52 protein-coding genes and 1 tRNA gene (1 of these 53 running past the window's edge) are annotated in these 56,734 nt (G+C 60.2%); 34 read left to right on the forward strand and 19 right to left on the reverse strand.

Features of this window, described 5'->3' with window-relative positions:
• Positions 1–335, forward strand: partial view of a Fe/S-dependent 2-methylisocitrate dehydratase AcnD gene (acnD, locus tag ACSAMW_RS21310; protein ID WP_500594099.1) — the 3' end only. It extends 2,266 nt beyond the left edge of the window; 335 of the gene's 2,601 nt are visible here — the last part of the coding sequence; the start codon falls outside the window, past its left edge; the stop codon is at positions 333–335.
• Positions 336–359: 24 nt separating this feature from the next.
• Complete coding sequence (gene prpF / locus ACSAMW_RS21315) at positions 360–1,544, forward strand: 2-methylaconitate cis-trans isomerase PrpF (RefSeq protein ID WP_500591960.1); 1,185 nt, start codon at positions 360–362, stop codon at positions 1,542–1,544.
• 140 nt (positions 1,545–1,684) lie between these two features.
• Here the strand turns inward: prpF and ppsR are convergent, their stop codons facing one another.
• Positions 1,685–2,503: a posphoenolpyruvate synthetase regulatory kinase/phosphorylase PpsR gene (ppsR, locus tag ACSAMW_RS21320; RefSeq protein ID WP_500591961.1), complete on the reverse strand. Its 819-nt coding sequence runs from the start codon at positions 2,501–2,503 to the stop codon at positions 1,685–1,687.
• A gap of 161 nt (positions 2,504–2,664) precedes the next feature.
• Here ppsR and ppsA point away from each other — a divergent pair, with 161 nt between their 5' ends.
• The 10 genes from ppsA to ACSAMW_RS21370 all read left to right on the forward strand — a co-directional run bounded on the left by ppsA (position 2,665) and on the right by ACSAMW_RS21370 (position 12,245).
• Positions 2,665–5,034 (forward strand): phosphoenolpyruvate synthase, encoded by a 2,370-nt coding sequence (gene ppsA, locus ACSAMW_RS21325; protein ID WP_500591962.1) that lies wholly within the window; start codon positions 2,665–2,667, stop codon positions 5,032–5,034.
• A 127-nt stretch (positions 5,035–5,161) separates the two neighbouring features.
• A complete protein-coding gene (locus tag ACSAMW_RS21330; RefSeq protein WP_500591963.1) occupies positions 5,162–6,172 on the forward strand; it encodes an alpha/beta fold hydrolase in 1,011 nt (336 codons plus the stop codon).
• A gap of 24 nt (positions 6,173–6,196) precedes the next feature.
• The gene (locus tag ACSAMW_RS21335) at positions 6,197–6,496 is read left to right on the forward strand and encodes a Rieske (2Fe-2S) protein (protein ID WP_500591964.1); all 300 of its coding nucleotides are present in this window, start codon (positions 6,197–6,199) and stop codon (positions 6,494–6,496) included.
• 34 nt (positions 6,497–6,530) lie between these two features.
• The gene (gene rraA, locus ACSAMW_RS21340; RefSeq protein WP_500591965.1) at positions 6,531–7,019 is read left to right on the forward strand and encodes a ribonuclease E activity regulator RraA; all 489 of its coding nucleotides are present in this window, start codon (positions 6,531–6,533) and stop codon (positions 7,017–7,019) included.
• A gap of 23 nt (positions 7,020–7,042) precedes the next feature.
• Positions 7,043–8,035, forward strand: coding sequence for a divalent cation transporter CmaX (gene cmaX / locus ACSAMW_RS21345; RefSeq protein WP_500591966.1), 993 nt, complete (start codon positions 7,043–7,045; stop codon positions 8,033–8,035).
• A 69-nt stretch (positions 8,036–8,104) separates the two neighbouring features.
• Positions 8,105–8,350 (forward strand): CrfX protein, encoded by a 246-nt coding sequence (locus ACSAMW_RS21350; RefSeq protein ID WP_500591967.1) that lies wholly within the window; start codon positions 8,105–8,107, stop codon positions 8,348–8,350.
• Positions 8,351–8,352: 2 nt separating this feature from the next.
• Positions 8,353–9,177 carry a mechanosensitive ion channel family protein gene (locus tag ACSAMW_RS21355; protein ID WP_500591968.1) on the forward strand — a complete coding sequence of 275 codons (825 nt, stop codon included), beginning with the start codon at positions 8,353–8,355 and terminating at the stop codon, positions 9,175–9,177.
• 117 nt (positions 9,178–9,294) lie between these two features.
• The gene (gene sigX, locus ACSAMW_RS21360) at positions 9,295–9,861 is read left to right on the forward strand and encodes an RNA polymerase sigma factor SigX (RefSeq protein ID WP_168084326.1); all 567 of its coding nucleotides are present in this window, start codon (positions 9,295–9,297) and stop codon (positions 9,859–9,861) included.
• A gap of 111 nt (positions 9,862–9,972) precedes the next feature.
• Entirely contained in the window at positions 9,973–11,031 is a 1,059-nt protein-coding gene (locus tag ACSAMW_RS21365) for an OmpA family protein (protein WP_500591970.1), read from the forward strand.
• Positions 11,032–11,204: 173 nt separating this feature from the next.
• Positions 11,205–12,245, forward strand: coding sequence for a quinone-dependent dihydroorotate dehydrogenase (locus tag ACSAMW_RS21370; protein ID WP_500594100.1), 1,041 nt, complete (start codon positions 11,205–11,207; stop codon positions 12,243–12,245).
• A gap of 113 nt (positions 12,246–12,358) precedes the next feature.
• Here ACSAMW_RS21370 and rmf read toward each other — a convergent pair whose 3' ends face one another.
• The gene (rmf, locus tag ACSAMW_RS21375) at positions 12,359–12,574 is read right to left on the reverse strand and encodes a ribosome modulation factor (protein ID WP_168084199.1); all 216 of its coding nucleotides are present in this window, start codon (positions 12,572–12,574) and stop codon (positions 12,359–12,361) included.
• Positions 12,575–13,087: 513 nt separating this feature from the next.
• Between rmf and rlmKL the strand changes: the two genes are divergently transcribed.
• Positions 13,088–15,295, forward strand: coding sequence for a bifunctional 23S rRNA (guanine(2069)-N(7))-methyltransferase RlmK/23S rRNA (guanine(2445)-N(2))-methyltransferase RlmL (gene rlmKL, locus ACSAMW_RS21380; protein WP_500591971.1), 2,208 nt, complete (start codon positions 13,088–13,090; stop codon positions 15,293–15,295).
• A gap of 123 nt (positions 15,296–15,418) precedes the next feature.
• The gene (locus ACSAMW_RS21385; protein ID WP_500591972.1) at positions 15,419–17,803 is read left to right on the forward strand and encodes a sensor domain-containing diguanylate cyclase; all 2,385 of its coding nucleotides are present in this window, start codon (positions 15,419–15,421) and stop codon (positions 17,801–17,803) included.
• A 2-nt stretch (positions 17,804–17,805) separates the two neighbouring features.
• Here the strand turns inward: ACSAMW_RS21385 and dacB are convergent, their stop codons facing one another.
• Entirely contained in the window at positions 17,806–19,257 is a 1,452-nt protein-coding gene (dacB, locus tag ACSAMW_RS21390) for a D-alanyl-D-alanine carboxypeptidase/D-alanyl-D-alanine endopeptidase (RefSeq protein ID WP_500591973.1), read from the reverse strand.
• 209 nt (positions 19,258–19,466) lie between these two features.
• Here dacB and ACSAMW_RS21395 point away from each other — a divergent pair, with 209 nt between their 5' ends.
• A complete protein-coding gene (locus tag ACSAMW_RS21395; protein WP_168084203.1) occupies positions 19,467–19,814 on the forward strand; it encodes a YggL family protein in 348 nt (115 codons plus the stop codon).
• Positions 19,815–19,898: 84 nt separating this feature from the next.
• On the opposite strand, the gene ACSAMW_RS21400 is transcribed toward ACSAMW_RS21395, so the two are convergent.
• The 5 genes from ACSAMW_RS21400 to ACSAMW_RS21420 all read right to left on the reverse strand — a co-directional run bounded on the left by ACSAMW_RS21400 (position 19,899) and on the right by ACSAMW_RS21420 (position 23,082).
• The gene (locus ACSAMW_RS21400) at positions 19,899–20,522 is read right to left on the reverse strand and encodes a response regulator (protein WP_500591974.1); all 624 of its coding nucleotides are present in this window, start codon (positions 20,520–20,522) and stop codon (positions 19,899–19,901) included.
• Positions 20,523–20,630: 108 nt separating this feature from the next.
• A complete protein-coding gene (locus ACSAMW_RS21405; RefSeq protein WP_500591975.1) occupies positions 20,631–21,962 on the reverse strand; it encodes a deoxyguanosinetriphosphate triphosphohydrolase in 1,332 nt (443 codons plus the stop codon).
• A 67-nt stretch (positions 21,963–22,029) separates the two neighbouring features.
• On the reverse strand, positions 22,030–22,365 hold the full coding sequence (locus ACSAMW_RS21410) for a hypothetical protein (RefSeq protein WP_500591976.1): 336 nt from the start codon (positions 22,363–22,365) through the stop codon (positions 22,030–22,032).
• The gene (locus tag ACSAMW_RS21415; protein WP_168084207.1) at positions 22,362–22,766 is read right to left on the reverse strand and encodes a phage holin family protein; all 405 of its coding nucleotides are present in this window, start codon (positions 22,764–22,766) and stop codon (positions 22,362–22,364) included. Before ACSAMW_RS21415 ends, ACSAMW_RS21410 begins: the two co-directional genes overlap by 4 nt.
• A 1-nt stretch (position 22,767) precedes the next feature.
• Positions 22,768–23,082 (reverse strand): ElaB/YgaM/YqjD family protein, encoded by a 315-nt coding sequence (locus ACSAMW_RS21420; RefSeq protein ID WP_168084208.1) that lies wholly within the window; start codon positions 23,080–23,082, stop codon positions 22,768–22,770.
• Positions 23,083–23,308: 226 nt separating this feature from the next.
• Here ACSAMW_RS21420 and ACSAMW_RS21425 point away from each other — a divergent pair, with 226 nt between their 5' ends.
• The 3 genes from ACSAMW_RS21425 (at position 23,309) to ACSAMW_RS21435 (ending at position 24,986) form a co-directional block, all read left to right on the forward strand.
• Positions 23,309–23,545 (forward strand): glutaredoxin family protein, encoded by a 237-nt coding sequence (locus ACSAMW_RS21425; RefSeq protein ID WP_500591977.1) that lies wholly within the window; start codon positions 23,309–23,311, stop codon positions 23,543–23,545.
• 158 nt (positions 23,546–23,703) lie between these two features.
• Positions 23,704–24,030: a transcriptional regulator gene (locus ACSAMW_RS21430; protein ID WP_500591978.1), complete on the forward strand. Its 327-nt coding sequence runs from the start codon at positions 23,704–23,706 to the stop codon at positions 24,028–24,030.
• 53 nt (positions 24,031–24,083) lie between these two features.
• Positions 24,084–24,986 carry a pseudouridine synthase gene (locus ACSAMW_RS21435; protein WP_500591979.1) on the forward strand — a complete coding sequence of 301 codons (903 nt, stop codon included), beginning with the start codon at positions 24,084–24,086 and terminating at the stop codon, positions 24,984–24,986.
• Here ACSAMW_RS21435 and ACSAMW_RS21440 read toward each other — a convergent pair.
• From ACSAMW_RS21440 to mobA, 4 genes are all read right to left on the reverse strand, one after another.
• Complete coding sequence (locus ACSAMW_RS21440; RefSeq protein ID WP_500594101.1) at positions 24,974–26,824, reverse strand: ATP-binding protein; 1,851 nt, start codon at positions 26,822–26,824, stop codon at positions 24,974–24,976. The genes ACSAMW_RS21435 and ACSAMW_RS21440 overlap by 13 nt on opposite strands.
• 244 nt (positions 26,825–27,068) lie before the next feature.
• Positions 27,069–27,145, reverse strand: a tRNA-Pro gene (locus ACSAMW_RS21445).
• Between the two features lie 79 nt (positions 27,146–27,224).
• Positions 27,225–27,446 carry a YgdI/YgdR family lipoprotein gene (locus tag ACSAMW_RS21450; RefSeq protein WP_168084213.1) on the reverse strand — a complete coding sequence of 74 codons (222 nt, stop codon included), beginning with the start codon at positions 27,444–27,446 and terminating at the stop codon, positions 27,225–27,227.
• A gap of 74 nt (positions 27,447–27,520) precedes the next feature.
• Complete coding sequence (mobA, locus tag ACSAMW_RS21455) at positions 27,521–28,111, reverse strand: molybdenum cofactor guanylyltransferase MobA (protein ID WP_500591980.1); 591 nt, start codon at positions 28,109–28,111, stop codon at positions 27,521–27,523.
• Between the two features lie 71 nt (positions 28,112–28,182).
• Here mobA and moaB point away from each other — a divergent pair, with 71 nt between their 5' ends.
• The 5 genes from moaB (at position 28,183) to ACSAMW_RS21480 (ending at position 32,779) form a co-directional block, all read left to right on the forward strand.
• On the forward strand, positions 28,183–28,722 hold the full coding sequence (moaB, locus tag ACSAMW_RS21460) for a molybdenum cofactor biosynthesis protein B (protein ID WP_500591981.1): 540 nt from the start codon (positions 28,183–28,185) through the stop codon (positions 28,720–28,722).
• On the forward strand, positions 28,706–29,926 hold the full coding sequence (locus tag ACSAMW_RS21465; RefSeq protein ID WP_500591982.1) for a molybdopterin molybdotransferase MoeA: 1,221 nt from the start codon (positions 28,706–28,708) through the stop codon (positions 29,924–29,926). Before moaB ends, ACSAMW_RS21465 begins: the two co-directional genes overlap by 17 nt.
• A gap of 78 nt (positions 29,927–30,004) precedes the next feature.
• Positions 30,005–30,907 (forward strand): lipid kinase YegS, encoded by a 903-nt coding sequence (gene yegS, locus ACSAMW_RS21470; RefSeq protein WP_500591983.1) that lies wholly within the window; start codon positions 30,005–30,007, stop codon positions 30,905–30,907.
• Positions 30,908–30,990: 83 nt separating this feature from the next.
• Positions 30,991–31,920 (forward strand): chemotaxis protein CheV, encoded by a 930-nt coding sequence (locus ACSAMW_RS21475; protein WP_500591984.1) that lies wholly within the window; start codon positions 30,991–30,993, stop codon positions 31,918–31,920.
• A gap of 55 nt (positions 31,921–31,975) precedes the next feature.
• Complete coding sequence (locus ACSAMW_RS21480) at positions 31,976–32,779, forward strand: MOSC domain-containing protein (protein WP_500591985.1); 804 nt, start codon at positions 31,976–31,978, stop codon at positions 32,777–32,779.
• Positions 32,780–32,878: 99 nt separating this feature from the next.
• Here ACSAMW_RS21480 and ACSAMW_RS21485 read toward each other — a convergent pair whose 3' ends face one another.
• The gene (locus tag ACSAMW_RS21485; protein WP_500591986.1) at positions 32,879–34,825 is read right to left on the reverse strand and encodes a transglycosylase SLT domain-containing protein; all 1,947 of its coding nucleotides are present in this window, start codon (positions 34,823–34,825) and stop codon (positions 32,879–32,881) included.
• Between the two features lie 153 nt (positions 34,826–34,978).
• Between ACSAMW_RS21485 and ACSAMW_RS21490 the strand changes: the two genes are divergently transcribed.
• Entirely contained in the window at positions 34,979–36,886 is a 1,908-nt protein-coding gene (locus tag ACSAMW_RS21490) for an ATP-binding cassette domain-containing protein (protein WP_500591987.1), read from the forward strand.
• A 27-nt stretch (positions 36,887–36,913) separates the two neighbouring features.
• Here the strand turns inward: ACSAMW_RS21490 and ACSAMW_RS21495 are convergent, their stop codons facing one another.
• Positions 36,914–37,366 carry a universal stress protein gene (locus ACSAMW_RS21495; RefSeq protein WP_500591988.1) on the reverse strand — a complete coding sequence of 151 codons (453 nt, stop codon included), beginning with the start codon at positions 37,364–37,366 and terminating at the stop codon, positions 36,914–36,916.
• 100 nt (positions 37,367–37,466) lie between these two features.
• Here ACSAMW_RS21495 and ACSAMW_RS21500 point away from each other — a divergent pair, with 100 nt between their 5' ends.
• Positions 37,467–37,910 carry a type II secretion system protein gene (locus ACSAMW_RS21500; RefSeq protein ID WP_500591989.1) on the forward strand — a complete coding sequence of 148 codons (444 nt, stop codon included), beginning with the start codon at positions 37,467–37,469 and terminating at the stop codon, positions 37,908–37,910.
• 2 nt (positions 37,911–37,912) lie between these two features.
• Here ACSAMW_RS21500 and ACSAMW_RS21505 read toward each other — a convergent pair whose 3' ends face one another.
• On the reverse strand, positions 37,913–39,547 hold the full coding sequence (locus tag ACSAMW_RS21505) for a methyl-accepting chemotaxis protein (protein ID WP_500591990.1): 1,635 nt from the start codon (positions 39,545–39,547) through the stop codon (positions 37,913–37,915).
• Positions 39,548–39,812: 265 nt separating this feature from the next.
• Between ACSAMW_RS21505 and fadB the strand changes: the two genes are divergently transcribed.
• From fadB to ACSAMW_RS21535, 6 genes are all read left to right on the forward strand, one after another.
• Complete coding sequence (fadB, locus tag ACSAMW_RS21510; protein ID WP_500591992.1) at positions 39,813–41,960, forward strand: fatty acid oxidation complex subunit alpha FadB; 2,148 nt, start codon at positions 39,813–39,815, stop codon at positions 41,958–41,960.
• Positions 41,961–41,990: 30 nt separating this feature from the next.
• On the forward strand, positions 41,991–43,166 hold the full coding sequence (fadA, locus tag ACSAMW_RS21515; protein ID WP_168084226.1) for an acetyl-CoA C-acyltransferase FadA: 1,176 nt from the start codon (positions 41,991–41,993) through the stop codon (positions 43,164–43,166).
• Between the two features lie 73 nt (positions 43,167–43,239).
• Positions 43,240–43,491: a DUF1653 domain-containing protein gene (locus ACSAMW_RS21520; protein WP_168084227.1), complete on the forward strand. Its 252-nt coding sequence runs from the start codon at positions 43,240–43,242 to the stop codon at positions 43,489–43,491.
• A 97-nt stretch (positions 43,492–43,588) separates the two neighbouring features.
• Positions 43,589–46,198, forward strand: coding sequence for a type I DNA topoisomerase (gene topA, locus ACSAMW_RS21525; protein WP_500591993.1), 2,610 nt, complete (start codon positions 43,589–43,591; stop codon positions 46,196–46,198).
• A 24-nt stretch (positions 46,199–46,222) separates the two neighbouring features.
• Positions 46,223–46,747, forward strand: a complete 525-nt coding sequence (locus ACSAMW_RS21530) for a DUF6586 family protein (protein ID WP_500591994.1) — start codon at positions 46,223–46,225, stop codon at positions 46,745–46,747.
• Between the two features lie 51 nt (positions 46,748–46,798).
• Positions 46,799–47,032, forward strand: a complete 234-nt coding sequence (locus tag ACSAMW_RS21535; protein ID WP_168084230.1) for a hypothetical protein — start codon at positions 46,799–46,801, stop codon at positions 47,030–47,032.
• Between the two features lie 14 nt (positions 47,033–47,046).
• On the opposite strand, the gene sulA is transcribed toward ACSAMW_RS21535, so the two are convergent.
• Together sulA and lexA are read right to left on the reverse strand one after the other, a co-directional pair.
• On the reverse strand, positions 47,047–47,529 hold the full coding sequence (gene sulA / locus ACSAMW_RS21540; RefSeq protein WP_500591995.1) for an SOS-induced cell division inhibitor SulA: 483 nt from the start codon (positions 47,527–47,529) through the stop codon (positions 47,047–47,049).
• Positions 47,530–47,541: 12 nt separating this feature from the next.
• Positions 47,542–48,153 (reverse strand): transcriptional repressor LexA, encoded by a 612-nt coding sequence (lexA, locus tag ACSAMW_RS21545; protein ID WP_168084232.1) that lies wholly within the window; start codon positions 48,151–48,153, stop codon positions 47,542–47,544.
• Positions 48,154–48,341: 188 nt separating this feature from the next.
• On the opposite strand from lexA, the gene ACSAMW_RS21550 reads away from it, so the two are divergent.
• From ACSAMW_RS21550 to ACSAMW_RS21560, 3 genes are all read left to right on the forward strand, one after another.
• Positions 48,342–49,040: a TetR/AcrR family transcriptional regulator gene (locus ACSAMW_RS21550; RefSeq protein ID WP_500591996.1), complete on the forward strand. Its 699-nt coding sequence runs from the start codon at positions 48,342–48,344 to the stop codon at positions 49,038–49,040.
• A 66-nt stretch (positions 49,041–49,106) separates the two neighbouring features.
• Complete coding sequence (gene nagZ, locus ACSAMW_RS21555) at positions 49,107–50,135, forward strand: beta-N-acetylhexosaminidase (protein ID WP_500591997.1); 1,029 nt, start codon at positions 49,107–49,109, stop codon at positions 50,133–50,135.
• 2 nt (positions 50,136–50,137) lie between these two features.
• Entirely contained in the window at positions 50,138–50,875 is a 738-nt protein-coding gene (locus tag ACSAMW_RS21560; protein ID WP_500591998.1) for an S-methyl-5'-thioinosine phosphorylase, read from the forward strand.
• Here ACSAMW_RS21560 and ACSAMW_RS21565 read toward each other — a convergent pair whose 3' ends face one another.
• On the reverse strand, positions 50,876–53,158 hold the full coding sequence (locus ACSAMW_RS21565; protein ID WP_500591999.1) for a DEAD/DEAH box helicase: 2,283 nt from the start codon (positions 53,156–53,158) through the stop codon (positions 50,876–50,878).
• A 21-nt stretch (positions 53,159–53,179) separates the two neighbouring features.
• Positions 53,180–56,623: a transcription-repair coupling factor gene (gene mfd, locus ACSAMW_RS21570; RefSeq protein ID WP_500592000.1), complete on the reverse strand. Its 3,444-nt coding sequence runs from the start codon at positions 56,621–56,623 to the stop codon at positions 53,180–53,182.
• Positions 56,624–56,734 lie beyond the last annotated feature (111 nt).

Consider the following 56,734-nt stretch of genomic DNA (forward strand, 5'->3'; position numbering starts at 1 on the left):
TTCGCCTGGCTGGCGTGGAAGTGATCGTGGCCGAAGGGTTCGAGCGCATCCACCGTACCAACCTGATCGGTATGGGCGTGCTCCCGCTGGAGTTCCTGAACGGTACTACCCGCCTCACCTTGGGCCTGGATGGCACCGAAACCTACGACGTGACCGGTACCCGTACACCTCGTGCGTTACTGCTGCTGGTGATCCATCGCCGTAACGGTGAGCGCGTGGAAGTGCCGGTGATGTGCCGGTTGGACACGGCCGAAGAGGTGTCTATCTATGAGGCCGGTGGGGTGCTGCAACGGTTTGCCAACGATTTTCTCGATGCCACTACCGCGGCGGCCTGAGCCGCCTTTGCTGAGGATGTTCACATGGCCTACCCGGCGCAACTTCGAATCCCGGCCGTTTATATGCGGGGCGGCACCAGCAAAGGGGTATTCTTCCGCCTGGAAGACTTGCCGCAAGCGGCTCAGGTAGCCGGCCCTGAGCGCGACCAACTGTTATTGAGGGTGATCGGCAGCCCGGACCCGTACGGCAAGCACACTGACGGTATGGGCGGGGCCACCTCCAGTACCAGCAAGGTGGTTATCCTGTCGCCCAGCAGCCGGCCCGGCCATGACGTGGACTACCTGTTCGGGCAGGTCGCTATCGATGCGCCTTTTGTGGATTGGAGCGGCAATTGCGGCAACCTGTCGGCAGCCGTTGGGGCCTTTGCAATCAGTGGCGGCATGGTCGAAGCCGCGCGCATACCTAGGAACGGCACTGCTACGGTCCGGGTGTGGCAGGCCAATATCGGCAAGACCATCATCAGCCATGTGCCGATAACAGAGGGTGCGGTACAGGAAACCGGCGATTTCGAACTCGATGGCGTGACCTTTCCAGCTGCTGAGGTGCAACTGGAGTTCCTTGAGCCTGCGGACGACAGTGAAGGCGAGGGCGGCGCCATGTTCCCGACGGGCCAGCCGGTCGATGACCTGGAGGTGCCGGGTGTCGGTACGTTTCGGGCCACTTTGATCAATGCGGGCATTCCCACGATTTTTCTCAACGCTGCCGACCTTGGCTACACCGGCACCGAACTGCAGGGCGCAATCAACGAGAGCCCTGAGGCACTGGCGCAGTTTGAACGCATACGTACGGCAGACGCTTTGCGTATGGGCCTGATTCAAGACGCCGCGGAGGCCGTGGCGCGCCAGCACACGCCCAAGGTGGCCTTCGTAGCCCCACCCCAGAACTACACCGCCAGCAGCGGTAAGCAGATAGCAGCCGAGGATGTGGATGTGCTGGTGCGGGCGATGTCCATGGGCAAGTTGCACCACGCCATGATGGGCACCGCCGCGGTAGCCATCGCCACGGCGGCGGCGGTGCCAGGCACTCTGGTAAACCTGGCGGCAGGTGGGGGTGAGCGGCAATCCGTACGGTTCGGCCATCCCTCAGGCGTGCTGCGGGTGGGTGCCGAGGCCCGGCAGGTGGATGGCCAGTGGACCGTCACCCGCGCCCTTATGAGCCGCAGTGCGCGGGTGCTGATGGAAGGGTGGGTACGGGTGCCGGTGGCCTGAGCCTTTCAATTTGTGCCACAGGTTCCCGGCCTCCGCCCCCGGCTGCGGCCGGTCCTACACACAAATCAGCGAATGGCAGGGTGCTGTAGGAGCCGGCGCCAGCCGGCGAACAGGGGGAATGGTCACACGGGTTCAAGCACCTACTTGAACCGCCGCTCAACGCCCATCTCCACCAGGATCTTGGCGGAGATTTCCTCCACCGAGAAATGGGTGGAATTGATGTGGGGGATGCTTTCTCGGCGGAACAGGCTCTCCACTTCACGCACTTCGAATTCGCACTGGGCAAAACTGGCGTAGCGGCTGTTGGCCTTGCGCTCGTGGCGGATGGCCGTGAGGCGGTCGGGGTCGATGGTCAGCCCAAACAGCTTATGCCGGTGTGCTTTAAGGGCGGCGGGCAGTTGCAGGCGCTCCATGTCTTCTTCAGTGAGCGGGTAGTTCGCTGCCCGAATGCCGAACTGCATGGCCATGTACAGGCACGTCGGTGTCTTGCCTGAGCGCGACACACCCACCAATATCAGGTCCGCTTTGTCGTAATAATGCGTGCGAGCCCCATCGTCGTTGTCCAGGGCGAAGTTCACGGCCTCGATCCGGTCCATGTAGTTGGCATTGCCTGCAATGGAGTGGGACTGCCCCACGGAGTACGACGAATGCGAGCCAAGCTCCAGTTCCAGAGGGGAGAGGAACGTTGAAAAGATATCGATCATAAAGCCGTTGGACGTGGCGAGAATTTCGCGGATGTCCTGGTTCACAATCGTATCGAAGATGATAGGCCTTACGCCGTCACGGTCTGCTGCGCCATTGATTTGCTGCACCATGGTGCGGGCCTTTTCGACAGTGTCGATATAAGGCCGAGTGAACTTGTTGAACGTAATGTTTTCAAATTGCGCGAGCAAACTCTGACCGAGGGTTTCGGCCGTGATGCCCGTGCCATCGGATATAAAAAAAGCTGATCGTTTCATGTGCGCCCCGGGCTTTAGGCTGTGGAAGGATCCTGAGATATCATAGGCCCGTTTCGCTGGGCGCCGAGTCTCATATTCTCACGCATTTCAAAGGCTCGGGCCACTGGCCCCGGCGGGTACCTTGGAGGTACTCGATCCATCCCTTTTGCGGAGACACCACCTTGGTAGATTACGTAGTTTCCCTCGATAAGCTCGGCGTCCATGATGTGGAGCATGTGGGGGGCAAAAACGCATCCCTGGGCGAGATGATCAGTAACCTGGCCGGTGCCGGCGTGTCGGTACCCGGTGGCTTTGCCACCACGGCCCAGGCCTATCGGGACTTCCTGGAGCAGAGCGGCCTGAACGATCAGATCCACGCGGCCCTTGATGCCTTGGACGTGGATGACGTCACCGCCCTGGCCCGCACCGGCGCGCAGATCCGCCAATGGGTGATGGACGCGGACTTCCCCGAGCAGCTCAATACCGAAATTCGCGAACATTTTGCGCTGATGTCCCAAGGTAACCCGGACATCGCCGTGGCCGTGCGTTCTTCGGCGACCGCCGAAGACTTGCCCGACGCCTCGTTCGCCGGCCAACAGGAAACCTTCCTCAACATCCGTGGCGTGGACAACGTGATCCGTGCCGCCAAGGAAGTGTTCGCCTCCTTGTTCAACGACCGCGCCATTGCCTATCGGGTACACCAAGGCTTCGATCACAAGCTGGTGGCCCTTTCGGCTGGTGTGCAGCGTATGGTTCGCTCCGAAACCGGCACGGCCGGGGTGATGTTTACCCTGGACACCGAGTCCGGTTTCCGTGACGTGGTGTTTATCACCGGTGCCTACGGCTTGGGCGAAACCGTGGTGCAAGGGGCCGTCAACCCGGACGAGTTCTATGTGCACAAGGCCACGCTTGAGGCAGGCCGCCCGGCGATCCTGCGTCGGAACCTGGGGAGCAAGGCCATCAAGATGGTGTACGGCGAGGAGGCCAAGGCGGGCCGCTCCGTCAAGACGGTGGACGTGGACAAGGCCGAACGCGCACGCTTCTGCCTCACCGATGCCGAGGTCAATGAACTGGCCAAGCAAGCCATGATCATCGAGAAGCATTATGGCCGCCCCATGGACATCGAGTGGGCCAAGGACGGTGACGACGGCCAGTTGTACATCGTGCAGGCCCGCCCGGAAACCGTGAAAAGCCGCTCGGCCGGCAACGTGATGGAGCGCTACCTGCTCAAGGAAAAGGGCACGGTGCTGGCCGAAGGCCGTGCCATCGGCCAACGCATCGGCGCTGGCAAGGTGCGCATCATTCGCGACGTGTCGGAAATGGACAAGGTGCAGGCCGGTGACGTGCTGGTATCGGACATGACCGACCCGGACTGGGAGCCGGTGATGAAGCGCGCCAGCGCCATTGTAACCAACCGCGGCGGGCGCACTTGCCACGCCGCCATCATTGCGCGGGAGCTTGGCATTCCTGCAGTGGTAGGTTGTGGCAATGCCACACAGCTGCTGCAGGATGGCCAGGGCGTGACAGTGTCCTGCGCCGAGGGTGACACCGGCTATATCTTCGAAGGCGAGCTGGGCTTCGACATCAAGCAGAACTCGGTCGATGCCATGCCCGAGTTGCCGTTCAAGATCATGATGAACGTAGGCAATCCAGACCGAGCGTTCGACTTTGCCCAGTTGCCCAATGCCGGGGTGGGCCTGGCGCGGCTGGAGTTCATCATCAACCGCATGATCGGCGTTCACCCCAAGGCGCTGTTGAACTACAGCGACCTGCCTGCCGACATCAAGGACAGCGTCGACAAGCGCATTGCCGGCTACGAGGACCCGGTGGGCTTCTACGTCGAAAAGCTTGTGGAAGGCATCAGCACCCTGGCCGCTGCTTTCTACCCCAAGAAGGTGATCGTGCGCCTGTCGGACTTCAAGTCCAACGAGTACGCCAACCTCATCGGCGGCAAACTGTACGAGCCTGACGAAGAGAACCCGATGCTGGGCTTCCGCGGTGCCTCCCGCTACATCAGCGAATCCTTCCGGGACTGCTTCGAACTGGAATGCCGGGCGTTGAAGCGTGTGCGTGAACAGATGGGCCTAGACAACGTTGAGATCATGGTGCCATTCGTGCGCACCCTAGGCGAAGCCAGCCAGGTGGTAGACCTGCTGGCCAGCAATGGCCTCAAGCGCGGCGAAAACGGGCTGCGCGTGATCATGATGTGCGAGCTGCCGTCCAATGCCATTCTGGCCGAGGAGTTCCTGGAATACTTCGACGGCTTCTCCATCGGTTCCAACGACCTTACCCAACTTACCTTGGGCCTGGACCGTGACTCCGGCATCATCGCCCACCTGTTCGATGAGCGTAACCCAGCCGTGAAAAAGCTGCTGGCCAATGCCATCCAGGCCTGCAACAAGGCTGGCAAGTACATCGGCATTTGCGGCCAGGGCCCCTCCGACCACCCAGACCTGGCCAAATGGCTGATGGAGCAGGGCATTGAAAGCGTGTCCCTGAACCCGGATTCGGTGCTTGAAACCTGGTTCTTCCTGGCAGAAGGCCAGGCCTGAGAGGATACCGTTCAGCGGTGCCTCTCAGATATTCTGTAAGCACCTGGCCTTGCCCACTCAGGCAAGGCCAGGTGCTTACGTTGTCTCAAGCGCTGAGATGTATTCCCTCCTTCTACAGTTGTGAACCATGCAAAGCAGCAGCCGTTTATTCCCAGTCGCCTTGCTCCGTGCGGAGCGATGCGGCGACCTCAGTGAAGACGTTTACCGCATCAAGGCTGGCAACAGCCCCGACCCTTCCGTAGAGCTGGCCGTTACCCGGTTGGGCCTGGCGGACCCTAACGGCCCGGGGCGTGGCGCGCCGGTCATTCTGTTGCATGGCAGCTTTTCCAACCGGCGGTTCTGGTATTCCCCCAAGGGGATCGGGCTTGGCGCTTCTTTGGCGCGTGCCGGGTTTGACGTATGGATTCCCGAAATGCGAGGCCATGGCCTGTCGCCCCGCAACCTCAACTATCGCCATAACGGCGTGGCTGATTACGCCCGCCATGACCTGCCGGTGATCAACGCCTTTGTGGCCGAGCTGAGCAACCAGCGGCCGTTCTGGCTGGGGCACTCCCTGGGCGGTATCACGCTGGCGGCTGCGTTGGGTGAAGGTACGCTCACTGCCGCAGACGTAGCGGGCGTAGGGTTGTTCGGTAGCCAGGTCAGCCGCGCAGCCTGGCCGCTACGGGTGGCCCCGCTCAACTGGCTCTTTCGCGTGCTGCTGCGCGGGTTCGACCATGTCTCCGGGCCCCGGCTCAAGCGTGGGCCCGAAGATGAACCTGCGGGTGTCGCCATGGAACTGCTTCGCTGGTACGGGCTGCGGCGCCGAGCCGGCCGAGGCGGGGCAGACTGGCGCGAAGGGCTTGCCAGTGTTCACGTACCACTGCTGGTGGTTGCCGGCGCGGGCGACCACCAGGACCCGGCCTGGGCCTGCGAACAGTTGTTCGAGCGCTTCGGCGGAGGTGGTCAGTTTTTGCTGCTGGGCCGTGCTCAGGGGTTTACCCAGGACTTCGGCCACGTAGACATGTTAGTGAGCAAGGCAGCCCAGGCCGAGGTATGGCCCTTGGTACAGCGCTGGTTGGCCGCCCCGTCGCGTGGGCTGCCTCAGGCCAGCGTGCCAGATGAGATGGCAACGGCCGAGGTGGCGGCTAAGCTGTGATCAACCCGGTAATGAGGTGGTGTTGTGTTCGTGACCTTGGAACGGCTGATCAACCTGGATGAAGGCTACAAACGCGCCTTTGCAGTGTCCGGGAGGCAATTGCTGCTGATCGTCGATCAGGGGCAGCACCTCTTGTTCGAAAACCGCTGCCCGCACCAAGGTGCGCCCTTGCATGACGGCACCTTGGCCAACGGCATGCTGCGCTGCCGCCGTCACGGCATCGAGTTCGACGTCCACAGTGGCCGGCCTCGGCTGGCTCAGTGCGGTGCGCTTACACGCTGGCCGGTGGTGTATGAGGGGGATCGCCTCGGTATTGACCTCTAACCATCGCTTCGATCAAAGAAACAGGAGTTCAACCATGCACTACCTTACCCCTGATCTGTGTGACGCCTACCCCGAACATGTCCAGGTGCTTGAACCGATGTTCAGCAATTTCGGTGGTCGGGATTCTTTTGGTGGCGAAATCGTGACCGTCAAATGCCATGAGGACAATTCCCTTGTCCGGGCCCAGGTGGACATCGATGGCAAAGGCAAGGTGCTGGTTGTGGATGGAGGTGGTTCGCTGCGTTGCGCACTGCTTGGCGACATGCTGGCGCAAAAGGCGGTTCACAACGGCTGGGAAGGTATTCTGATCTACGGCTGCATCCGCGATGTGGATGTGATTGCGCAGCTGGACATCGGCGTGCAGGCCTTGGCGACCCATCCCATGAAAACCGACAAGCGTGGCCTTGGCGATCACAACATCCCGGTCACGTTCGCCGGTGCCACGTTACGCCCTGGCAGCTACCTGTATGCTGACAATAATGGCGTGATCATATCGCCCGTGCCTTTGAGCATGCCCCAGTGAATCCTCAGGAACTATGATCACCGATGGTAGAACAAGACAACGCCGGAGGGCTGGTGCACGCGCGTGTCCTCGATGGCCAGGGTGGCGCGCGTGTCATCACCCAGGCGGAGCTGGCAGGCCTGCAACTCGGCGAACATGAAAGCCTGTGGCTGCACTGGGACCGCAGCCATGCCCAGACTCAGGCGTGGCTGCGCGACCGTAGCGGGCTGAACGACTTTGCCTGCGACCTGTTGCTGGAGGAAAATACCCGTCCTCGGCTAGTGCCCTTGCCCGAGTCTCAATTTCTGCTGTTTCTGCGGGGCATCAACCTTAATCCCGGTGCGCAACCTGAAGACATGGTGTCCGTCAGGATTTTCGCTGAAGAGCGCCGGGTGATTTCATTAAGGCTCAGGTCCTTGCGCGCCACTGAGGACCTGGTCGCTCGGTTGGCGGCAGGCACGGGGCCAAAAAACTCGGCAGACCTCGTACTGTACCTGGCCGAACGCCTCACTGACCGTATTCAAGCGGTGATCGACCAGCTCACCGATACCCTCGATACCGAAGAAGAGCGGGTAGACGCTGAAGAAGGGTATGCACCCGAGCATGCCAGCTTGCTGCACCTGCGCCGACGCACCGCTGGGCTCAGGCGGTTTCTGGCCCCCCAGCGTGACCTGTTTGCCTTGCTGGCGCGCAACGGCCCTGAGTGGTTTGCGGGGGAAGACAGCGGTTACTGGAATGAGTTGAACAATAGCCTCATTCGCTACCTGGAGGAGCTGGAGCTCAACCGTGAACGCGTGGCGCTGCTGCTCGAAGCCGAAGAGCGTCAGTTGGACGAGCGGATGAACCGCACCATGTACCGCTTTGGTGTGGTAACCGGGATTTTTCTGCCTATCACCTTTATTACCGGCTTGCTGGGCATGAACGTCGGCGGGCTGCCTGGCGCTGACAACCCTGAGGGTTTCTTCATTACCTGTGGCATCACCCTGGCGGTGGCGGTGGGGCAGTGGTTGCTGTATCGGCGCCTTCGCTGGGTATGAGGTTTTGTGCAAAGGATGTGACCCGGCCTGAGAGCGGTGCGTCTTTAAGTCACATTCGTGAGGTAATGCATGCACGATCCATTTGAACAGTCCTTGAAGGACATGCTGAACGCTGCGCCCGAAGGCCGTGACGACGGTGCCTGTCTTGGCCGGGTGCTCAAGACCGCCAACCGTCAGGTAGGCGCTCAGGACCTGTTCGGGCTGATCGGGCGCTGCTTCCAGGCTGGTGCGCTCGCCTTGAGCCAGGGTGCGCCGCATGTAACGCCTGTTTCCCGCCGTACCCGTACCGCGCACTGCGCGGATAAGGCTGATTGAACATGGAACTCGACCTCTGGACCCAAAGCCTGGTCACCGCAATGACCGCCCTGTGGACCAAAGTCGCTGGCTTCATTCCCAACCTCTTCGGCGCCTTGGTGGTGATCCTGTTGGGGTTTGTGGTCGCCAAGCTGCTCGATGCGCTGCTGTCGCGCGTACTGGCAAAGGTAGGCCTGGACCGCTTGATGGCAGGCACAGGCCTTACCAAATTGATGGGCCGTGCCGGGGTGCGCGTTCCCATCTCTACAGTGGTAGGGAAAATTGTCTACTGGTTCGTGTTGCTGATTTTCCTGGTATCGGCGGCCGAATCCTTAGGTTTGCAGCGGGTATCGGCCACGCTGGACGTCTTGGCCCTGTACCTGCCCAAAGTGTTCGGGGCGGTGCTGGTGCTGCTGGTCGGCGTGTTGCTTGCCCAGTTGGTGAACGGCATTGTGCGCGGTGCTGCAGAAGGGGTAGGCATAGACTATGCCGGCGGCCTTGGGCGGGTATCGCAATGGTTGGTCATTATCATCAGTATTTCCGTGGCCATCAGCCAGTTGGAGATCAAGACCGACCTGCTCAACCATGTGATTGTGATCGCGCTCATAACCGTTGGTCTGGCCGTGGCCCTCGCCATGGGGCTGGGAAGCCGTGACATTGCCGGGCAGATTCTGGCAGGTATTTATGTGCGTGAGCTGTATCAGGTAGGCCAGCAGGTGCGTGTTGGCGACCTTGAAGGGCACATCGAAGAAATTGGTACCGTGAAAACAACGGTTGTCACGGAGGAAGGTGAGTGGGTGTCGGTATCGAACCGTGTGCTGCTCGCAGAGAAGGTCAGTAGCCGCTAGGCGTGCATATTCTGCTAGTATGCCCGCCGCGAAAAATTGCCGGCCCCCGTGGGCCGAGCGGTGCATCTGACCTGACCTGCGGCCTGAACCGTTTTGATTAAAGTGCCAACGCCCGCCGTGCGATACGACCCACTAGCGCTTTCCGATGAAGAGCTGGTAGCCCGTTCGCATGAAGAGCTATTCCATGTGACGCGTGCCTACGAGGAATTGATGCGCCGCTACCAGCGGACCCTGTTCAACGTATGCTCGCGTTACCTTGGGAACGATCGAGACGCTGACGATGTCTGTCAGGAAGTGATGCTGAAGGTGCTGTATGGCCTAAAGAATTTCGAAGGTAAGTCGAAATTCAAAACGTGGCTTTACAGCATCACTTATAACGAATGCATCACGCAGTATCGGAAGGAGAGGCGCAAGCGCAGGCTAATGGATGCCTTGAGCCTCGATCCGGTGGAAGAAGCCTCGGAGGAGAAATCCCCGAAGCCTGAGGAGCGCGGCGGTCTTGACCGTTGGCTAGTGCATGTGAACCCGATTGATCGGGAAATCCTGGTGCTGCGTTTTGTCGCAGAGCTGGAATTCCAGGAAATCGCAGACATCATGCACATGGGTCTGAGCGCGACGAAAATGCGGTACAAACGCGCGCTCGACAAGCTGCGCGAGAAATTCGCTAACGTTATGGAAACTTAACGGAACGCGGTTCTCTCTAACTGGCGTGCAAGTTCTGCTAGAATTGCCGCCAAGTTGTCCCACGCAGTCCTGGTGGGATCACTTAACAATCACCAGATGGGGATTTAACGGATGAAACTGAAAAACACCTTGGGCCTGGCCATTGGCTCTCTTGTTGCCGCAACCTCTTTCGGCGTACTGGCACAGGGCCAAGGCGCTGTCGAGGGTGAGCTGTTCACCAAGAAGTACTACACCGACAGTTCGCGTGACCTGGACGATGCCAACCTGTACGGCGGCTCGATCGGTTACTTCCTGACCGACGACGTTGAGCTGCGCCTTGGCTACGACGGCATCCACAACATTCGGTCGAACAACGGCACCGATAACCAGAAAATCCACGGTGGCAACGCTGCCCTGGACGCCGTGTACCACTTCGGTACCCCAGGTGTAGGCCTGCGTCCGTATCTCTCCGCTGGCTTCTCCCAGCAGAGCATCAGCAACGTCGAAGCGAACGGCCACAAAGGTCGTGACCACTCCACCTTCTTCAACGCTGGTGGCGGCGCCAAGTACTACTTCACCGAAAACATCTACGCACGTGCTGGCGTTGAAGCCATGTACAACATCGACCGTGGCGAGACCGAGTGGGCTCCAAGCGTTGGTGTGGGCGTGAACTTCGGTGGCGGCGCCAAGCAGCAGGAAGAAGTAGCTGCCGCTCCTGCTCCAGTGGCTGAAGTGTGCTCCGACTCGGACAACGACGGCGTTTGCGACAACGTCGACAAGTGCCCGAACACCCCTGCCAACACCGCTGTTGACGCTGATGGCTGCCCAGCCGTTGCTGAAACCGTTCGTGTTGAACTGGACGTGAAATTCGACTTCAACAAGTCGGTCGTCAAGCCTAACAGCTATGCCGACATCAAGAACCTGGCCGACTTCATGAAGCAATACCCGGCTACCACCACCACCGTTGAAGGTCATACCGACTCCGTTGGTACCGACGCTTACAACCAGAAGCTGTCCGAGAAGCGCGCTGCCGCTGTTCGTAACGTTCTGGTTAACCAGTACGGTGTTGAAGGTGGTCGTGTGAACTCTGTTGGCTACGGCGAAAGCCGCCCAGTTGCTGACAACGCCACTGACGCTGGCCGCGCGATCAACCGTCGCGTAGAAGCTGAAGTAGAAGCTCAAGCCAAGTAATTGCACTGAGTTTCAGAAAAAGCCCGGGCATTGCCCGGGCTTTTTTGTGGGCAGCGGTTAGGTAAACCATCAGGTTGAGCCTGGCCTGTAACGAATCTACCACCAGTGCCGACAAAACCGGTTTCGGCCTATATACTGCCGGCTGTTTTTTGACCATGCCGAGCACGCCGACCATGTACGACCTGGCCCGCCAACTGCTGTTCAAGCTGTCCGCCGAAACTTCCCATGACCTGTCGCTGGACCTCATTGGTGCCGGTGGCCGGCTGGGCCTTAACCGGCGTTTGGTAAAGGCCCCAGCATCTCTGCCGGTCAAGGTACTAGGCCTTGAGTTCGAAAACCCAGTAGGGTTGGCGGCAGGCCTGGACAAGAACGGCGCGGCCATCGACGGTTTTGCGCAGCTGGGTTTCGGTTTTGTGGAAATTGGCACAGTTACGCCACGCCCTCAGCCAGGCAATCCACGCCCGCGGCTGTTCCGCCTGCCAGAAGCCACTGCGATCATCAACCGCATGGGCTTCAACAACCTGGGTGTCGACCACCTGGTTGCTCAGGTAAAAGCAGCCCGATACACAGGGGTGCTGGGCATCAATATCGGCAAGAACTTCGACACACCCGTGGAGCGTGCTCACGAGGACTACCTGCTGTGCTTGAACAAGGTTCATGAGCACGCCAGCTACGTGACGGTTAACGTGAGCTCGCCCAATACACCTGGCCTGCGCAGCCTGCAGTTCGGTGACTCTCTAAAAACACTGCTCGATGCCTTGGCAAGCCGTCGTGAAGCCTTGGCCCTAAGCAGCGGGCGACGCGTGCCGCTGGCTATCAAGATCGCGCCCGACATGACCGATGAGGAAACCCTTCAGGTAGCGGCTGCCCTACGCGCTACAGGCATGGACGCTGTGATCGCTACCAACACCACACTGTCCCGTGAAGGGGTAGAGGGGTTGCAGCATGGAGAGGAAGCCGGTGGGCTGTCGGGTGCCCCGGTGCGTGCGAAGAGTACGCACACCGTGCGGCTGTTGGCAGGGGCGCTGAAAGGCGAGGTTCCGATCATCGCAGCAGGCGGCATTACAGAAGGCGCTCATGCGGCTGAAAAAATCGAAGCCGGGGCCAGCCTTGTGCAGGTGTATTCAGGGTTCATCTACCGAGGGCCGGCGCTGATCCGGGAGTCGGTGGATGCCATTGCGGCACTGCCGGGCTGGGTCCGCTCAGCAAAGTGAAGGGAGAGGGGCAGGGGCGACCACGCCTGTGGTGCCCCTGCAGGTCCATTCACTAAAATGGAATGGGCTAGCGCCTGGATAAGGCGCGGTGAAACAGAGGAAACTGTCGGGTGTCAGCCGACCGCGTGAAGTTCGTTGAGCCTATGGAGCCCGGCCGTACCGGTCATGCCATCCCAGTTGTCACCACGGCCCTCGCGCCAGCCATTGATCCACGCTTGCCGGACCGAAGGTAGGGTGAAGGGGCACAGCTCTCGGGATTTGCCACTGAGGCCGTTCTGATAGCCGCGAAGAAATGCTCGTTCCAACGGATCACGCTTGAGTCTTCTCATAGGGTGTAGCCCTCGTTTGTTGACTGATGTCCCGTCGGCCACTGTGGGCCGGGCAGTCATCGACTGCCGGTGATAAAGGCCTGCTGCCGGCGTCGCAGGCTTGGAAGGCCTTACCCTTGCGGTAAGGCCTGGCTTCATTTCTAAACAACCTTGAAGGCAGAGGGAATGAACGTTTTGTAATAAGATATTCACCTTTAGTGCCTTCAGACATAAGGCCGTAACAATTCTTTCACGGCGCAGTAAATGCAAACGATTGAAAGTTCTGGTGTTTTGTTTCTCGTAAGGGCTCAGAGGCGCTCTTATGAACACCGCTGGTGCATGTTGATACGATCGACGAAAGGCAGTAACTAATTGTGACCAGATGAGTTTTAGGCTGTTTGAACGTCTAATCCTTTTTGACGCAAGGGACGTTCGAGCGGCAGGCACAGGCGTGCCCAGGCAGCGTTGGCGGAAACAGCGCTCGATTAACCGGCCCGGGAATGCGTTCTCCGGCCCTCTCACAGGCTTTACCGAATGTCCGATGTAGCTGAGCTTTACCTTACCTGCCCTAAAGGCCTTGAAGGCCTGCTTGCTGAAGAAGCGGCCACCCTGGGCCTGGCCGACGTGCGTGAGCACACCGCTGCTGTACGTGGGGAGGCCACCCTGGAGACGGCCTACCGTTTATGCGTATGGTCCCGGCTGGCCAACCGTGTGCTGCTGGTGCTCAAGCGCTTCCAGATGAAAAACGCCGAAGATCTGTACCACGGCGTGCGCGAGGTGGAGTGGGCCGACCATTTGGAGCCCACTGGCACGTTGGCAGTCGAATTCAGTGGCCATGGTTCGGGCATCGACAACACGCATTTTGGGGCGCTTAAGGTCAAGGACGCGATCGTGGACAGCCTGCGCGCCCCAGACGGCCAACGCCCAGGCGTGGACAAGCTCAACCCTGACCTGCGCATTCACTTACGCCTGGACCGCGGCGAAGCCATCCTGTCTCTGGACCTGTCCGGCCATAGCCTTCACCAGCGGGGCTACCGGCTGCAGCAGGGTGCTGCGCCGCTGAAGGAAAACCTGGCAGCCGCGATTCTCATTCGGGCCGGTTGGCCGCGCTTGGCTGCGGAGGGTGGCGCGTTGGCTGACCCCATGTGTGGTGTGGGCACTTTTCTAGTAGAAGCTGCCATGATAGCCGCCGACCTGGCGCCGAACCTTCGTCGCGAGCGTTGGGGGTTCAGTGGCTGGTTGGGGCACGTTCCGGCGGTATGGCGCAAGGTACATGACGAGGCCACCGACCGAGCGCGCGAAGGGCTTTCACGCAAGCCCACCTGGATTCGTGGCTATGAGGCCGACCCTCGGTTGATCCAGCCGGCTCGCAATAACATTGAACGTGCTGGCTTGAGCGACTGGATCAAAGTCTACCAAGGCGAAGTCGCTACCTTCGAGCCGCGGCCCGACCAGAACCAGAAAGGCCTGGTGGTGTGCAACCCACCCTACGGCGAGCGCCTGGGCGACGAGGCCAGCCTGGTCTACCTGTACCAGCATTTGGGCGAGCGCTTGCGCCAGGCCTGCCTGAACTGGCAGGCGGCAATTTTTACTGCTGCACCAGACCTGGGCAAGCGCATGGGGATCCGCAGCCACAAGCAGTATGCCTTCTGGAACGGCGCCTTGCCCTGCAAGCTCCTGCTGCTGGATGTGGTACCCCAGCAGTTCGTGACCGGTGAGCGCCGCACCGGGCCGGCTAACCAGGACCCGCAGGCCTATGATCAGCCAACGGTCCCTGTACCGGCGGTGGCAGAAGCGGCGCGGTTAAGCGAAGGCGCACAGATGTTCGCTAACCGCTTGCAGAAAAACCTGGTGAAACTGGGCAAGTGGGCCCGTCGCGAGGGCATAGGGTGCTACCGCGTGTACGACGCCGACATGCCCGAGTATGCCTTTGCCATCGACCTTTACCAAGGTTGGGTCCACGTACAGGAATACGCAGCGCCCAAGTCCATCGACCCTCAGAAGGCACAGGCGCGCCTGTTCGATGCACTGGCAGCGATTCCGGTTGCGCTGGGCGTAGACCCCAAGCAGGTGGTGCTCAAGCGCCGTGAGCGCCAGAGCGGTACGCGTCAGTACGAGCGTCAAGGGACTCAAGGGGCCTTCATGGAGGTTACCGAAGCCGGGGCCCGACTATTGGTCAACCTCACTGACTACCTGGACACCGGCCTGTTCCTTGACCATCGCCCCCTGCGTACACGCATTCAGCGCGAGGCCGAAGGCAAACGGTTCCTCAACCTGTTCTGCTACACCGGGGCTGCCACTGTCCATGCTGCCAAGGGCAATGCCCGCTCCACCACCAGCGTGGACCTTTCACGTACCTATCTGGATTGGGCACGCCGCAATCTGGCGCTCAATGGCCTGTCCGAGCGGCATCAGTTGGTTCAAAGCGATGTGATGACTTGGTTGGAGGCAGAACGAGGGGAGTATGACCTGATCTTTATCGACCCACCCACCTTCTCCAACTCCAAGCGTATGGAAGGGGTGTTCGATGTACAGCGAGACCATGTGCGTTTGCTGGACCTGGCCATGGCCCGCCTCGCCCAAGGCGGGGTGCTGTATTTCTCGAACAATTTCCGTCGTTTCGTGATGGACGAAGACATAGCAGGCCGTTACGCCGTAGAGGACATCAGCCGGCATACCATTGACCCGGACTTCGCACGCAACGAGCGCATCCACCGCGCATGGCGAATCCAGGCCAGGTAGACGCCGGTCTCCTGTCTGATACCGTCGGGGGTAATCACTGGCCACTATGCAAAATAATGGCCAGTGGCTATAAGTCTTGCAGGCTTGCGCGGATGGAGCGCGCAGGTTTCATGAGTACTCTGTATGTTGCCTCGAACGGACACCGCGAAGATTTTCGGCTTTATCAACGAAGGCGCCAGTGCCTGGCGCGTTTTGCTGCTGGGGCTGGTGCTTGGTTTTGCTGTCACTGCTGCACTTGTCATCACGTCAAGCCTGCTTTCCCGCCAGCAGGTCCAGCAACGTTTCGAACTGTTGGCCAGTGAGCGTACGGCACGCATTGAAGAGCGGTTGACAGACCAAACGGGGCGGCTGGACAGCTTGCGGCGATTTGCCACTTGGGCCGAGCCGTTGACTGAGAGAGCATTTGAGGGCTTCTCTCAGCCGTTGCTGACGCGCACTCGGGGTTACTCCTGGGTGCCTGTAGTCAGTGCACAGGACCGCGCACGGTTCGAAGCTCAGGCAGGCTTCCCTATACAAGTGCTAGGGCCTTCCGGCGAGCTGGTTGATTCGCCGCCAGCGCAAACGTATTTTCCGATCTATTTCAACACATTGACCGGTGGAGGCAAGGCGCCCTATGGCTTCGATGTGGGCTCTAGCCCTGAACGACGCAGCACCCTCAACAACGCCTTGGCGAGCCAGGGGCTAGCCGCCTCCGCACCGCTGGACCTGATTGGCATTGACTCACCCTATAACCGAGGGGTGTTGGTGGTTGCCCCGGTCTACCATTGGCGCGCGCCTTCATTGGGCCAGGGGGCGCCGCGGCTGCGAGGGTTCGTTAGCGCGATTGTCAGCGTGCACGAGCTCCTGGCCAATGGCTTGCCGGACCCTCAGGAAGATAATCTCTACGTCCGTATCCTGGACCTCTCAAACCCGGGGCAACAGGAAGTGCTGTATGCCTCGGACAACCAGCGCGGCGATACCAGCTTGGCCATGAGCCGGTTGTTGCACCTTGCAGACCGTAGCTATCGCATCGAACTCAGCCCCAGCCAGGTATTCATGAGCAACAACCGGTCGGCAATCGCGTTGTCGATCGGAGTGCTCGGCACGTTGCTGACGCTGTTGCTATGCGTGCTGCTGTACAGCCTGGTAACCCAGCGTCAGCGGGCCTTGCGCCTGGTCAGCCAGCGCACTGACGAGCTCAGCCGAAGCGAGCAACAGTTGCGCCATACCCATGCTCAACTCAAGAGCATTCTGGATGCTGCCACCGAGGTGGCAATCATTGGTACGGACCTGTCCGGCATGATCACGACGTTCAACGCCGGTGCCGAGCGTATGTTTGGTTACAGCGAGACGCAGGTCACTCAACAGATGCGACTGGGGGATTTTCACCTTCACAGCGAACTGGCCAACCGTGCCGGTGAACTGGAGTACCGCCTTGGGCGACCTATTTCGACCATGGACGCCATGCTGTACAACGATGAGCCGTCGGGTTCCCCTGAGGCCCACCACTGGACCCTGGTACGTAGCGACGGCTCAAGCCTGACCGCTAACATGCTGGTCACCGCGATGCACGATGAGCACACCGAACTCATCGGTTACCTGGCTGTGTGTATCGATGTGACCGAGAGCCTGCGCACACTTCAGGCATTGGCTGCGCGCGACCGTCTGCTTGAGCGGCTCAGTGCAGAGGTACCCGGTGGCATCTTCCAGCTCAGGTTCGATAACGACGGCTCCTCAGCATTTGTATACGCCAGCCGCGGGTTGGAGGCTATCTACGAAATCGACCTGGCGACGCTGGCGCAAGACGCTTCGGGCGTGTTCGAGCGTGTTCACCCTGACGATGAAGCAGACTTGCGAGCGTCTATCGTGGTGTCCGCCCGCCAGCTCACTCGGTGGCAGGCCGAGTACCGCGTGTGCCTGCCGCTGCGCGGTGAACGCTGGGTGCGAGGAGAAGCCACACCCGAGCGGCTGGCAGGTGGGAGCGTGTTGTGGCACGGCTACCTTTCCGACATCAGCGACCTCAAGCGCGTGGAGCATGAGCTGCGCAGGCTGTCTGTTACCGATGCCCTTACAGGCATTCATAACCGTCGTTATTTTCAGGAGCGTTTAGAGGCCGAGCTTGACCGAGCCCGTCGTGAACGCTCAAGCCTGGCGATCGTGATGCTGGATATTGACCATTTCAAGCGTATCAACGACCGGTTCGGGCATCCTGTTGGCGACCGTGTGTTGCAAGCTATCTGTCGCACCTTCAGCCAGCGGCTGCGGCGTAATGATGTGTTCTGCCGGCTGGGAGGGGAAGAGTTTGCCGTTCTATGTGCAGGGAGCACTCTGGAGCAGGCACACTGCTTGGCTACAGAGTTGTGGCAGGCAGTACGTAACACACCCGTGGAGGGGGTAGGGCAGGTCACTGCCAGCTTTGGCGTAGCGGGCTGGCACCTTGGCGAAAGCGGCGAGGCCCTACTGGCGCGGGCCGATGCCGGTGTGTACCTGGCCAAGCAGAGCGGGCGTGACCAGGTGGTGCAAGGCTGATATCAGGGCAAGGCGGCCGTCGTCGCTACACGAGGCTGGTTGTAGAGGTCTAGCAGCACCTGGTCCAGCACTGAGCGAGCGCCCCAAGGCTTGGGATCGTTCAAGATGGCGACCACCGCCCATGTGTTGCCGTTCACGTCCCGGCTAAAGCCTGCTATCGCCCGAACGGTGTTCAATGTACCTGTCTTGATATGGCCTTCACCGGCCATGCTCGTACGCTTGAGGCGCTTGCGCATGGTGCCATCCATGCCCACCAGCGGCATGGAGCTCATGAATTCCGCCGCGTAGGGGCTACGCCAGGCCGCCTGCAGCAGGCTGGCCATTTCTCGTGCACTCACGCGCTCGGCACGGGACAGGCCGCTGCCGTTCTCCATGACCAAGTGAGGGGACGTGATACCTTTTTTCGCCAGCCATTGGCGGATCATGCGCTGTGCGGCTTTAGCGTCATCAGCGTCGGCATCGGTACGGAACTGAGCGCCAATGGTCAGGAACAACTGCTGAGCCATGGTGTTGTTGCTGTACTTGTTGATGTCGCGGATGACTTCAGCCAGGTCCGGTGAGAACGCCCTGGCGAGCAGGCGTGCATTCTTGGGAACCACGCCATCGCGATCTGCACCGCTGATGCTGCCACCCAGTTCCGACCAGATGGCGCGAATAGCCCCTGCCGAGTAGGCGAAGTGGTCCAGTAACGAAAGGTAGGTCTGCGAGCTGCAGCCATCGGCCAGTTGCCCACTGACCACAACATTGATGCCGTCAGCCTGGGGCACCGGGTTATACCGTACTTCGCCGGTGCACTTGCTACCGCCAACGGCTTTGACCTGGTTGTCCAGATGAATGGTACCTATGGGCGGCTCTACCGCCACGGACACCTTGCCGCCGTCATTGCGAGCAACAAAACGCATGGCTTTGAGGTTGATCATCAAGGCGTCCGGGCGCACCAGGAAAGGCGCGTTTTCGTCGTTGCCGTCGTCATTGAATGTTGGAAGCACGGGCTGCTTGAAGAAGCTGCGGTCCAGCACCAGGTCGCCTGTGATCTGTTGTACGCCGTTGGCGCGAAGGTCGCGCATCAACAGCCACAGCTTTTCCATGTTCAGCTTGGGGTCACCGCCGCCCTTTACATAAAGGTTGCCGCGCAATACGCCGTTGCTGAGTGTACCGTCGGTATAGAACTCGGTTTTCCACTGAAAAGTCGGCCCTAGCAACTCCAGGGCGGCAAAGGTAGTGACCAGCTTCATGGTGGAGGCAGGGTTAACGGATACATCGGCATTGAACAGGGTAGTGGAGCCCGGACCGCTCAAAGGAAGCATCGCCAAGGACAGGGCATTGTCGTTGAGCTTGCTGGCCTTGAGGGCCTGTTCCACTTTGGGCGTAAGCCCGGCAGGGGCCGCATGTAGCGGCGCAACACCTGCCAGCAGCAAGCCGGCAACTAACCAGGGGCGCAAGGTTTTGATCATGAATACAGAACTCTGAGGCGCGCTTGAAGTAAGGAGCATGAAAAGATGAAGGCTCCCGCTAAAGTTGCGCATTATGCCTGATGCACTGCCGGGCTGGGCGTAGACTGGAACCGGCTGTAGGAAAATTTACGTCTTGTGGTACACCCGCTCGGCAATTCTCGCGCTTAACTGGTACAGTGCCGCGCTTGAAACTCATGAGGACTTACCCAATGGCTACAAACCGCTCCCGCCGCCTGCGCAAAAAACTGTGCGTAGACGAATTCCAGGAACTGGGCTTCGAATTGAACCTGGCGTTCAAGGAAAGCCTGAGCGAAGCCGAGATCGATGCCTTCCTGGTGGACTTCCTTCGGGATGCCATGAAAGCCAACGGCGTCGACTATGTAGGTGGCGATGATTTCGGCCTGGTATGCCTGGCCAAGCGCGGCTCGGTTAGCGAAGAACAACGCGCTGCCGTCGAAACCTGGCTCAAAGGCCGTAGCGAACTGACCAATATCGAAGTCAGCCCGCTGCTGGACGTGTGGTACCCGGAAAAGCCGGTTAACACCACCGCAGCCTGATAAATACCTTGCAGGGCGCAGAGCAGGCCGTTCGCTAACGGCTTCTGCCTCCTGCAAGGGCAGTGGCCCTTGCTTGCCGCTGCCTTATACAACCGCGTTTCTTTTCGCGATCTCCAGCAGGTCTACCAGCGACCTGGCCTTAAGCTTGTTCATCAGCCGTTTCTTGTACGTACTCACTGTCTTGTTACTGAGAAACATGCCCTCTGCGATTTCTCGATTTGTTCGCCCTTGGGCAAACATCTGCAGTACCATCAGCTCGCGGTCGTTGACGTGTTGGAACAATGCCAGCTCAAGCCTGCGTTCCGGGTCGTCAGTAGTGCCCAATGTGAGGCTGGGAAAGTAGTTGTAGCCTGCGAACACTGCCCGCACCGCACTTGCCAATTCCGTAAGGTCTTCGACCTTGCAGACGTAGCCGGCAGCACCCAGCTGCATGCAGCGCCTGGCAAAGAGCTGCGGAGCTTGAGCCGTCAGCACCAGAATGCGACAGGGCATGCCCATGGCTTGAAAACGCGCCAGCACTTCCAGGCCATCCAAGCGCGGCAGGCTGATATCCAGGATAATCAACTGCGGCATGCGCTCACGCACCATACGCATGCCGTCTACGCCATTGTCCGTTTCACCAATGATTTCGTAGCCTTCATTCTCAAGCACCATTCGCACGGCCAGCCGGCTGACCGGATGATCTTCAATGATAAGTACCGAACCCATTCCTGCATCCTTGTCGCAATCAGGTGCAGGACCTTAGCTCACTTGTGGCCTGGCAGGGGGTGGTGGCAGGTATATCAGACTATTCCATGTCAGTGGCCGCAGGCGCCCTTATACGGGGATAGCGCGCCCGGTCATTTCACTGGCCATTTCACTGGCATAGCTGTCTGTCATGCCCGCAATAAAGTCGATCATCCGCAGAAACGCAGCATGCAGGGGCCAGTTGGGCTCGGGGGCACTGCTGCCCATCAGGTCAAGAATTCGCCTGTTCTTGAAAGACAGGCGTGCCCCACCGTGCTGTTCGAGTGCTGCGCCACAGAACGCATTGAGCAGTACTTCAAGGGTGGTATAGGCCCCGATTTCGTGGAGGGTCTTGCGCTTGTCCTGGAATATCTTCTGGCGTGCGATATCCTTGGCGCCCAGCACGCAACGTTTGGCAGGGCCGGACATGTGTTCCACCAGGTCGCCTGAAAGCGTGCCCGCTAGCAGGGCCTTCTGCTGCTCCACAAACGCCCTTGCCGCAGCGTTGGTCAGGTGTTCGATCGCCTTGCCCCGCAAAATGGCCAGCTTGCGTCGCTGAGCCTCACGGGCGCTCAGCTGTCGGTAGGTTTCAGGGACGTCGTCACCGACCAGATCCAGCAACAGTGTTTCCACTTCCCGGTATTCGAGCAGGCCCATTTCGAGGCCGTCTTCCAGATCGATCAGGGCATAGCAGATGTCATCTGCTGCTTCCATCAGGTACACCAGTGGGTGACGTGCCCAGCGATGAGGCTCCAGTTGGGGCATCCCCAGGCGCCCGGCAATCTGTTCCAGCACAGGCAGTTCGCTCTGGTAGCAGCCAAACTTGTGTTTCTTGTAACCCAGCGAATCTGCATGCCGGGCAGTCCAAGGGTATTTCAGGTACGTGCCCAGCGTGGCATAGGTCAGGCGCATGCCACCTTCAAATTGGTGGTACTCCAGTTGGGTCAACACCCTCAAGCCCTGGGCATTACCCTCGAAGTTGAGAAAGTCCAGGCGCTCGCTGTCGTTCATGCTGTCGAGCCAGCCACGGCCGGCTGCCTGCTGAAACCATGAACGAATGGCATCTTCGCCAGAGTGGCCGAAGGGCGGGTTGCCGATGTCATGGGCCAGGCAGGCAGACTGCACCACCATGCCTAGATCGGCAGCATCGCACCAGGTAGGTAATTCGCTGCGCAAGGTTTCGCCCACTTGCATACCCAGCGATCGGCCCACGCAGCTGACTTCCAGGGAGTGGGTGAGCCGGGTATGAATATGATCGTTGCTTGAGACGGGGTGCACCTGGGTCTTTCGCCCCAGGCGCCGGAACGCACCAGAGAAGATGATGCGGTCGTGATCCTTGTGGAAAGGGCTGCGGCCAATCTCTTCGGCAGTGTGCAGAGGTTTCCCCAGCCGTTCGCGGGTAAGCAATGTGTGCCAGTCCAAGGCGATTCTCCTTTAGCGTTGGCCTAGCTTCATAGCTTTGAAGGGCTGGAGCAACCACCAAACCGTATCAACGTCTGCTGGCGCTCTGCAGAAGTTTGAGCAGCGGGACCAAGCTCACAGCTAGCTTGGTCAGCTTCCCCACAGTACCGATGCCACCTTTGCGTGCCCCTTTGCCTGACAGAAAGCCCAACAGGCTTACTAGGCCCACACCCCAGAGTGGGGCATGGCGCACACCTAGGTTCTTCCCAAGGCCCTGGCCCATAGTACGGAACCGTGACAGTGGGTTGACCATTTGGCGTGAGGACTGGCGTATTTCCTGGCGATGCATTTCCATACGCAAGCGAATCAGGGCCTTGCGCATTTCACGGCGGTTAGCGCCAGTGGGCGCACTGTGTCGGTTCATGGCAACAAACGCTCCCGGTCGTTGGCAAGTTCTTCGAGGGTGGCGTGGAAAGGCGACGACTCATCGAAGATGGCTGCCTTGAGCCGCATGGCACAGAACAGGCCTGCAAGCAGGTAGAACACGCACAAACCAATCATGCCGGGGATACGGTAGTTATCCCACAACAGGATCAGCACCAGCCCCGATAACGCCACCAATGCCAGTAGGGCAAATACCAGTGACAGGCCGGCGAACAACAGCAGGCTTAGGGTGCGCGCCTTCTGTTCCTGCAGTTCGATGCCAAGCAGTTCGATATGGCTGTGCAGCCACCCTAGCAGCGCGCCGCCCAGCCGACGACCAGCCGACCCGGTGGTCTCGCCTGCCGGCGGTGGAAGGGAGGTGGATTCGCTGTCTTGGTTCATATCAGCGCCTTGTAGCCAGCAGGCCTACCAGAAAGCCCACGCCAGCGGCGATGCCGACGGCGGGCAGTGGGTTAGCCTGCACGTAGTCTTCAGCTGCTACCAGTGCAGCAGCACCTTGTTCACGCAGTTGAAGCTCAGTTTCCTTGAGAGACGCACGGGCCTTGATCAGGCTTTCCTTGATCTGCTCACGCAGCTCATCGGCTTGCTCGCCTGCCAGGGTAGCGGTGTGTGCCAACAGCTTCTCGGTGTCGCTGATCAGCGTCTGGAAATCTGCAGTCAACACGTCTTGAGCGGTATTCAGGGTATCGCGGGGCATGGCGTCCTCCTTGGTTGGGCTTTGAAGTTCGAGTCCCGTTGCCTCCCCAAGGTTCAGCGTTTAGCCAGACCATTTTCGCCACGGGCACTTTTGTGCAGTGCGGGCAAGCCTTGGGCAGGGTGAACGCAAAGCTACGTTCAGTGACGGTAGGCGTGCGGTGGCTGGCCCTGTTACCGGCGTCTAGAATGCAGAGACTGTGCCCTCAGCCTGAAGGTCGCTCATTACCATGTGTCCAGAATGCCAGCTTTTTGTGGTGCTTAACTGCTCGCGCTGTGCGCTAGCCGAGGCAACCTTGTTGCCGCTCGTGGAGCATGGGCTGTGGTTGGAGCTGGTCGATGTACACGAAGCCGGTGGGCTGCCGCCAAGCTACCTGTCACGTGCGCCGCTGCTGCGCCGTGTAGACACAGGTGCAACGTTGGATTGGCCGTTCAACGCCGACCAGGTTGTTCACTTCCTGAAATAACCTGGGCTCTGTCAAACTCAGTAAAGCGTTGCACAATACGCGGCATTGGATTTGCGCAGGCTGGGACGCGCACGCGTTGCCTTTAGGGGTACGCCGCCTTATGCTGTATAAAAATACAGTGTGCACCCGGCGTTGCGCCAGCACTCTAAGGAAGGCGTGTGATCAATATTCAACAGCTTAAAACCAGCGTAAACCGCATGTCGCCAGAAACTGTCTTCGAAGCGGTGCTTGACCTGCGCCTCGATGGGCTGGTTATGGAAGGCAAAACGCCCTTCGGCAAGCTTCATTTCAATACCTGCTTTGCTGAAATCGAAGCGCTGTTCCAGCGCGCGGGCTACCATCAACGCCTGGATGTGGTAGGTCTCCAGGGCCAGGCCTATGCACTGTTCGACCCTGCCCGCTGGGATGCCGTAGACGTACTTCGCTGGCTGGAGGCGCAGGCCAAGGCCATGGCGGCAGGCCAGCCGCAGAGCATTGTGCTTTGACCCCAGGCTTGGGCACGCGATAATCGTGACCTGTCAATGATGAGCCTGCAAACATGAGTGCGTCAACGTTCGACCCATCGGCCTCTCAAGCCAGTACCTTCTGCTTGCCGCCGGGGCCTTGGCAAACCGTGCTGGACTGCCTTTCTGATCGCTTTCCCTCCGTGGGCCGGGCGCGTTGGGCCGATCGCTTTGGCCGGGGCCGAGTGTTGAGTGCACAAGGGGAGCCGCTATCTGCAGATCACCCGTACCGCGTAGGCTTGCGCGTCCATTATTACCGAGAGGTCGCTCAGGAAAAGTCGATTCCAGTACAGGCACGTATCGTTCACCAGGACGACCATCTGCTGATCGCCGATAAGCCTCACTTTTTGCCCGTTACACCTGCTGGAGAGTTCGTCGAGGAAACCCTATTGCGCAGGCTTATCCGCACTACAGGCAACCCGCACCTGGTGCCGCTGCACCGCATCGACCGGCACACGGCTGGCCTGGTGATGTTTTCTACCCAGCCGTCCACACGGGGCCCTTATCAGCAGCTCTTCCCCACGCGGCAGATTACGAAGGTGTACGAAGCAATGGCACCCGCTTTGCGCGGCCTCGTTTTCCCCCATGTGCGGCACAGCCGCATAGCGCGTGGCGAACCTTTCTTCTGCATGAGGGAGGTGGAGGGCGATGCCAACAGTGAAACCCGTGTGGAAGTCATCGATCACAATGGCCCTCTGTGGCGCTATCGGTTGTTTCCAGTGACAGGGCGCACCCATCAGTTGCGTGTCCATATGGCAGGTCTAGGCGCCCCACTGTGCAACGATCCCTTTTACCCTACTGTAACGCCCCAAGGTGTGCCGGATGATTATGAACGGCCCCTTCAGTTGTTGGCCAAAAGCCTGTCCTTCAAAGACCCGCTCACGGGCGACCACCGTAGCTTTGAAAGCCACCTGTCGCTGCTGCCTCAGTTAGCCTGAAGAAGTTGACTCACGCCTGCCTTGAGATCATTCATCGTGAAAGGCTTCAGAAGCAGATGAGCCTGTTCTGTCGTGAACCCGGCAGTCGGGACCGCGTTTTCCGAAAAACCTGTGATGAACAAGACTTTCAAGGCAGGGCATATCCGGAGCGCCGACTCTGCCAGCTCGTCGCCGCTCATTCCGCCAGACAGGCCTATATCGGTGACGAGCAGTTTCAGATCAGGCAAATAACGCAGTAATGCGAGAGCCTGCTCTGCGGTCTCGGCTTTTGACACGTCGTAGCCGGCGTCTTCCAGCACCTCACCTACCAGGTCCCGGATGGCGGCCTCGTCATCGACCACCAGCACTTCGCCGTTGGCGTTTGAGCCAGCGGTGGCTCCACCACAGGGTATAGAGGTAGGCGAGGCGGGGAGGGGGCCCTCGTAGAGCGGAAGAAATACGCTAACAGTGGTTCCCGCCCCTACGAGGGATTTGATTTGAGCGTCCCCTGAGGATTGCCGAGCAAACCCGTACACCATGGAGAGGCCAAGCCCGGTGCCTGCGCCCAGGGGTTTGGTTGTAAAGAAGGGATCGAAGGCGCGCTCCGCGACGTTCTGTGGCATGCCGGTCCCTGTGTCACTGACGCGTATGGCCACATACTCGCCTTCGGGCAACGTCACACCAGCAGTCGCTGCATCAAGGCTCGTACGTAGCACTTCGACCTGCAAACGGCCGCCTTGCGGCATCGCATCGCGGGCGTTGATGCATAGATTCAATACGACGTTTTCCAGCTGGTGTGCATCGCAAAAACACCACACAGGAACCTCTGGTGTCACCAACCGCAGGTCTACGCGGGGGGTAAGGGTGCGGCTGATCAATTCCTTCATGTCTTGAACAAGCAACCCTGGGTTCACCGGTTTGCTGGCAAGCGTCTGTCGCCTGGCGTAAGCCAGCAGCCGATGGGTAAGCGAGGCCGCGCGCCCTGAGGCTGTCTGGGCCAGTGCCAGGTAACGTTCCAGGCCATGGCTCTGGCCTTGGGCAATGCGGGACTGAAGCAGCTCAAGGCTGCCGGCGATAACCGTCAGCAGGTTGTTGAAATCGTGAGCCAGGCCGCCGGTCAGTTGCCCGACAGCCTCCATTTTCTGGCTCTGTTGAAGCTGCGAACGCATCTGCTCCAGTGCATCTTGCCGTTCCTTGAATAGCGTCACATCACGGGCCACCGCAAAATATTTCCCGTGCCGGTGCGCGATTCGCCAGTTCAGGTGAATAGGCGAGCCATTCTTGCGGACACCTGCCGTATCTTGTTCAACGATAGGGCGCTGGCGTAATTCTCGAAGTGCTTCATCAAGCTGGTGGGGTGGAATAAAGGCAGCGAAGTGCCCGCTTTTGAGTTCAGGTTCAGTCCAGCCTGTTTCATGTTCCCATGCCGGGTTCATGGCCAGGGGTTCCCCCTCCTCGGACACTGCGCAGATCAGGTCTGGGGAGACATTCCAGATGCTGTCTCTCTCCTGGGTGCGGCGTTCTACTTCTTCCTCAAGGCGCTGGTTGATACCCGCCATCATGTTCAGGTTTTGCCGGAAGAGTGCGCATACCACGGCCATGCCCAACGTCACCACGCCAAAGCTGATGCTGTTGGTCCAAGCCGACAGGTTTTCTTCAAAGCCCCGCGGGCCGATAAAGAAGTACTGCGCTGCCAGTACCGCCAGCACGCTTCCTACGACCGAGGGGCCTACCCCGAACCAGAAGCCGGAAAACATCAGGCCAGGAATAAAAAACAGGTAGGGAAGGGCAGTGCTAGGCATTTGAGCGCGTATGGCACAGCAGAGAAGAACCACTGCTATGGCACCTATGTACCGCACGGGGGCGGGCCACTGATTGCGGGCAGTACGCTGAATGGCCGTAATCAGCGAGGACAACAGGCTATGCAAGGGCGGGCTCCTGATGTGTTGGCTTGCCGGGCATTGCCTATGTGACCTCGTGCCAGGGTAGAGGTGCGGCGAGCAGCGAAGCCTGGCCCTGTGGCCAAAAAAAACCCGCGCTAGGCGGGTTTTCTATACCGTTGGCCAGGCTGTTGGGCAGGCCTGGAAACGCAAAATGGCAAAATGGTCGGAGAGACAGGATTCGAACCTGCGGCCTTCTCGTCCCGAACGAGACGCGCTACCTGGCTGCGCTACACTCCGATACGGGGAAGCATATCGCTGCGATACAGCACCTGCAACCCCGTGACGTTGCGCTTAAGCCCTTGAAAAGGCCGTAGCCTTACAGCTCTTTGACGGTGCGTACCTGGTCTTTGTTGACACGGGTCTGCTTGCCATCGAGCTGTTCGATTTCATAGAAACCGGAGTCTTCATCGTACTTGGGCGTATCAACAGCCTGGATTTCACGGCCATCGTTTAGGGTGATGACCGTTGGGGTGGAGCATCCCGCCAGCGCGGCCAGGCCTGCTGCGAGCAAAACGGCGGGAAGAATCCTGTTGGACATTTCTAGTCTCCGAAAAGAGGTGTCTGGTTGACCCTCGTAAGACGCAACGCTAACGAGCAAGTTCCTCATAAGGTTCACAGGCTCGCCATCAGCTCGAGGGTGTTGAGGTTGCGCAAGCGCGCGTCATTGGCCGGGCAGTCCAGGGCCTGGGGTTCAAGCGCCAGCAGCACTCGCCGTGGGCTGCGCTCTCCCTCAGCCCAGGCGCTGACCAGGGCGGTGATCGCCGACGTGGGCAGCACACAGATCAAAGGCTCCCATATCCCGCCCTGACGCACAATCAGAGGCTTGTCAGCGTGCCTTGCGTGCGCACTCAGCATGACTTGGATCAACGAAGCATCCACGGCAGGCACATCGCACGGCAGTACCAGCACGCGCTCATGACGCGCTTTGGCAAGCCCGGCGGACAGCCCCGCCATGGGCCCTGGAAAACCTGCCTCGGTATCCACGACCAGTTGGTCGGCGAACACGGCATAGCGGTCGACGTTGCGGTTGCAGGAAATGATCAGGTCATCTGTGAACTGCCGCACTTGCCGGTGCAGGTGCTCGATCATGGGCAGGCCTTGCCACGGCAGCAGCCCTTTGTCCTGCCCGCCCACCCGTGCACCCTGGCCGCCAGCCAATAGCAGGACGGAAGCGGGCGAGGCTACATCAGAGGCAGTGTTCATGAGGTCGGTTCGGCAGGAGAAGGGCCGTGTGATATAACATTCGGCGTTTTCCTCAACAACTGGAACGTGCAATGACCGCCAAGGCCGATGCTCCGTTTGTACCGCTCAATATTGCGGTACTGACTGTCAGCGATACCCGTACTCGGGACACCGATACCTCCGGTCAGTTGTTTGTAGACCGTTTGAAGGCTGCTGGCCACCGCCTGGCCGCCCGCGTGCTGCTCAAAGACGACCTGTACCGAATACGCGCCCAAGTGGCCACCTGGATTGCCGAAGACGAAGTGCAAGTGGTGCTCATTACCGGTGGCACCGGGTTCACTGGGCGCGACAGTACGCCTGAAGCGGTAGCCTGCCTGCTGGACAAACATATCGATGGGTTCGGCGAGCTGTTCCGCCAGATCTCCGTGGCTGATATCGGCACCTCCACCGTCCAGTCCCGAGCCCTGGCGGGGCTTTCCAACGGCACGCTTGTATGCTGCCTGCCGGGTTCTACCAACGCCTGCCGTACGGGCTGGGATGGCATCCTGGCCGAGCAGTTGGACAACCGCCACCGCCCCTGCAATTTCGTTCCGCACCTCAAGCAGGCCGAGCCTTGTGAAAGCCGTGGGTGACTCATCCTTCAAGGGCTTGCTACCCCTGAGCGAGGCCCTTGAGCGCCTGCTGGCGCTAGCAGACAGTGCCCTTCTGGAGGGTACCGAGTGTGTGCCATTGGCCGCGGCCGACGGCCGCGTTCTGGCAGAGGCACTCCACGCCACCAGCGACCTGCCGCCGTGGCCTAACAGTGCCATGGACGGCTATGCTTTGGCCCATGCTGACTGGGTGGGTGAGCCGATGGAGGTGAGCCAGCGTATTTTCGCAGGCCATTCCCCAACGCCCTTGCAACCTGGCACCTGCGCCCGGATCTTTACCGGGGCACCGGTGCCCGAAGGCGCCGATTGCGTACAGATGCAGGAAAACGCAGAGGTCGATCACGATGGCCGAGTGCGTTTCACCCAGCCCATGAGGGCTGGCCTGAATATCCGCCCCCGCGGGCAGGAATGCACCGCAGGCGAGCGCGTGCTTGAGGCCGGTACCCGCCTGGGCCCGATCGAATTGGGCCTAGCAGCGACCCTCGGCGCTGCGCACGTTACGGTTACCCGCAGGCCCCGTGTCGCTGTGTTGTCCACTGGTGACGAATTGGTAGCTCCAGGCGAGCCCCTGGGGCCAGGGCAGATCTACAACAGCAATCGCACGTTATTGTGCAGTTGGCTGGCTCGCACCGGGTGCGAAGTTGTAGACGCGGGCATCATCGTGGACGACCTGGAACTCACCCGTGACGCACTGGCCGGCCTGCATGAGGTAGATCTCATACTTACCACAGGGGGCGTGTCGGTCGGCGAAGCGGATTACCTGGGGCAAGCCCTGCGCGAGGGTGGCCAGCTGAACCTGTGGAAGCTGGCCATAAAGCCTGGCAAGCCCCTCACTGTGGGCCACTACCAGGGTACGGTGGTCATCGGGCTACCCGGCAACCCGGCTTCTACGCTGGTGACCTTTGCGTTGCTGGCGCGGCCTTACCTGCTGAGGCGCATGGGGTGCACACGTGTACTACCCCGGGGGCATCAGGTAGCAGCAGGGTTCAAATGGCCTGAAGGCAGCCGTCGAGAATTTCTCCGCGCCCGCGTGCACGAGGGCCGTGCCGAGCTGTACCCGAACCAGAGTTCAGGCGTGTTACGCAGCGCTGCCTGGGCCGATGGCCTGGTAGAAGTGCCTGAAGGCCAGGCAGTGGAAGAGGGCAATACCGTGAACTTTATCCCCATGAGTGAGTTGCTGGCCTGAGAAAATGCGCAGCGCTGGCGCTTTTCGCCTTGCCGTGCGGTCACATGCCCAATGACGGCTCAGCAAGGGGTGAATTACATGGAAACGCGCAAGGCATGGCTGATCCTGCATGGCAAGCAGGCATTGAACGAAGACGTTCGGGACGCGGTAATGGCCCGGCGCAAAGAAGGTTGGGATATCACTGTTCGCCTGACCTGGGAGGGGGGTGACGCCGCCCGCTTGGTAAAAGAAGGGTTGGCGGCAGGCTATACCACGCTTATCGCCGGCGGCGGCGACGGTACGTCGCGCGACGTGGCCGAAGCCTTGGCGCTGGCCGACAGTGATGCAACCTTGGCCCTGATGCCGCTGGGCACCGCCAACGACTTTGCCCGCGCGGCTGCCGTGCCGCTGGAGCCTGCCGGGGCCCTGGCCTTGCTGGATCAGCCTGCACGCCCTGTGGACTTGGGCGAGGTGGGTGGCCAGCTGTTCCTGAACATGGCCACGGGGGGCTTTGGTAGCCAAGTGACGGCTAACACCTCCGAAGACCTGAAAAAAATCCTTGGCGGCGCTGCCTATCTGTTTACCGGGCTAAGCCGTTTCAGTGAGCTGCATGCTGCAAAGGGTGTGCTTCACGGGCCGGATTTTCATTGGGAAGGCGAGCTTCTGGCGCTAGGCATCGGCAACGGCCGCCAGGCCGGTGGCGGTCACCTGTTATGCCCTGAGGCGGTGGCCGATGATGGCCTGCTGGACGTGAGCATTCTGCCAGCGCCTACGGAGGTGGTGTCTACACTCAAGGAGTTGCTGTCCGGTGGGCTTGGGCTGGACGGCCTCTTCGTGCGTGTGCGCCTGCCTTGGGTCGAGATCCAGAGCGCTGAGGGCCTGGACATCAACCTGGACGGTGAGCCCCTTCAAGGCACTGATCTGCGCTTTGCAGCTCGGCCTGCCGCGCTTCGGCTGCACTTGCCACCTGATTGCCCTCTGCTTAGCCGACGGACTGCATGACAACCTCGGCCTGCCCCGGCTCAAGTTCCCCGGGGTAGCGCCGATAGCCCGTACATGTATTTATCCTACCGCCGGGGACTTTCATGGCAGGCATTCTTGACAGCGTTGACCAGCGCACCCAGTTAGTGGGTGAAAACCGCCTGGAAATCCTCATGTTCCACCTGGCGGGCCGCCAACTGTTCGCGATCAACGTGTTCAAGGTCCAGGAGGTGTTGCAACTGCCCAAGCTCACCTTGATGCCTCAACGTCACCCGTTTGTCTGTGGCGTAGTCAACCTGCGTGGCCAGACGCTGCCGGTCATTGACCTGTCCCAGGCTATTGGTATGCGACCTCTACAGCCGGGGCCGGACAGCACCATCATCGTCACGGAGTACAACCGCTCAGTGCAGGCATTCCTGGTGGGGGGTGTGGACCGCATCATCAACATGAATTGGGAAGCTATTCTGCCGCCCCCGACCAGCGCCGGGCGTCAGCATTACTTGACGGCCATCACGCGCGTTGAAGACAAGCTGGTCGAGATCATTGACGTTGAGAAGGTGTTGGCGGAGATCGTGCCCTATAACGCCAAGGTGTCCAAGGAAAAGCTTGAAGACACGATGCTTGCCAAGGCTCGGGGCCGTGAAATTCTGCTGGTGGATGACTCCACTGTCGCCCTTTCGCAGCTGCGCGATACCCTGTCGCAGCTGGGCGCGATACTGCACGTGGCCAGTGATGGCCTCAAGGCCCTGCGCCTGCTGCAGAAGTGGGCTGATGCCGGTGAAGACGTGTGCAGCAAGCTGCTTATGGTGTTTACCGACGCTGAAATGCCGGAAATGGACGGTTATCGACTGACGACCGAGATCCGCCAAGACCCGCGCTTGCGCGAGCTGTATGTGGTATTGCATACGTCGCTTTCTGGCAGCTTCAACGAATCCATGGTCAAGAAAGTAGGCTGCGACAATTTCCTGTCCAAGTTCCAGCCAGACAAACTGGTAGAAGTGGTGCGTCAGCGCCTGGAAATGGAACTGGGCTGAGTTAGCAGGCAGCGGTTCGGTTAAGCTGTGGGCCACGCCACCTGGATGCCCGCTCATGCGCCTGACCGCTCTGTACCGTTACCCTGTCAAATCCGCCCAAGGCGAGCCGCTTGAGGCCTCTCCTGTAGAGCCTTTGGGGCTAGCGGGTGACAGGCGGTGGCTGCTCGTAGAAGAGGCCAGTGGCCGCTTTCTCACGCAGCGTACATTGCCGGTGATAGGGCAGTTGTCGGCCCTTTATAACGCGGCTGGCGGCCTCGACCTCTGCGCGCCGGGCCTGCCTGCGCTGCAGGTGGCATTGCCTGAGGCCGACAGCGACTTACGCGGCGTCATTATCTGGAAAGACACCTTGCGTGTGCCTGATGCGGGCGATGCTGCGGCCGAATGGGTGAGCGCCTTGATCGGCAAGCCTGCACGGCTGGTGTACGTGCCTGAGCACCGTGCTCGTCCATTGGGGGCTGGGGACGGTCAACCCGATGACCGTGTGGCGTTCGCCGATGGTTTTCCTTTGTTGCTGATCAATCAGGCTTCCGTAGATGACCTTTCTTCGCGCATCGGCCGAGAGATGGCCATGCTGCGCTTTCGGCCAAACCTGGTCATCGACGGGGCAGCCGCTTACGCCGAAGACGGGTGGAAGCGCTTGCGAATAGGCAACGTGGATTTTCGTTTGGCGTCCCCCTGTGCGCGCTGCATCATGACCACTATCAACCCGGATACCCATGAGCGTGATAGCGACCGCGAGCCGTTGAATACCCTCAAGGGTTACCGGCTGCGTGACGGCGGCATCATGCTCGGGCAGAACCTGATTCCGGATGGGCGGGGGGTCGTGGAAGTGGGCATGGAAGTGACGGTGCTGGAGTAAGAGGCCGTAGAGGACTGTTCCCGGCCTGCGCCTGTACTTTTTTCTGCGGTTACGGCCGGTCCCGCATCAGAACCGGCCGTGGCATAGCGCCTGTACCTATCAGATATCGTCGAAGAACCGCTCATGCCAATCCACGATGGGCTGTGGGGTGTTGAGCTTGGCGCCGTAGATCACTGCATAGGACAGCACGTTCTGCACGTATTGGCGGGTTTCGTCGAACGGGATGGATTCGACCCATACGTCAAAGCTTAGGTGATTCGCACCGCGCAGCCATTGCCGTACACGCCCGGCACCGGCGTTGTAGGCCGCAGAGGCCAGCACTCGGTTGCCGTTGAACTGCCCATGCACCACGCTCAGGTAGGCCGCGCCTAACTGTATGTTGGTATCAGGGTTGATGACCTGCTGGGGGTTGGCCAAAGGAATGCTGAACTTGCGCGCGGTTTCCTTGGCGGTGGCCGGCATGAGCTGCATCAGGCCCATGGCCCCTACCGAAGAGCGGGCATCGTCCATGAAGGCGCTTTCCTGGCGCGTGATCGCGAACACCCAGCTGGCATGGATACCGCGCAGCCGTGCTTCGCGCAGCAAGGTATCCCGGTGGGCCATGGGGAAGCGGATGTTCAGGTCGTCCCAATATTGGGCCTGGCTGATGGTGCGGATGGCCGGGAAGTACCAGCCCATGTCATAGGCCAGCTTGGCCTGCGCAACCATCTGATCGCGGTCGAAGTGGCGGGACACGTAATACCATTCACGCCGACCGTCCACGATCTGCCCGCGCTGGTACAGCTCCATGGCCCGGCGTATGCCTGGGGCGTTACGCACGGCGTTCATCTGTGCCTGGGTCAGGGGCAGTGGCTTGTTGGTCAACTGATAGGGCACCTGGGTGCGATCGGCCGCCAAGAAACCATAGAAGTCCCGCTCTTTGGCAACCGCCTTGTACAGGATGGGCACTTGAGGGTCGGTTGGCCTGGCCAGCTCCAGGGCGCGGGCCTCCCAGTATTTCCAGCGGTTGGTTTGGGCCAGGCTGGCCGGCAGCCGGCGGGTAAGGTCGTAGGCGTCCTGCCAGCGGCCCAGGCGCAGCAGCAGGCGCAACCGCCATTCACTGACGGTGTCATCGCGCAGGTCTGGGTCGTATTGGGTCATAAGGTCCAGGGCACGCGGGTCGTAGCTTCGCGCCAGCCCCAGGCCGATGTCCTTGGCGATGGCCACCTTTTCATCTGCACCAAAGCGCATGGTGGCGGCATAGCTGTCCAGCAGGCCCATGGCCTTTTCCGGGTTCTGCCGCGCCAGACGGCGCAGGCCCAGGCCCACGGCATCTGCCATGGCTTCATCTGCAGGCTGGAACAGCGCAGGTTTGTCGAGCAGCTCGGGGTTGCGGGCCACATCCAGCAGGCGCCGGCCTTGTGCCTGCAAGGTAGGCAGGCCATCCACCAGGCTGGTGGCCAGCGTGTAGTTGCGCGCCTGCGCGGCCAGGCGCACCCGTTGCCAGCGCTTCTGTTCGGTCAGTTGCCCCTCGGCAGCCCAGCGGCCGAACAGCGGGTCGCAGGCCGCCGGCCGGTCCTTGCCACTCAGCCACAGCCTCTCGGCGTTGGCATACCCCTCGGCACGCAGGCTAGGTTGGGTAAGCTGATATTGCCCGTACAGGCAGTCCAGCTCAGTGAAGTTGAGCTTGCTATCGTAGTACTTGACGAAGGTGGGCCAATCCCCACGCTCGGCCAGCATGCGTAGCCAGCGCAGTTTGAGCCAGTTGATCTGAGGCAGGTCGCCGTGGGCGGTGATGAACGCTTCCACTTCCTCATCGCTGGCGCCCGGCAGGCGCGCGGTGAGTTCGTCATAGGCCAGGTAGGGCTCCAGCGGGTAGTCCACCAGCATGGCCTTGTACTGGAAGTAGGGCGCGCTGTTGCCCTTGGCCAGTGCAGCCTTGGCCTGGTCGTAGTACTGTCGCTGAAGGGTGAGGTCTCCAGCCTGGGTATAGGGGGTGAAAGCAAGGGCGCCAAGCAGCAGCGCAGGAACCAATGCGGGAACAAGGCGGGACAGTCGACTGCGCATGAGACTTCCGGGAAGCGTACAGATTGGCCGCTAGCTTAGCCTGTTGCCCTCTGCCCCGGAAGCGTGCCAGGTGTTTCGGCATATGCCGCCCGGCGTTTGCTGTGCGCACGCGGCACATCAGGTAAACTGCGCACCGGTTTTTCGGAGAATCTCATGACCCTGCTCAAACTGAGCGATGTTTCCCTTGCATACGGCTCCATGCCGCTGCTCGACAAGGTTTCCTGGCAGATCGCTCGCGGCGAGCGGGTCTGCATCATTGGCCGCAACGGTACGGGCAAGTCCAGCATGCTGCGGCTGGTGCGGGGCGATCGCAAACCCGACGATGGGGATATCTGGCGCGCGCCCGGTCTCAAGATCGGCGAGTTGCCCCAGGAGCTGCCGCGTGCCGACGACCGTACCGTGTTCGACGTGGTGGCCGAAGGGCTGGCCGGTGTAGGCGAACTGCTTGCGCAGTATCACCACCTGAGCCAGAACATCGTGACCGACGCTGACCTGGATGCGCTGATGCATTGCCAGCAAGCGTTGGAGGCCCGTGACGGTTGGCGCTTGCAGCAACTGGTGGACAGTACCCTGAGCCGGTTGCAGTTGCCTGCAGACAAGACCCTGGCCGAATTGTCGGGGGGATGGCGCCGCCGCGTACTGCTCGCCCAGGCCCTGGTGTCCGAGCCTGACCTGCTGCTGCTCGACGAACCCACCAACCACCTGGACATTGGCGCCATCGCCTGGCTTGAGGAAGCGCTGGCCGGGTTTGGCGGTGCTGTGCTGTTCATCACCCACGACCGGGCCTTCTTGCAGAACCTGGCAACGCGCATCCTGGAGCTGGACCGCGGTCACCTGATCGACTGGAATGGCGACTACGCCAGCTTCCTGGTGCACAAGGAAGCGGAACTGGCTGCCGAAGAAACGGCCAATGCCCTGTTCGACAAGCGCTTGGCCCAGGAAGAAGTGTGGATTCGCCAAGGCATCAAAGCCCGGCGTACCCGTAACGAAGGTCGTGTGCGTGCGCTCAAGGCGCTGCGCGTGGAGCGCGGTGAGCGCCGCGAGCGCCAGGGCAAGGCTAACATCCAGCTGGACGTGGCAGACAAGTCCGGCAAGCAGGTGATTGCGCTGGAGAATGTGAGCTATGCCCATCCGGGCGGGCCGTTGCTGGTCAAGGACTTCTCCATGGTCCTGCAGCGCCAGGACCGTATCGGCCTGCTTGGCGCCAATGGTACCGGCAAGACCACCCTGCTCAAGCTCATGCTGGGCGAACTTCAGCCTACTGCTGGGAAGGTAGACCAAGGGACGAAGCTGGAAGTGGCCTATTTCGACCAGCTGCGCATGCAACTGGACCTGGAAAAGACCGTGGTCGATAACGTGGCCGAAGGCCGCGACTTTATCGAAATTGACGGGCAGAACCGCCACGTCCTCAGCTATTTGGGCGATTTCCTGTTCAGCCCACAGCGGGCGCGTACGCCTGTGAAGGCGCTCTCGGGTGGCGAGCGCGCGCGCCTGCTGCTGGCCAAGCTGTTCAGCAAGCCAGCCAACCTGCTGGTACTGGACGAACCCACCAACGACCTGGACGTGGAAACCCTGGAGTTGCTGGAAGAAGTGCTGTCCAGTTTCAATGGCACCGTGTTGATGGTCAGCCACGACCGGGCCTTCCTGGACAACGTGGTCACCAGCACCTTGGTCTTTGAAGGCGAGGGGCAGGTGCGCGAATACGTAGGCGGGTACCAGGAGTGGATTCGCCAGGGTGGCTCTGCCAAGCTGCTGGGCGTTAAGGAAACCAAGCCCCAGAAGGCCGAGCCTGCGCCAGCTGCGCCGGCGGCGGCACCTGTTGCTGCTGCCCCTGCATCTGCCAAGAAGAAGCTCAGCTACAAGCTTCAGCGCGAACTGGAGGCGCTGCCTGGGCAGATCGAAGCCATGGAAGCGCAGATTGGCGACGTACAGGCCCAGATCGCTTCACCGGCATTTTACCAGCGGCCTGCTGCGGAGACCGCCGCCGTGCTGGCGAGCCTGGAAGACCTGCAGGCTCGCCATGATGTGTTGGTAGAGCGGTGGGCCGAGCTGGACGCCTAAGCCTAAGCCTAAGCCTAAGGGGCAGGGTCAGGCCTTATCGGTCTTGGCCCTGTCCAGTTTTACAGCCAGTACATCGCAGGGTGCACCGTGCAACACATCATTGGAGGTTGAACCCAGTAGCAGGCCCAGCCCATGGCGCCCGTGGCTGCCCACGATGATCATGTCGCATGCCTGCTCTTTGGCCAGCTTGTGGATTTCCTGCCGTGGTTGCCCATAGGTCAGGTGGCAATACTGTTCTTCGATTTCGGGGTACTTGGCCCGCAAGGCGAGCATTCGCCCTTTTGCCTGATCGAACTGCTGCTGTTGAAGCTGAGACAGGTCCATCGGCACATCGCCGCCGAACGCCATGGCCATGGGCTCTACGATATGAACCAGTGAAAGTGTTGCTCCGGTGCCTGCGGCAAGCACGCGAGCGCGCTTGATGACCGGGTCGCATTCCTCGGTCAGGTCCACGGCGACGAGAATATGTTGATAGGACATGACGGTTGCTCCAGGCAAAGGTATGACTTGGATTATGGCCCTTTCAAGGTGGACTTGTGCAGTCCGCCCAGGGGTTGTTTGTTAATTGCGGGAGAGTTCTATGACGGTCCTTATAGTCGTGTCAATCCTGGCGGTGATTTTAAGTCCGCTGGCTTGGCTGCGGCCGTCTCGAAAACAGAGTGGTCGCATGGCTTGCCGCATGCATGCTCGTGCCTTGGGGCTGGGCATGCAATTGGCGCCGCAGCAATGGCCTCACTGGATGCCAGCGCACCTGCCTACGCCTGCGGCCCAGTACCACAAACCCCGGCCAGCCACAGCCAGCGGGGAATGGACCTGGTGGCAGCCGGAGCCCGGCCGTTGGGTCAACCAATGGCGCGAGGACTGCCCGCCGTCGCCCTTGCTGGACCAGCTTCGCTCACTGCCACCTGATGTGTGGAAGGTACAAGCGGAGCGACGAATGGTGAGCGCCATCTGGGGCGAGGGCGGGGGTATAGACAAGGCCGAGCGCCTGGATAGCGTACTTAGGTCCCTGGCCAGCACATAGCCTCAGACACGGAACTGCTGCAGCGCTGCGTTGAGCTGCTCGCTCAGGGCTTTCATGTCTACGCTAGTACGGCTCGATTGCTCGGCGGCACTGGCGGTACCTTGGGATAGCTCGGTGGCCTGGGTTACATTTCGGTTGATGTCTTCGACCGCCTGACGCTGATGTGCTGTGGCGGTGGCAATGGCACCGTTGAGGGTGTTCAGGTTGCGCAGCCCCTGCACCACCAATTCCAGGCTGCGGCCAGCGTCATTGGCCTGATCGATGGTGAGCTGCGAGGCCTGGCTGCTTTCATTGATCACGTTCACTGCCGCCTCGGAATGATGCTGCAAGCGTTCAGTCATGGCCTGAATCTGCGCCGTGGACTTCTGGGTACGCTGCGCCAGCAGCCGGACTTCATCCGCCACCACAGCAAACCCACGGCCTTGTTCGCCTGCCCGGGCCGCCTCGATGGCCGCGTTGAGGGCCAGCAAGTTGGTTTGCTCTGCGATGGCGCTGATAACGTCCAACACGCCGCCGATTTCTGTACTTTCTTCTGACAGCGTGCGAATCACCTCAACGGCCTGGGCAATGGTGCCGGACAACTGATCGATCTGACGAACGCTGTTCTCAATGCTTGCCTTCCCTTCCCGGGCCTGTGACTCGGCAGTACGCATTTCACTGGCAGCGTGTTCAGCCGTCCGTGCTACCTCCTGGACGCCAAGGGTCACATCGGTCACCGCCGTGGCCACCAGGTCCATTTGTGCGCATTGGCGCGTGCTGCTGGATTGAGCCTCAAGGGCCGTGGTGCCCAAGGTATGTGCGGAAAGGCCAAGCTCGTCTGCAGACGCCTGAAGGTGGCCGATCAGCCCGCGCATTTTGCGCGTAAAGCCATTGAAGTGACGGCTTAGCTGAGTAATTTCATCATTGCCGTTGGTCTGGAGTTCCTGTGTAAGGTCCCCTTCGCCGCTGGCGATATTGGCCAGGGCGGTCACAGAGGCTTCGAGCGGCCTGACAATACTGCGGGCTATCACAATGATCGCCAGCGCCAGTGCAAATGCGATGAGCAGGCCAGCTACGGCCACCTGGATCGCTTGAGCCACAAATTCGGCCTCCACATCATCCACGTATACACCAGAGCCGATCACCCAGCCCCATGGCTGGAACAGTTGTACGTAGGAGGTCTTGGCCACCGGTGCAGTCGCACCCGGTTTGGGCCATCGGTAGTTCACCATGCCGGCACCCTTGGCTTTGGCAAGGGCTACCATTTCATTGAAAACGGCAAACCCGTCCGGGTCCCGGATACCGGACAGGTCCTGGCCTTCGAGCTTGCTGTTGGTGGGGTGCATCACCATCACCGGGCGCAGGTCGTTGATCCAGAAATAGTCTGTACCGCCGTAGCGCAGGCCGCGGATAGCCGCAATGGCTTGCTGCTGGGCTTGGCCCTGAGTGAGCGCGCCGGACTTTTCCAGCCCGTTGAAGTACTCGAGCAGGCCAGTCGCGGTCTGCACCACATGCATGGTTTTCAGCGCCTTGGCACGGTAAAGGTCGTCATGAATCTGCTTGAGCATCACCAGCCCCAACACTGCGACCATGCCCACCGCCAGCACCAGGATCAACCACAGCCGTCGGCTGATGGAAAAATTGCGTAACAGGTTCATGAACGGTCTCCGGGCTGTGGTGCAACAGGGCAGGGCAACGGCACTGGCAGTATCAACGGTGTCGGCGGCGCGCCCGGCAAACTTGAGCGAAGGGGCGAATGATTGACAATCTTCGGCTTTTCGCTGAAGGTGTGCACACCCGAATCAAACGGGCGTATGAATCGGTCGTTTGCCACCGTATTCATTCCCCGAACGCGTGCCGGCGGGTAAGCCGCAAGGCTGCTCTGGCACGTCTCGTTCAGCTTCCATTCCTGGAGATCAGTTGATGATTTACGAAGGTAAAGCCATCACGGTTAAGGCTCTTGAAAGTGGCATCGTCGAACTCGCCTTCGACCTCAAGGGTGAGTCCGTCAACAAGTTCAACCGCTTGACCCTCACCGAGTTGCGTGAGGCTGTGGAGGCCATCAAGGCTGATTCATCGGTCAAGGGCGTGTTGGTCACCAGTGGCAAGGACGTGTTCATCGTCGGTGCCGATATCACTGAGTTCGTCGACAACTTCAAGCTGCCCGAAGCCGAGCTGACGGCTGCCACCCTGGACGTGAACCGGATTTTCAGCGCCTTCGAAGACCTGCCATGCCCCACCCTGGTGGCCATCAACGGCATTGCCCTGGGCGGCGGTCTGGAAATGGCGTTGGCAGCGGACTTTCGTGTGATGTCCACGGCTGCCAAGATTGGCCTGCCAGAAGTGAAGCTGGGTATCTATCCAGGCTTTGGCGGTACCGTTCGCCTGCCACGGTTGATTGGTGTGGACAACGCCATCGAATGGATTGCCTCCGGCAAGGAGCAGCGCCCAGACGACGCTTTGAAAGTGCGTGCTGTGGACGTGGTGGTCGCACCTGAGCAACTGCGCAGCGCGTCCTTAGACCTGTTGGGCCGCGCCATCTCGGGTGAGATCGACCACTTGGCCCGCCGCCAGCCGAAGCTGGAAAAACTCAAGCTCAATGCCATCGAACAGATGATGGCATTCGAGACGGCCAAAGGCTTCGTGGCGGGCCAGGCCGGCCCCAATTACCCCGCGCCTGTGGAAGCCATCAAGACCCTGCAGAAAGCCGCCAACTTCGGCCGGGACAAGGCGCTGGAAGTCGAAGCCGCCGGCTTTGTGAAAATGGCAAAAACGCCTGCCTCTGCGAGCCTGATCGGGCTGTTCCTGAACGATCAGGAGCTCAAGCGCAAGGCCAAGCACTACGACAAACAGGCCGCCGACGTGAAACAGGCTGCGGTGTTGGGCGCCGGTATCATGGGGGGCGGTATCGCCTACCAGTCGGCGTCCAAGGGCACGCCTATTCTGATGAAGGATATCAACGAGAAAGGCCTGGAACAGGGGCTCAGCGAAGCATCCAAACTACTGGGCAAGCTGGTGGAGAAGGGGCGCCTGACCACGGACAAAATGGCCGTTGCACTCAATGCCATCCGCCCGACCCTGTCCTATGGCGATTTCGGCCAGGTGGACATCGTAGTTGAAGCCGTGGTCGAGAACCCCAAGGTCAAGCAGGCGGTATTGGCTGAAGTCGAAAACCATGTGAAGGAAGGCACCGTGCTGGCCTCCAACACGTCCACTATTTCCATCAACCTGCTGGCCAAGGCCCTCAAGCACCCGGAAAACTTCGTAGGCATGCACTTCTTCAACCCGGTGCACATGATGCCCCTGGTCGAAGTGATCCGTGGTGAACACTCCAGCGAGCAAGCGGTGGCCACCACCGTCGCCTACGCCAAGAAAATGGGCAAGAACCCCATTGTGGTCAACGACTGCCCAGGCTTTCTGGTCAACCGTGTGCTATTTCCTTACTTCGGCGGGTTCGCCAAGCTGGTCAGCGCCGGTGTGGATTTCGTGCGTATCGACAAGGTAATGGAGAAATTCGGTTGGCCCATGGGCCCGGCCTACCTGATGGACGTCGTGGGCATCGACACAGGCCACCATGGCCGTGATGTGATGGCCGAAGGCTTCCCAGACCGTATGAAGGACGACCGTCGTAGTGCCATCGACGCGCTGTACGATGCAAACCGCCTGGGGCAGAAGAACGGCAAGGGCTTCTACGCGTATGAAACCGACAAGCGCGGAAAACCCAAAAAAGTGACCGATGCGGCGGTGCTGGACCTGCTCAAGCCAATCGTGCACGAGCAGCGTGAGGTAAGCGACGACGATATCCTCAACTGGATGATGATTCCGCTGTGCCTGGAAACCGTGCGCTGCCTGGAAGACGGTATCGTGGAAACCGCTGCCGAGGCGGACATGGGCCTGGTGTATGGCATTGGCTTCCCTCCCTTCCGAGGCGGCGCCTTGCGGTACATCGACGCGGTAGGCGTGGCCGAGTTCGTCGCCATGGCCGACCGTTACGCTGACCTGGGCCCGTTGTACCAACCCACTGAGAAGCTGCGCGAAATGGCCCGTACCGGCCAGCGTTTCTTTGGCTGAGCCGCCCGACAACAGAGCGAGATTTGCACGATGAGCCTGAATCCAAGAGATGTGGTGATTGTCGACTTCGGTCGTACACCCATGGGCCGCTCCAAGGGCGGCATGCATCGCAATACCCGCGCCGAGAACCTGTCGGCCACCTTGATCGATCAATTGCTGGCACGCAACCCAGGGGTTGATCCCAAGGAAGTTGAAGACGTGATTTGGGGCTGCGTGAACCAGACCCTGGAGCAGGGCTGGAACATTGCCCGCATGGCGTCGCTGATGACTCGCATCCCGCACACGGCGGCTGCACAAACCGTCAGCCGCCTGTGCGGCTCGTCCATGAGTGCCTTGCACACGGCTGCCCAGGCCATTCAGACCGGCAACGGCGATGTGTTCGTGATCGGTGGTGTTGAGCACATGGGGCATGTAAGCATGATGCATGGCGTGGACCCTAACCCGCAGATGTCGCTGCATGCCGCCAAGGCCGCGGGCATGATGGGCCTGACCGCCGAGCTGCTGGGCAAGATGCACGGCATTACTCGCGAGCAGCAGGACGCCTTTGGTGTTCGCTCCCACCAGCTGGCCCACAAGGCCACGGTGGAAGGTTTGTTCAAGAACGAAATCATCCCGATGGAAGGCTACGACGAAAACGGCTTCCTGAAGGTATTCGATTACGACGAAACCATTCGCCCTGAAACCACCCTTGAAGGGCTTGCGGCACTCAAGCCAGCGTTCAACCCCAAAGGCGGTACTGTCACGGCGGGCACTTCCTCGCAGATCACGGACGGTGCCTCCTGCATGATTGTCATGTCAGCACAGCGTGCCAAGGACCTGGGCCTGCAGCCCATGGCCGTCATTCGCGCCATGGCCGTGGCCGGTGTAGACCCGTCGATCATGGGCTATGGTCCCGTACCGGCCACCCAGAAAGCGCTCAAGCGGGCGGGCCTTACAGTCGCGGACATCGATTGCTTCGAGCTGAACGAGGCCTTCGCTGCCCAGGCACTGCCGGTGCTGAAGGACCTGAAAGTGCTGGACAAGATGGACGAAAAGGTCAACCTTCATGGCGGTGCAATCGCCTTGGGTCATCCTTTTGGTTGCTCAGGTGCCCGCATTTCCGGCACTCTGCTTAACGTTATGAAGCAAAAGGGTGCGACGCTCGGCGTGGCTACCATGTGTATCGGGTTGGGGCAGGGCATCACTACGGTGTTCGAGCGCGTCTGATCGCAGTGGTGGTGAAAACCGGGGCCTCGTGCCCCGGTTTTTGTTTCAAGTATTTTCAAATGAGAGGCGGCATATGCTGTTACAACCTGGCATCTATCGGCACTACAAAGGGCCGGAGTACCGTGTATTCGGCGTTGCGCGCCACTCGGAGACCGAGCAACAGGTGGTCTGCTATCAAGCGCTATACGGAGAATTTGGCCTCTGGGTTCGCCCTTTGGACATGTTTATGGAGTCGGTAGAGGTTGACGGCGAGCAGGTCCCGCGCTTTGCTTTGGTGCAAGCCGAGGCGAGCCTTTTTGAATCGGCACCGAGTAGTGGCGTTTAGTTACTACGCTTGACCTCGCTCAGTTGCCACTATATATAGCGGGGCCTCGAAAGGCGTCGCCGCCTTTTCTTTCTGTTTTTTAGGAATCTTCCGATCCATGGGAAAATCGCTGGTCATTGTGGAATCCCCGGCCAAGGCCAAGACGATCAACAAGTACCTGGGCAACCAGTACGTGGTGAAGTCCAGTATCGGCCATATCCGAGACTTGCCCACCAGCGGTTCGTCCAACACCAAGGAGCCCGCTGCTCGCAAGGCCAAGACGGCTGGCGAAGCGCCCACTCTTACGCCCCGGGAAAAAGCCCGGCGGCAATTGGTGGCACGCATGGGGGTAGATCCCGACCACGGCTGGAAGGCCAAGTACGAAATCCTTCCAGGCAAGGAAAAAGTCATCGAAGAGCTGCGCAAGCTCGCCAAGGATGCTGACACCATCTACCTCGCGACCGACTTGGACCGCGAAGGGGAGGCCATTGCCTGGCACCTGCGCGAAGCCATTGGCGGTGACGACAGCCGCTACAAACGCGTGGTATTCAACGAGATCACTAAAAAAGCCATCCAGGACGCGTTCTCGCAGCCTGGCCAGCTAGACATCGACCGTGTAAACGCTCAGCAGGCGCGTCGCTTCCTCGACCGGGTAGTGGGCTACATGGTGTCCCCACTGCTGTGGCAGAAAATCGCCCGTGGCTTGTCTGCCGGCCGTGTTCAGTCCGTGGCAGTGAAACTCGTGGTGGAGCGCGAGCGCGAAATCCGAGCGTTCATTCCCCAGGAATACTGGGAACTGCATGCAGACCTGGCCAGTTCCAAGGCCAAGGTCCGCTTCGAGGTGGCGCGCGAGCATGGCGAAGCCTTCAAGCCGCTTAATGAAGAGCAGGCCATGGCTGCCGTGGCCAAGCTCAAGGCCTCTAGCTACAGCGTGGCCAAGCGTGAAGACAAGCCCACCAGCAGCAAGCCGTCGGCGCCCTTCATCACGTCTACCTTGCAGCAGGCGGCCAGCAACCGGCTTGGTTTTGGCGTAAAGAAAACCATGATGATGGCCCAGCGCTTGTACGAGGCCGGCTACATCACTTATATGCGTACCGACTCCACCAACCTGTCGGTAGATGCCCTGGACATGGCGCGTGCTTACATCGAAAGCAACTTTGGCAAGCAATACCTGCCAGCGGCCCCCAATGTCTACGGCAGCAAGGAAGGCGCTCAGGAGGCGCACGAAGCCATCCGCCCTTCGGATGTGAACCTGCATCCTTCACAGCTCAGCGGCATGGAGCGGGATGCGGAGCGGCTGTATGAGCTTATCTGGCGCCAGTTCCTGGCTTGCCAGATGCCGCCGGCGCAATACCTTTCCAGTACGATCACCGTGGCCGCGGGTGACTTCGAATTGCGCGCCAAGGGCCGAATTCTCAAGTTCGATGGCTATACCAAGGTGCTGCCTCAGGTCAGTAAGCCTGGGGAAGATGACGTGCTGCCGGAAATGGCCCAGGGAGAAGCTCTGAAGCTGCTTGAGCTGGACCCTACCCAGCACTTCACCAAGCCACCAGCGCGGTTCTCGGAAGCCAGTTTGGTGAAAGAGATGGAAAAGCGCGGCATTGGCCGGCCCTCTACTTATGCCGCCATCATCTCTACCATCCAGGACCGGGGCTATGTGACGTTGCACAACCGCCGATTCTATTCGGAAAAGATGGGCGACATCGTGACCGAACGTCTGGGTGAGAGCTTTGCGAACCTGATGGATTACGGCTTTACCGCCGGCATGGAAGAGCATCTGGACGACGTTGCCCATGGTGAGCGCGATTGGAAAAATGTGCTGGATGAGTTCTATGACGACTTCCGCAGCAAGCTGGAGGTCGCTGAAGCCAGCGAAAACGGCATGCGTGCCAACCAGCCGACCCTCACCGATATTCCCTGCAAGGAATGTGGGCGGCCGATGATGATCCGCACGGCGTCTACCGGAGTGTTCCTGGGATGCTCTGGCTACAGCCTGCCGCCCAAAGAACGTTGCAAGTCCACGCTTAACCTGGTGCCCGGGGATGAAATTGCCGCCGACGATGAGGGTGAGTCCGAATCTCGCGTGCTGTTGAACAAACACCGCTGCCCAATCTGCGCCACGGCGATGGACGCTTACCTGCTGGACGAAAAGCGAAAGCTTCATATCTGCGGTAACAATCCCGATTGCCCTGGTTATGAAATCGAGGAAGGCAGCTTCCGCATCAAGGGCTACGAAGGGCCAAGCATCCAGTGCGATAAGTGCGGCAGTGAGATGCAGCTCAAGACCGGCCGGTTCGGCAAGTTCTTCGGCTGTACCAACGCAGCCTGTAAGAATACGCGCAAACTGTTGAAGAGCGGGGAAGCGGCACCACCGAAAATGGATGCGGTGAAGATGCCGGAACTCAAGTGTGAAAAGGTAGACGATACCTATGTGCTGCGTGACGGCGCCTCGGGCCTCTTCCTGGCCGCCAGCCAGTTCCCCAAGAACCGTGAAACCCGCGCGCCGCTGGTACGCGAACTGCTGCCTCACAAGGACGAGATCGACCCCAAGTACCATTTCCTGTTTGACGCACCTGTAAAAGACCCGGAAGGGCGCTTCTCGGTCATCCGCTACAGCCGAAAGACCAAGGAGCAGTACGTACAAACCGAGGTGGACGGCAAGCCAACAGGCTGGCGCGCGTTCTTCGACGGCAAAGCGTGGAAGGTTGAAGACAAGCGTTCAAGCTAACAGGCGTCACGCCCGGAGGTTTACATGGCATACGAGCTCTACACCCGCACCAACCAAAAGCTGTATTTTGCGGGCATTGCCCTGGAAGCCTTAGGAAAGGCCGAAGAGGGGACAGCCATAAACGCTGCCGCGTTGGTGCAGGCCGAGCGTGAAACGGTGCTATTCCACCTCTACGGCGCGTTGCTAGGCCTGTGTCACGAAATCGCCGGGTATTACCACATGGCGGGTGCCACATCTGCGCAGGCGGAGGTATTTCTCACGCCAGAGGCACTGGCAGCGGCGCCCAACCCGCAGTTGGGTGAGCTGGTGGAGTTGGCAGGCAACCGCGATACCTGGTTGGCCACCTTGATGAAGGCGTACGGCGCACTGTGGCAGCCGCCCCGTGCACCCAGCAAACCCAAGGGGGATGTGACAAAGCCTTTGATTGAGGCGGTCAACCTGGACACGCCTGCACCAGCGCCTGAGCTGACCCGTGAAACGATGGAGGGCTGGCGCCAGCAGCTCAAATCGCTGGCATTACGGTTTCGTGATGGCCTAAGTGAGTGCTGATCTGCTCACTGGCTGTTACAATGGCCATCTTTCCTGGAGAACCGTTCTGTTATGTCCACGTCTTTTCTTGAAATCGTCGAACTTCCGGATGGCAGGATAGAACTCCGCCGCGCCGAAGACGAAGGCTCACTGGTCACGCTCAACTTCTCGGAAGACGCCAAAGCGTTCTTGCATGGTCAGCACGTTGAGGTGGCAAAAGCCATGCTAAGCGTAGGTGTCCAGATGGCAGGGAAAATGGTCGAAGGCGATTTCGACCATGGCGAAGGGCCTCGTGTTCTGCACTAAGGCCTGTTGCCGATTTAGCCTAAACGAATATTAAGGCTTTGCGCGTCGCCCTGGCGCGCGGCGGCAACCAACTGCTGACGTCCCATACTGCTCAAGGGGTTTACCCAACTCACCACTGTATGGCTTTTGCCAAGCCGCAGCGCCTCGCAGGCCAGTTGGTGCGGCGTTTGGCTGGCGCGTGGTTGCAGCAACAGGATGCGTTCACGGTTCAACCCGGCTTCTCTTAGCCAGCTTTGGGTAAGGCTTGTAGGCGGAGCGATCAACGTGAGCCACCGCATGTGCTCGCCGTCGCTCAGTTCACGCAGCATTGGGGCCAGAAGGCTAAGGCAGCTCCCGGTTGCGCCACGCAGGCTTAGCTCACTGAACACCTCGGGAGCTTGCAGTGGCCAAACTTCTTCTGGGGCTTTCTGGAAAGCCGCAGGGGGCGCGATAAAGGCTTCGAACAACGACAGCTGGGTATGCTTGACGCTATCAGGCGTTACCGGGGAAAACTGCATTGCCACCTCCTGTTATCGGCGTATAACGCCAACGCTGAGCCCTTCAATGACCAGATCCTGTTTGCGCAGGTCAACCTCGATTGGCGCAAAATCAGGGTTTTCGGCCAGTAACTGGACTTTGTGGCCTTCTCGTTTGAAGCGTTTTACCGTCACTTCATCACCCAGGCGTGCTACAACGATCTGGCCGTTGAGTGCTTCCCGGCAGGTGTGTACGGCCAGCAAGTCGCCGTCCATGATGCCCACATCCTTCATGCTCATGCCGTGCACCCGCAGCAGGTAGTCGGCCTTGGGACTGAAGAAAGCAGGGTTGATGCTGCAGGTGGTTTCGATGTGTTGTTCGGCAAGAATAGGCGCCCCTGCTGCCACACGGCCGATAACCGGCAAGGTGGAGTCGTTTGCCACTTTGGGCTCGGCGCCAGGGATGCGAATGCCGCGGGAGGCGCCGGGCGTCATTTCGATAGCGCCTTTGCGCGCGAGTGCCTTAAGGTGCTCCTCGGCAGCGTTGGGCGATTTGAACCCCAGCTCTTGCGCGATCTCTGCACGTGTAGGGGGGAAGCCGTTATCGTCGAGGCAACGCTTGATGAAAACAAGGATTTCGGCCTGACGTGGCGTAAGTTTCTGCATGGCGTTGGCTCTGGCTTTTTGTACAGTGACTGGAATTATATACAGTATTGTGGGCTTGGCAATACCTTCAGATTTTGGAGGCACGGCTTGAACACGGCTGTGTATGGCTGGAAACTGTGCGACTGCGCTTGACATCTCAGGCGGGGCGAACGTATGTTTCAAACACTTGTTTGTCAGCTGGAGTACCCATGGCACAGTCGGAAACCGTGGAGCGCATTCTTGATGCCGCTGAGCAACTGTTCGCGGAAAAAGGATTTGCCGAAACGTCCCTGCGCCTTATTACCGGTAAGGCAGGTGTCAACCTCGCTGCGGTAAATTACCACTTCGGCTCGAAGAAGGCGCTGATACAAGCAGTGTTCTCTCGTTTTCTCGGGCCGTTCTGCGCCAGCCTGGATCGCGAGCTGGAACGCCGTGCGGCGCGTCCGGACCACAAGGCCAGCCTTGAGGAGCTACTGGAAATTCTCGTGGATCAGGCCATGTCGGTCCAGCCCCGCAGCAACAATGACCTCTCCACGTTCATGCGCCTGTTGGGCCTGGCTTTCAGTGAAAGCCAGGGGCATCTGCGCCGCTACTTGGAAGACATGTATGGCAAGGTGTTCCGTCGCTACATGCTGCTGGTGAACGAGGCCGCACCGCGTATCCCTGCCCTTGAGCTTTTCTGGCGCGTGCATTTCATGCTGGGTGCCGCCGCCTTCAGTATGTCGGGTATCAAAGCGCTGAGAGCCATTGCTGAAAATGACTTTGGCGTAGACACTTCCATAGAGCAGGTCATGCGCCTGATGGTGCCTTTCCTGGCGGCCGGCATGCGCGCTGACAGCGGCGTCAGTGACCCGGCCATGTCCGCTGCCCAGCTGCGCCCCCGTACCAAGGTCGCCGTCAAGGCCTGACCTGCCAAGACAGTTTCGCGCGTATTGGGTACAGTAGCGGCCCTGCTGTTTTCCCAAGGATTTTCCATGAGCGCCAGCCTTCAAGGCTCTCTGATGGTCGACGTCGCCGGCACATGGCTGACGGCAGACGATCGTCACCTGCTGCGCCAGCCCCAGGTGGGCGGCCTTATTCTTTTCGCCCGCAACATCGATCATCCGCGCCAGGTGCGTGACCTGTGTGCAAGCATTCGCGCCCTACGGCCAGACCTGATACTGGCAGTAGACCAAGAAGGTGGAAGGGTACAGCGCCTGCGCCAAGGATTTGTGCGCCTGCCTGCGCCGGGGCATATCGCCCAGGCTGCCAGCGGAGAAGCCGCGCAGGCGCTGGCCCAGGCCTGCGGCTGGATCATGGCAACCGAAGTGCTGGCTGCAGGCCTTGACCTGAGCTTTGCGCCGGTCCTGGACGTGAACCACGGCCGTAGTGCCGTGATCGGTACCCGTGCCTTTGGTAGTCACGTGGATGAAGCGACCCTGTTGGCAGGGGCCTTTATCGAAGGTATGAACCAGGCAGGCATGGCCGCGTGTGGCAAGCACTTCCCGGGGCACGGCTGGGCCGAGGCAGACTCCCATGTGGCCATTCCGGTCGATGACCGCCCCCTGGAAACATTGCGTGCTGTGGACATGCAGCCGTTCATTCGATTGCGCCATCGGTTAGCAGCGGTAATGCCTGCGCATGTGATCTATCCCGCAGTGGATAGCGGGCCGGCCGGTTTCTCCCGCCGTTGGCTGCAAGGCATCCTGCGTACAGAGCTGGGGTTTGAAGGTGTGATTTTCAGCGATGACCTGTCCATGGCCGGTGCCCACGTGGTGGGGGATGCTGCCGCACGCATCGAAGCGGCCTTGGTAGCGGGTTGCGACATGGGCCTGGTGTGCAACGACCGGGCAGCGGCCGAGCTGGCCTTGAGCGCAGCCCAGCGCCTGGGTGTGGCTCCATCGCCGCGGATGGGCGGCATGCGTCGCCGCGCCTTCGTAACCTCTGACTATAAACAGCAGCCTCGCTGGCTAGGCGCGCTCAATGCGCTACGCCAGGCGGGCCTGCTGGAACCTGGAGCCTAAACGTGACGACATACGCAATCATTGGTGGTACGGGCCTTACGCAGCTTGAGGGCCTTCAGATCCATCGCAGTGTTGAAATGGAAACGCCCTATGGTGTTCCTTCAGCACCGGTGCTGGTCGGTGAATACGCGGGCCGGGAAGTGCTGTTCCTGGCCCGTCATGGGCACCCGCACCGTTTACCGCCCCATAAGGTCAATTACCGGGCCAACCTCTGGGCATTGAAGCAGGCTGGCGCTGAAGCGGTACTGGCGGTCAACGCAGTGGGGGGCATTCATGGGGCCATGGGCACAGGCCACTTCAGCGTACCTCACCAAGTGATCGACTATACCAGCGGGCGCGAGCACACCTTTTTTGCCGATGGCCTGGAGCAGGTCACGCACATCGATTTCAGCTATCCGTATAGCGAACCCTTGCGCCAGCAACTGATTGCCGCGCTTGCCGCCGAAGGCTACGGCTTCAGCGACTTCGGCGTGTATGGTGCTACCCAGGGCCCTCGGCTTGAAACGGTGGCAGAGATTACCCGTATGGAGCGCGATGGCTGCGACGTGGTAGGCATGACGGGGATGCCCGAGGCGGCGCTGGCGCGGGAAATCGACCTGGCTTATGCCTGCCTGGCGTTGGTAGTAAACCCGGCAGCAGGCAAAAGTTCGGCCGTGATTACCATGGCCGAGATCGAGCAGGCGCTGCACGAAGGCATCGGCAAAGTAAAAACAGTGTTGGCACGCGTGCTGGCGGCCTGATCAGCGCAGGGTGGGCAGGGGCTCGAGCAGCGCTTCGATATCCTCTGCCTCCCATCGCCATTCCGAGGCATGGCGACCGTCCAGCACGCCGGCGGCCAGGGCCGTTTTCTCCCGTTGCAACTGCGCAATCTTTTCTTCCACAGTCCCTCGCGTGATCAGTTTGAACACGAACACAGGTTTGTCCTGGCCTATGCGATAGGCCCGGTCCGTTGCCTGTTGTTCTGCTGCCGGGTTCCACCACGGGTCGTAGTGGATCACTGTGTCAGCTGCGGTAAGGTTCAGACCTACGCCGCCAGCCTTCAGGCTGATCAGGAAAATGCGCTTGCGGCCCTGTTGAAAGTCTTCTACAGGCGTACGGCGATCACGGCTGGCGCCGGTCAGTAGTGCGTAGTCCAGGCCCCGCTGCTGCAGCTGGGCTTCGATCAGCTCCAGCATGGAGGTGAACTGCGAAAACACCAGCACGCGCCGGTCCTCGATCATCAGGCGGTCCAGCATGCCCATCAGGCTTTCCAGTTTGCCGGAGCTGCCACCGGGGGCGTAGACGCGTTCCTTGTTTACTAGACGCAGGTCACAGCAGACCTGACGCAACTTCAGCAAGGCCTCCAGGATGATGATCTGGCTACGAGCCATGCCTTTTTGGCTGATTTCAGCCCTGACTTTCTGGTCCATGGCCAGTCGCACCGTTTCATAGACATCGCGTTGGGCCTCGTTGAGGTCAACCCATTGGATGATGTCGGTCTTGGGCGGAAGCTCGGTTGCCACCTGTTCTTTAGTGCGCCGCAGGAGAAAGGGCTTTATCCGGGTATTGAGGTGCTGTAGCCGGTCCTCGTCTTCGTGCCGCTCGATGGGGATGCGGTAGTGGGTATTGAACGCCTTGGCGTCACCCAGCCACCCCGGCATCAGGAAATGAAACAGTGACCATAGCTCACCCAAGTGGTTTTCCAAGGGCGTGCCGCTCAGGCACAGGCGCTGACGTGCTTCGAAACGCCGGGCAGCCTGCGCGGCCTTGCTGCCGGGCGTTTTGATGTACTGTGCTTCGTCCAGGATCAGGATGTGCAGCTTGAGCTGGCCAATGCGCTCCACGTCTTTGGGTAACAGGGCATAGGTTGTCAACAGCAGGTCATAGCCCTGCAAGTGATCGAAATGCTTTTTTCGACCTATGCCCTGCAGGGTCAATACCTGCAAAGACGGCGCAAAGCGAGCGGCCTCGTCCTGCCAATTGGGAATCAGGCTGGTCGGCATGACCACCATGGCGGGCCGGTCAAGGCGGCCTGCATTCTTTTCCGTGAGTACGTGCGCAAGGGCTTGAAGGGTTTTACCCAAGCCCATGTCATCGCCAAGGATGCCGCCTACCTCAAGCTCGCGCAGGTTTTGCATCCAGCTCAAGCCTTCCAGCTGATAGCTGCGCAGCGTTGCGCCAAGGCCCTGGGGCGCCTCCACATGCTGGCTATGGGAGTCCCGCAGGCGTGCGGCCAACAGCCGTAGCCGTTCGGCGCCTTCCCATTGCAACGGCAGGTCATCAAGTAGGTTCAGGCGGGTAGCGTCCTGGGCGGCCAGGCGCAAACGGGTGGCGCCGTGCTCATGCTGGTACACATTACCTAGAGCTGCCAGCACTGGCCTCAACCTTCCATAGGGCAGGGCAACCTGAGCAGTATGCCGAGCCGCTCGGGAGGGCGGCACCGTCACTACCAGCAGCTCGTCGTCTTTACGCCGAGCGAGCACGCTTGGCTTGAGTACATCAGGATGTGCCCTGATCAGGTTGGTTAGAATGGGTAGCAGGCTGTGGGATTCGCCTTCCACCACAATACCTAGCTCCAGGTCGAACCAGTCTCGACTGGTCCCTTCCTCAACGTGCGCATACCAGTGCTCAACAGGGGTCAAATGGAAGCTGAAATGCTCGCCGTAGGCTATTTCCCAGCCGCTTTCATGCAGGGCAGGCAAGTCATGGAGTACAAACCGTAACCAGGCGCTGTCAGTGGGTAATTCATACAGCTCCCCTGCGCGCTCTGGTAGGGCTTTGCTCTGCCGGGTGGCAATCCGCAACCCCAGGCGTTGCAAGTGCTCTCTGGCCTGCCGCTCGAAGGCCAGGTTTCGCTGTAGCGTATCCGTTTCACTGTGGCGTACCGGCGCCAGGCTGGACGGCGAAACGTACTGGCCGTCGTAACCGAACGCCAGGGCTGCCCGGTGCTGAACGTGGCGTTGCATACGGCCATTACGGGGTTCGAAGGCACTGAACTCCACGCTCCCCAGCCATAGCCGGGGGCGCGGAACGCGGGGTTGCATCACGGTTTATATGGCCCCGCGCTATGCATTGGCATGGCCTGGGGACTTGGCCAATTGCTCAAGCAGGCTTTCAACGGTTGTGAATCGCTCATCCGGCCGCTCCATCGGTACCTGGAATTTGAACAGCGTAGCGCCTTCGAACTTGTAGCGTTTGGGCTGCGTCTGGATCAGCTTGATCAGCACCATAGGGTCGACCGGCGTTTCGGACGCGAACTCGATCCGCCCGCCCTGGGGGCCGCCATCGATTTTCAGAATGCCCAGCTTCTCTGCCTGCAATTTGAGCAGCGTGATACGCACTAGGTTTTTGGTTGGCTCCGGTAGCAAACCGAAGCGATCGATCATTTCTACCTGCAGGTCTTTCAGGCCTTCTTCGTCAGCTGCTGACGCAATGCGCTTGTAAAGGATCAGGCGAGCATGCACGTCCGGCAGGTAGTCTTCGGGAATGAGCGCAGGCAAGCGCAGGTTGATTTCCGGGCCGCCGCTGAGTGGCTTGTCCAGGTTGGGCTGTTCACCCTTCTGAATGGATTTGACCGCGCGCTCTAGCATTTCCATGTACAACGTAAAGCCCACGGCCTGGATCTGCCCACTCTGGCCCTCGCCCAGCAGCTCACCAGCGCCCCGGATTTCCAGGTCGTTGGTGGCCAGTACAAACCCTGCACCCAGGTCCTGGGTGGCGGCAATGGCTTCCAGGCGTTTTTCCGCGTCGGCGGTGATCTGCTGGCGGGAGGGGGTAAGCAGGTAAGCATAAGCCTGGTGGTGGCTTCGGCCCACACGGCCACGCAACTGGTGCAACTGCGCCAGGCCGAATTTATCGGCGCGCTCGATGATGATGGTATTGGCGCTAGGCACGTCGATACCGGTTTCGATAATGGTAGAGGCGATCAGCACGTTGAAGCGCTTGTGGTAGAAATCGCTCATCACCTGTTCAAGTTCGCGCTCACGCATCTGCCCATGGCCGATGCCGATCCGGGCTTCGGGTACGAGTTCGGCCAGGTCAGCTGCGCATTTTTCGATGGTCTTGACGTCATTGTGCAGGTAGTACACCTGGCCGCCGCGCAACAGCTCGCGCAGTAGCGCTTCCTTGACCGTGCTCTTGTTCTGCTCCATCACGAAGGTGCGTACAGACAGGCGCCTGGCGGGCGGCGTTGCAATGATCGACAGGTCCCGCATGCCAGACATGGCCATGTTGAGCGTGCGCGGGATGGGCGTGGCCGTGAGGGTGAGGATGTCCACCTCACTGCGCAGGGCCTTTAGGGCTTCTTTCTGGCGTACCCCGAAGCGATGCTCCTCGTCGATGATCACCAGCCCCAGGTTCTTGACCTTTACATCGTCTTGCAGCAGCTTGTGGGTGCCGATCACGATATCGATCTTGCCCTCAGCCAGCTCGGCAACGGCTTCGGCTACTTCCTTGGCAGACTTGAACCGGCTCATCACCTCCACACGCACGGGCCAGTCCGCGAAGCGGTCCCGGAAGCTATTGTAATGCTGCTGAGCGAGGAGGGTGGTAGGCACCAGAATCACCACCTGGCGCCCGCCATGCACGGCAATGAACGCCGCGCGCATGGCTACTTCGGTTTTCCCGAAGCCCACATCACCGCATACCAGCCTGTCCATGGGCTTGGCGGCTAGCATGTCATCGTGTACAGCCTGAATGGCGGTTTGCTGGTCCGGGGTTTCCTCGAAGGGGAAGCCGGCACTGAAGGTTTCGTAGTCCAGTGCCGGGTCGTTGAAGGCATAGCCTTTGCGCGCCGCGCGGCGGGCGTAGATATCCAACAGCTCGGCGGCTACGTCTCGCACCTGCTCGGCAGCTTTGCGCTTGGCTTTCTGCCAGCTTTCCGAACCCAGGCGGTGCAGGGGCGCCAGGGCGTCGTCACTGCCGGTGTAACGGGCGATCAGGTGCAGGTTGGCCACAGGCACGTACAGCTTGGCGTTCTCTGCATATTCAAGGGTCAGGAACTCGGCGGCCTGGTTATCGATTTCCAGTGTGGCCAAGCCCAGGTAACGCCCTACGCCGTGGTCGATATGGACCACCGGTGCGCCTTCGCGCAGCTCGGTCAGGTTCTTGATGACCGCATCGCTGCTGACGTCACCACGCTTGTCACGGCGCCGACGCTGCATGACCCGCTGGCCGAACAAGGGGCTTTCAGCGATCAGCGCCAGGGCCGGGTCATCCAGTTGCAGGCCATCGTCCAGGGGGGCGATGGTGATGGCAAGGCGTGCTTCGCTGGCCACAAAGCCTGGCCAGCCTTCTACCGTGACCGGCTTGAGCTTCAGGCGGGCAAGCATGTCCAGCAGCACTTCGCGGCGGCCGGCTGATTCGGCGGTGAACAGCACGCGCCCTGGGAACTGGTCCAGGTAATCGGCCAGGGCCGCCATAGGCTGGCTGGCCTTGGCCTGGATGGCCAGGTCTGGTAGCGGGCTGGCAGGGAAGCGCTGGCGCCCGCCGCCGGTGCCCGGGTCATCACTGCTGGCTACCACCCGTGGCCAGGTTTTCAAGCGCGCAAAACAGTCCTCTACGGGGAGGAACAGCTCGGCAGGCGGCAGCAGAGGGCGCAAGGGGTCTATACGGCGCTCTTCATAGCGATTGCGCACGTCGTTCCAGAACGTATCTGCGGCCTGTTCGATACCCGGCAGGGAGAACACCTGGGTGTCCTGGGGCAGGTAGTCGAACAGTGTGGAGGTGGCTTCAAAGAACAGCGGCAGGTAGTACTCGATGCCTGCCGGTGTAATACCGCTGTTGAGGTCCTGGAAGATCGGGCTGCGGCGGAAGTCCACATCGAAACGCTCGCGGAAGCGAGCCTTGAACCGAGTGACCGCTTCTTTCTGCAGTGGAAACTCCCGGGCAGGCAGCAGGCGCACGGAGTCCACTTTGTCGATGGACCGCTGAGTGTCCGGGTCGAAGGTGCGTAGCGTTTCGATTTCGTCGTCGAACAGGTCAATCCGGTAGGGCAGTTTGCTACCCATGGGAAAGAGGTCGATCAGTGCGCCCCGTACCGTAAACTCACCGTGTTCGTACACCGTGTCCACATACCGGTAGCCAGCGGCCTCCAGGCGCGCGCGGGTAGCTTCCACGTCCAGCCGCTGCCCCACGTCCAACACTAGGCTACTGCCCAACAGAAACTGGGTAGGCGCCAGACGGTGTAGGGCCGTGGTGATCGGCACTACCAGAATGCCGTGGCTTAGCTCCGGCAGCCGGTACAAGGCCGCGATGCGCTGGGACACAATGTCCTGGTGAGGCGAGAACAGGTCGTAGGGGAGTGTTTCCCAGTCCGGGAAATGCAGTACCGGCAGGTCTGGCGCAAAAAAGCGCAGTTCCTGTTCCAGACGGTCCGCTGCCTGGCTATCTGCCGTGAGCAGCAGCGTGAAGCGCTTGGCGGTACTGGCAGCTTCAGCGATGGCCAGGCTCAAGGCGGCGCCGGGGAGGTTGCCCCAGGTTTGCTTGACCGGCGAGGCAGAGCTTGCCATGGAGGGTAATGGCGGAAGGCGCAGAACTGGCACGGTAGGGTAAGACTCCAGGTACTCGGTCCGAAAGCCGGATTGTAACGGCCTGGCGGGCTGCCTGTCAGTGGCGCGGCG

The organism is Pseudomonas sp. AB39(2026) (assembly GCF_059831485.1).

Coding starts and splice junctions, on each gene's coding strand:
- ACSAMW_RS21495 (WP_500591988.1), bottom strand. CDS start 37,366: ATGTCCTATCAACATATTCTCGTCGCCGTGGACCTGACCGAGGAATGC.
- ACSAMW_RS21400 (WP_500591974.1), bottom strand. CDS start 20,522: ATGGGTTCGGTACTTATCATTGAAGATCATCCGGTCAGCCGGCTGGCC.
- nagZ (WP_500591997.1), top strand. CDS start 49,107: ATGAGCGCCAGCCTTCAAGGCTCTCTGATGGTCGACGTCGCCGGCACA.
- dacB (WP_500591973.1), bottom strand. CDS start 19,257: ATGATCAAAACCTTGCGCCCCTGGTTAGTTGCCGGCTTGCTGCTGGCA.
- ACSAMW_RS21490 (WP_500591987.1), top strand. CDS start 34,979: ATGACCCTGCTCAAACTGAGCGATGTTTCCCTTGCATACGGCTCCATG.
- ACSAMW_RS21475 (WP_500591984.1), top strand. CDS start 30,991: ATGGCAGGCATTCTTGACAGCGTTGACCAGCGCACCCAGTTAGTGGGT.
- ACSAMW_RS21420 (WP_168084208.1), bottom strand. CDS start 23,082: ATGCCCCGCGATACCCTGAATACCGCTCAAGACGTGTTGACTGCAGAT.
- ACSAMW_RS21505 (WP_500591990.1), bottom strand. CDS start 39,547: ATGAACCTGTTACGCAATTTTTCCATCAGCCGACGGCTGTGGTTGATC.
- ACSAMW_RS21355 (WP_500591968.1), top strand. CDS start 8,353: ATGGAACTCGACCTCTGGACCCAAAGCCTGGTCACCGCAATGACCGCC.
- topA (WP_500591993.1), top strand. CDS start 43,589: ATGGGAAAATCGCTGGTCATTGTGGAATCCCCGGCCAAGGCCAAGACG.
- ACSAMW_RS21480 (WP_500591985.1), top strand. CDS start 31,976: ATGCGCCTGACCGCTCTGTACCGTTACCCTGTCAAATCCGCCCAAGGC.
- ACSAMW_RS21350 (WP_500591967.1), top strand. CDS start 8,105: ATGCACGATCCATTTGAACAGTCCTTGAAGGACATGCTGAACGCTGCG.
- ACSAMW_RS21435 (WP_500591979.1), top strand. CDS start 24,084: ATGAGTGCGTCAACGTTCGACCCATCGGCCTCTCAAGCCAGTACCTTC.
- rraA (WP_500591965.1), top strand. CDS start 6,531: ATGCACTACCTTACCCCTGATCTGTGTGACGCCTACCCCGAACATGTC.
- ACSAMW_RS21415 (WP_168084207.1), bottom strand. CDS start 22,766: ATGAACCAAGACAGCGAATCCACCTCCCTTCCACCGCCGGCAGGCGAG.
- mfd (WP_500592000.1), bottom strand. CDS start 56,623: ATGGCAAGCTCTGCCTCGCCGGTCAAGCAAACCTGGGGCAACCTCCCC.
- yegS (WP_500591983.1), top strand. CDS start 30,005: ATGGAAACGCGCAAGGCATGGCTGATCCTGCATGGCAAGCAGGCATTG.
- cmaX (WP_500591966.1), top strand. CDS start 7,043: ATGGTAGAACAAGACAACGCCGGAGGGCTGGTGCACGCGCGTGTCCTC.
- ACSAMW_RS21565 (WP_500591999.1), bottom strand. CDS start 53,158: ATGCAACCCCGCGTTCCGCGCCCCCGGCTATGGCTGGGGAGCGTGGAG.
- ACSAMW_RS21370 (WP_500594100.1), top strand. CDS start 11,205: ATGTACGACCTGGCCCGCCAACTGCTGTTCAAGCTGTCCGCCGAAACT.
- ACSAMW_RS21550 (WP_500591996.1), top strand. CDS start 48,342: ATGGCACAGTCGGAAACCGTGGAGCGCATTCTTGATGCCGCTGAGCAA.
- ACSAMW_RS21500 (WP_500591989.1), top strand. CDS start 37,467: ATGACGGTCCTTATAGTCGTGTCAATCCTGGCGGTGATTTTAAGTCCG.
- mobA (WP_500591980.1), bottom strand. CDS start 28,111: ATGAACACTGCCTCTGATGTAGCCTCGCCCGCTTCCGTCCTGCTATTG.
- ACSAMW_RS21535 (WP_168084230.1), top strand. CDS start 46,799: ATGTCCACGTCTTTTCTTGAAATCGTCGAACTTCCGGATGGCAGGATA.
- rlmKL (WP_500591971.1), top strand. CDS start 13,088: ATGTCCGATGTAGCTGAGCTTTACCTTACCTGCCCTAAAGGCCTTGAA.
- ACSAMW_RS21530 (WP_500591994.1), top strand. CDS start 46,223: ATGGCATACGAGCTCTACACCCGCACCAACCAAAAGCTGTATTTTGCG.
- fadB (WP_500591992.1), top strand. CDS start 39,813: ATGATTTACGAAGGTAAAGCCATCACGGTTAAGGCTCTTGAAAGTGGC.
- ACSAMW_RS21330 (WP_500591963.1), top strand. CDS start 5,162: ATGCAAAGCAGCAGCCGTTTATTCCCAGTCGCCTTGCTCCGTGCGGAG.
- ppsR (WP_500591961.1), bottom strand. CDS start 2,503: ATGAAACGATCAGCTTTTTTTATATCCGATGGCACGGGCATCACGGCC.
- prpF (WP_500591960.1), top strand. CDS start 360: ATGGCCTACCCGGCGCAACTTCGAATCCCGGCCGTTTATATGCGGGGC.
- ACSAMW_RS21485 (WP_500591986.1), bottom strand. CDS start 34,825: ATGCGCAGTCGACTGTCCCGCCTTGTTCCCGCATTGGTTCCTGCGCTG.
- sulA (WP_500591995.1), bottom strand. CDS start 47,529: ATGCAGTTTTCCCCGGTAACGCCTGATAGCGTCAAGCATACCCAGCTG.
- ACSAMW_RS21450 (WP_168084213.1), bottom strand. CDS start 27,446: ATGTCCAACAGGATTCTTCCCGCCGTTTTGCTCGCAGCAGGCCTGGCC.
- moaB (WP_500591981.1), top strand. CDS start 28,183: ATGACCGCCAAGGCCGATGCTCCGTTTGTACCGCTCAATATTGCGGTA.
- lexA (WP_168084232.1), bottom strand. CDS start 48,153: ATGCAGAAACTTACGCCACGTCAGGCCGAAATCCTTGTTTTCATCAAG.
- ACSAMW_RS21410 (WP_500591976.1), bottom strand. CDS start 22,365: ATGAACCGACACAGTGCGCCCACTGGCGCTAACCGCCGTGAAATGCGC.
- ACSAMW_RS21520 (WP_168084227.1), top strand. CDS start 43,240: ATGCTGTTACAACCTGGCATCTATCGGCACTACAAAGGGCCGGAGTAC.
- fadA (WP_168084226.1), top strand. CDS start 41,991: ATGAGCCTGAATCCAAGAGATGTGGTGATTGTCGACTTCGGTCGTACA.
- rmf (WP_168084199.1), bottom strand. CDS start 12,574: ATGAGAAGACTCAAGCGTGATCCGTTGGAACGAGCATTTCTTCGCGGC.
- ACSAMW_RS21365 (WP_500591970.1), top strand. CDS start 9,973: ATGAAACTGAAAAACACCTTGGGCCTGGCCATTGGCTCTCTTGTTGCC.
- ACSAMW_RS21425 (WP_500591977.1), top strand. CDS start 23,309: ATGTGTCCAGAATGCCAGCTTTTTGTGGTGCTTAACTGCTCGCGCTGT.
- ACSAMW_RS21385 (WP_500591972.1), top strand. CDS start 15,419: ATGTTGCCTCGAACGGACACCGCGAAGATTTTCGGCTTTATCAACGAA.
- ACSAMW_RS21395 (WP_168084203.1), top strand. CDS start 19,467: ATGGCTACAAACCGCTCCCGCCGCCTGCGCAAAAAACTGTGCGTAGAC.